42 protein-coding genes and 2 riboswitches (2 of these 44 running past the window's edge) are annotated in these 57671 nt (G+C 67.8%); of the genes, 19 read left to right on the forward strand and 23 right to left on the reverse strand.

All coding sequences use genetic code 11. The annotated features are described in order from the left end of the window. The 3 genes in view from IM660_RS01355 to IM660_RS01365 are tightly spaced (each overlapping or abutting the next) and all read right to left on the reverse strand, a layout consistent with a single transcriptional unit that may run on beyond the window. Window positions 1-60, reverse strand: partial view of an ABC transporter substrate-binding protein gene (locus IM660_RS01355; protein WP_193497663.1) — the start only. It extends 1242 nt beyond the left edge of the window; only the first 60 of its 1302 coding nucleotides appear in the window; it begins with the start codon at window positions 58-60; the stop codon falls past the left edge of the window. Continuing rightward, window positions 57-2057 carry a DUF2264 domain-containing protein gene (locus tag IM660_RS01360; RefSeq protein ID WP_193497664.1) on the reverse strand — a complete coding sequence of 667 codons (2001 nt, stop codon included), beginning with the start codon at window positions 2055-2057 and terminating at the stop codon, window positions 57-59. Before IM660_RS01360 ends, IM660_RS01355 begins: the two co-directional genes overlap by 4 nt. Further along, on the reverse strand, window positions 2057-3070 hold the full coding sequence (locus IM660_RS01365; RefSeq protein ID WP_246465080.1) for a hydroxyacid dehydrogenase: 1014 nt from the start codon (window positions 3068-3070) through the stop codon (window positions 2057-2059). The genes IM660_RS01360 and IM660_RS01365 overlap by 1 nt, the downstream gene beginning before the upstream one ends. A 187-nt stretch (window positions 3071-3257) precedes the next feature. On the opposite strand from IM660_RS01365, the gene IM660_RS01370 reads away from it, so the two are divergent. Next, window positions 3258-4367, forward strand: coding sequence for a LacI family DNA-binding transcriptional regulator (locus tag IM660_RS01370; protein WP_246465081.1), 1110 nt, complete (start codon window positions 3258-3260; stop codon window positions 4365-4367). 231 nt (window positions 4368-4598) lie between these two features. On the opposite strand, the gene IM660_RS01375 is transcribed toward IM660_RS01370, so the two are convergent. Both IM660_RS01375 and IM660_RS01380 read right to left on the reverse strand, forming a co-directional pair. Next, complete coding sequence (locus IM660_RS01375) at window positions 4599-5315, reverse strand: AMIN-like domain-containing (lipo)protein (protein WP_193497665.1); 717 nt, start codon at window positions 5313-5315, stop codon at window positions 4599-4601. A 76-nt stretch (window positions 5316-5391) separates the two neighbouring features. After that, window positions 5392-6414 (reverse strand): virulence RhuM family protein, encoded by a 1023-nt coding sequence (locus IM660_RS01380; protein WP_193497666.1) that lies wholly within the window; start codon window positions 6412-6414, stop codon window positions 5392-5394. A gap of 96 nt (window positions 6415-6510) precedes the next feature. Between IM660_RS01380 and IM660_RS01385 the strand changes: the two genes are divergently transcribed. Continuing rightward, entirely contained in the window at window positions 6511-6780 is a 270-nt protein-coding gene (locus tag IM660_RS01385) for an antitoxin (protein ID WP_193497667.1), read from the forward strand. Window positions 6781-6892: 112 nt separating this feature from the next. Here the strand turns inward: IM660_RS01385 and IM660_RS01390 are convergent, their stop codons facing one another. Together IM660_RS01390 and IM660_RS01395 are read right to left on the reverse strand one after the other, a co-directional pair. Continuing rightward, complete coding sequence (locus IM660_RS01390) at window positions 6893-7660, reverse strand: AMIN-like domain-containing (lipo)protein (protein ID WP_193497668.1); 768 nt, start codon at window positions 7658-7660, stop codon at window positions 6893-6895. A gap of 354 nt (window positions 7661-8014) precedes the next feature. Continuing rightward, a complete protein-coding gene (locus IM660_RS01395; protein WP_193497669.1) occupies window positions 8015-9301 on the reverse strand; it encodes an alpha-L-fucosidase in 1287 nt (428 codons plus the stop codon). A 23-nt stretch (window positions 9302-9324) separates the two neighbouring features. Here IM660_RS01395 and IM660_RS01400 point away from each other — a divergent pair, with 23 nt between their 5' ends. Further along, window positions 9325-10476 (forward strand): serine hydrolase domain-containing protein, encoded by a 1152-nt coding sequence (locus IM660_RS01400; protein ID WP_193497670.1) that lies wholly within the window; start codon window positions 9325-9327, stop codon window positions 10474-10476. On the opposite strand, the gene IM660_RS01405 is transcribed toward IM660_RS01400, so the two are convergent. Next, entirely contained in the window at window positions 10473-11108 is a 636-nt protein-coding gene (locus tag IM660_RS01405) for a maleylpyruvate isomerase family mycothiol-dependent enzyme (RefSeq protein WP_193497671.1), read from the reverse strand. The genes IM660_RS01400 and IM660_RS01405 overlap by 4 nt on opposite strands. Before the next feature lie 112 nt (window positions 11109-11220). Next, complete coding sequence (locus IM660_RS01410; RefSeq protein ID WP_193497672.1) at window positions 11221-12186, reverse strand: helix-turn-helix transcriptional regulator; 966 nt, start codon at window positions 12184-12186, stop codon at window positions 11221-11223. A gap of 110 nt (window positions 12187-12296) precedes the next feature. On the opposite strand from IM660_RS01410, the gene IM660_RS01415 reads away from it, so the two are divergent. Next, window positions 12297-12848 carry a DinB family protein gene (locus IM660_RS01415; protein WP_193497673.1) on the forward strand — a complete coding sequence of 184 codons (552 nt, stop codon included), beginning with the start codon at window positions 12297-12299 and terminating at the stop codon, window positions 12846-12848. Window positions 12849-12854: 6 nt separating this feature from the next. On the opposite strand, the gene IM660_RS01420 is transcribed toward IM660_RS01415, so the two are convergent. The 5 genes from IM660_RS01420 to IM660_RS01440 form a co-directional block, all read right to left on the reverse strand. Further along, window positions 12855-13730, reverse strand: coding sequence for a carbohydrate ABC transporter permease (locus IM660_RS01420; protein WP_246465082.1), 876 nt, complete (start codon window positions 13728-13730; stop codon window positions 12855-12857). A gap of 11 nt (window positions 13731-13741) precedes the next feature. Further along, on the reverse strand, window positions 13742-14614 hold the full coding sequence (locus IM660_RS01425) for a carbohydrate ABC transporter permease (RefSeq protein ID WP_246465083.1): 873 nt from the start codon (window positions 14612-14614) through the stop codon (window positions 13742-13744). Between the two features lie 98 nt (window positions 14615-14712). Next, entirely contained in the window at window positions 14713-15627 is a 915-nt protein-coding gene (locus IM660_RS01430; protein ID WP_193497675.1) for a glycoside hydrolase family 16 protein, read from the reverse strand. A 180-nt stretch (window positions 15628-15807) separates the two neighbouring features. Next, the gene (locus IM660_RS01435) at window positions 15808-16029 is read right to left on the reverse strand and encodes a hypothetical protein (RefSeq protein ID WP_193497676.1); all 222 of its coding nucleotides are present in this window, start codon (window positions 16027-16029) and stop codon (window positions 15808-15810) included. 85 nt (window positions 16030-16114) lie between these two features. Continuing rightward, window positions 16115-17263 (reverse strand): glycosyltransferase family 2 protein, encoded by a 1149-nt coding sequence (locus IM660_RS01440; RefSeq protein ID WP_193497677.1) that lies wholly within the window; start codon window positions 17261-17263, stop codon window positions 16115-16117. A gap of 334 nt (window positions 17264-17597) precedes the next feature. Between IM660_RS01440 and IM660_RS01445 the strand changes: the two genes are divergently transcribed. The 8 genes from IM660_RS01445 to IM660_RS01480 all read left to right on the forward strand — a co-directional run bounded on the left by IM660_RS01445 (window position 17598) and on the right by IM660_RS01480 (window position 32426). Beyond that, window positions 17598-19547, forward strand: a complete 1950-nt coding sequence (locus tag IM660_RS01445) for a sigma-70 family RNA polymerase sigma factor (protein WP_193497678.1) — start codon at window positions 17598-17600, stop codon at window positions 19545-19547. 149 nt (window positions 19548-19696) lie between these two features. Continuing rightward, window positions 19697-20785 (forward strand): hypothetical protein, encoded by a 1089-nt coding sequence (locus IM660_RS01450; RefSeq protein WP_193497679.1) that lies wholly within the window; start codon window positions 19697-19699, stop codon window positions 20783-20785. Between the two features lie 56 nt (window positions 20786-20841). Continuing rightward, window positions 20842-21741: a PIG-L deacetylase family protein gene (locus tag IM660_RS01455; RefSeq protein ID WP_193497680.1), complete on the forward strand. Its 900-nt coding sequence runs from the start codon at window positions 20842-20844 to the stop codon at window positions 21739-21741. Then, complete coding sequence (locus IM660_RS01460; RefSeq protein ID WP_246465084.1) at window positions 21741-22622, forward strand: ATP-grasp domain-containing protein; 882 nt, start codon at window positions 21741-21743, stop codon at window positions 22620-22622. Before IM660_RS01455 ends, IM660_RS01460 begins: the two co-directional genes overlap by 1 nt. Further along, a complete protein-coding gene (locus tag IM660_RS01465) occupies window positions 22610-24010 on the forward strand; it encodes a glycosyltransferase family 2 protein (RefSeq protein WP_246465085.1) in 1401 nt (466 codons plus the stop codon). Before IM660_RS01460 ends, IM660_RS01465 begins: the two co-directional genes overlap by 13 nt. A gap of 72 nt (window positions 24011-24082) precedes the next feature. Beyond that, the gene (locus IM660_RS01470) at window positions 24083-26521 is read left to right on the forward strand and encodes a LuxR C-terminal-related transcriptional regulator (RefSeq protein ID WP_193497682.1); all 2439 of its coding nucleotides are present in this window, start codon (window positions 24083-24085) and stop codon (window positions 26519-26521) included. A 59-nt stretch (window positions 26522-26580) separates the two neighbouring features. Then, window positions 26581-31557 (forward strand): SdrD B-like domain-containing protein, encoded by a 4977-nt coding sequence (locus tag IM660_RS01475; RefSeq protein ID WP_193497683.1) that lies wholly within the window; start codon window positions 26581-26583, stop codon window positions 31555-31557. Window positions 31558-31721: 164 nt separating this feature from the next. After that, on the forward strand, window positions 31722-32426 hold the full coding sequence (locus tag IM660_RS01480) for a hypothetical protein (RefSeq protein ID WP_193497684.1): 705 nt from the start codon (window positions 31722-31724) through the stop codon (window positions 32424-32426). A 6-nt stretch (window positions 32427-32432) separates the two neighbouring features. Here the strand turns inward: IM660_RS01480 and gcvP are convergent, their stop codons facing one another. The 5 genes from gcvP to IM660_RS01505 all read right to left on the reverse strand — a co-directional run bounded on the left by gcvP (window position 32433) and on the right by IM660_RS01505 (window position 39351). Next, the gene (gene gcvP, locus IM660_RS01485; protein ID WP_246465362.1) at window positions 32433-35294 is read right to left on the reverse strand and encodes an aminomethyl-transferring glycine dehydrogenase; all 2862 of its coding nucleotides are present in this window, start codon (window positions 35292-35294) and stop codon (window positions 32433-32435) included. Window positions 35295-35362: 68 nt separating this feature from the next. Beyond that, entirely contained in the window at window positions 35363-35746 is a 384-nt protein-coding gene (gene gcvH / locus IM660_RS01490; protein WP_193497686.1) for a glycine cleavage system protein GcvH, read from the reverse strand. Next, a complete protein-coding gene (locus tag IM660_RS01495) occupies window positions 35743-37083 on the reverse strand; it encodes a glycine cleavage system aminomethyltransferase GcvT (RefSeq protein ID WP_425503852.1) in 1341 nt (446 codons plus the stop codon). Before IM660_RS01495 ends, gcvH begins: the two co-directional genes overlap by 4 nt. A gap of 14 nt (window positions 37084-37097) precedes the next feature. Continuing rightward, entirely contained in the window at window positions 37098-38531 is a 1434-nt protein-coding gene (locus IM660_RS01500; RefSeq protein ID WP_193497687.1) for an L-serine ammonia-lyase, read from the reverse strand. 41 nt (window positions 38532-38572) lie between these two features. Continuing rightward, a riboswitch (glycine riboswitch) is annotated at window positions 38573-38676 on the reverse strand. Next, window positions 38677-38767, reverse strand: a riboswitch (glycine riboswitch). Between the two features lie 149 nt (window positions 38768-38916). Continuing rightward, the gene (locus tag IM660_RS01505) at window positions 38917-39351 is read right to left on the reverse strand and encodes a hypothetical protein (protein ID WP_193497688.1); all 435 of its coding nucleotides are present in this window, start codon (window positions 39349-39351) and stop codon (window positions 38917-38919) included. A 299-nt stretch (window positions 39352-39650) separates the two neighbouring features. Here IM660_RS01505 and IM660_RS01510 point away from each other — a divergent pair, with 299 nt between their 5' ends. Then, the gene (locus tag IM660_RS01510) at window positions 39651-43118 is read left to right on the forward strand and encodes a hypothetical protein (RefSeq protein WP_193497689.1); all 3468 of its coding nucleotides are present in this window, start codon (window positions 39651-39653) and stop codon (window positions 43116-43118) included. 282 nt (window positions 43119-43400) lie between these two features. After that, window positions 43401-46484 (forward strand): hypothetical protein, encoded by a 3084-nt coding sequence (locus tag IM660_RS01515; RefSeq protein WP_193497690.1) that lies wholly within the window; start codon window positions 43401-43403, stop codon window positions 46482-46484. Between the two features lie 78 nt (window positions 46485-46562). Here the strand turns inward: IM660_RS01515 and IM660_RS01520 are convergent, their stop codons facing one another. From IM660_RS01520 to IM660_RS01535, 4 genes are read right to left on the reverse strand one after another with little or no spacing between them, the layout of a single operon-like run. Beyond that, window positions 46563-47534 (reverse strand): acetylxylan esterase, encoded by a 972-nt coding sequence (locus IM660_RS01520; RefSeq protein WP_193497691.1) that lies wholly within the window; start codon window positions 47532-47534, stop codon window positions 46563-46565. Between the two features lie 12 nt (window positions 47535-47546). Continuing rightward, window positions 47547-49916 carry a glycoside hydrolase family 38 N-terminal domain-containing protein gene (locus IM660_RS01525; RefSeq protein ID WP_193497692.1) on the reverse strand — a complete coding sequence of 790 codons (2370 nt, stop codon included), beginning with the start codon at window positions 49914-49916 and terminating at the stop codon, window positions 47547-47549. A gap of 20 nt (window positions 49917-49936) precedes the next feature. Beyond that, window positions 49937-51106: a Gfo/Idh/MocA family protein gene (locus IM660_RS01530; protein ID WP_193497693.1), complete on the reverse strand. Its 1170-nt coding sequence runs from the start codon at window positions 51104-51106 to the stop codon at window positions 49937-49939. Continuing rightward, window positions 51103-51945, reverse strand: a complete 843-nt coding sequence (locus tag IM660_RS01535; protein ID WP_193497694.1) for a class I fructose-bisphosphate aldolase — start codon at window positions 51943-51945, stop codon at window positions 51103-51105. The genes IM660_RS01530 and IM660_RS01535 overlap by 4 nt, the downstream gene beginning before the upstream one ends. Before the next feature lie 129 nt (window positions 51946-52074). Here IM660_RS01535 and IM660_RS01540 point away from each other — a divergent pair, with 129 nt between their 5' ends. The 5 genes from IM660_RS01540 to IM660_RS01560 form a co-directional block, all read left to right on the forward strand. Further along, window positions 52075-54066 carry a PfkB family carbohydrate kinase gene (locus tag IM660_RS01540; RefSeq protein WP_193497695.1) on the forward strand — a complete coding sequence of 664 codons (1992 nt, stop codon included), beginning with the start codon at window positions 52075-52077 and terminating at the stop codon, window positions 54064-54066. Window positions 54067-54150: 84 nt separating this feature from the next. Then, window positions 54151-55149, forward strand: a complete 999-nt coding sequence (locus tag IM660_RS01545; RefSeq protein ID WP_193497696.1) for a LacI family DNA-binding transcriptional regulator — start codon at window positions 54151-54153, stop codon at window positions 55147-55149. Window positions 55150-55350: 201 nt separating this feature from the next. Next, complete coding sequence (locus IM660_RS01550) at window positions 55351-56220, forward strand: ABC transporter permease (protein WP_210769053.1); 870 nt, start codon at window positions 55351-55353, stop codon at window positions 56218-56220. A gap of 115 nt (window positions 56221-56335) precedes the next feature. Further along, complete coding sequence (locus IM660_RS01555; protein WP_193497697.1) at window positions 56336-57175, forward strand: carbohydrate ABC transporter permease; 840 nt, start codon at window positions 56336-56338, stop codon at window positions 57173-57175. Between the two features lie 68 nt (window positions 57176-57243). Further along, a protein-coding gene (locus tag IM660_RS01560) for an ABC transporter substrate-binding protein (protein WP_193497698.1) crosses the window boundary here: on the forward strand, window positions 57244-57671 show its 5' end (the start). Its footprint extends 1072 nt past the window's final position; only the first 428 of its 1500 coding nucleotides appear in the window; its start codon is at window positions 57244-57246; its stop codon lies beyond the right edge, outside the window.

Genomic DNA, 57671 nt, shown 5'->3' on the forward strand with positions numbered 1-57671 from the left:
GGTCAGGGTCAGTGCTGCGGCAGCCAGGGCGGCTGCGCCGGTCAGCATGGTGCGCTTCATTGCGTGATCCTCTCCTTGAGGTCTCGTGCCCGGATGGGCGTGGGTGTGTCCTTCGTGGTGTCCGTGGGCACCTCGCCGATGTCGACGGCGGTACCGGAGCCGTCCGCCCACTCGATCCAGGCGGTGCCGGCGTCGAGGTGGACGAAGGGGGGCGGCGGTAGCAGCTCGCTACCGGCCAGACCGAGCGCGAGGGCGTACCAACCCGGCGCCGGTGCAGTACTGAGGATCCCGACGCAGGTGTGCGCGCCGAGGGGAGTGGCGTCGTCGTGGTGCTCGGTGCGCGCCGCCGTCCACCCGTGCAGGCCGAGCAGGGCGGCCTCGTGAGTCTGGCTGCGCAGCAGATTCCCGACGGCGGAGCCCGGCTGGGCCTGCCCGCTCGCCTTCGCCTCAGCCGCGGTATCGATCACGACGCCGGAATCGTCGGAGAGTGCCCAGCCGCCTGCTTCGAGCGCTACCGCCTCGGAGGAGGGGGAGGCAAGGTGGACCAGACGCACCTCCCAGGCCCCGTGCAGGACGGAGATGGTGGTGAGGGTGCCGGCATCGATGGCCTCCCCCTGGGCGCCGGATCCGTGCAGCTGCTGCTGTTCGGCGGGACGCAGCCAGTGCGCGCGAGCACGAGAGGCGGCAAGGGTGGTCGCGGTGGCGGCGTTCTCCACAGGGAGGGTGGTCATCCCGCTGCGGTGGCTGCGACGGCCGGAGCCGTCGGTGAGCACCACGGACTGGTCGGCCGGGTTCTGCCAGGCATCGGTGTGCAGCAGCGGGAAGGTGGCCGTGGAGTAGGCCAGGCGCGCGTAGAGGGGAGAGTCTCCCCCGGCGGATCCGGTGAGGGCATGGTCGGTGCCGTGGTTGGCCAGCCGCACGACGCCGTCGGCGGTGGTGCCACTGACCACCCACGCGGGTGCGGCGATCGTGCGAACCGTGTCCTCCTGCTCGTGCGGGAGGAGGTGCTCCGGGGCGGTCCACACCGGGTGCCCGGCCGGGAGGGCGAGCCCGAGCAGGCCCTTGCTCGCCCAGTACGGGGAGCCGGTGCCCGAGTAGGACTGCGCTAGCGAGCGCCATGGGCGGTGCCAGCCCAGGTCCAGCAGCCCGCGCTCGTTCGGCACGTGCTGGGCGAAGTGATCCACCACGCCGAGTGCGGCCCGCCGCAGCGTTCCGAGCGGAACCGAGGGCACATCGGCGATCGCGCCCGCCCAGAACGGGCCAGCGGCGGCGAAGCGGTAGATGAGGCTACGGCCCTGGATGAGGGGTGAGCCGTCGGCGCCGATCAGGTGCACGGCGTCGGTGAGGAAGCGGTCCAGGCGCTCGCGGTCACGCTCGGCCCGCGGTGCGGCGATATCCTCGGCGCCGGCCATGCGTCCCCACAACGTGGGGTACAGGTGCATCGCCCAGCCGATGTAGTGGTCATAGGAGCGCTCGTCGCCGTCGCGGTACCAGCCCTCGCGCTCGTAGAACTCCTCGTGCAGGGCAAGATCGGCGTGGATGTCCTCGAGGCGGTGTGGTCCGCCGACCGATCGCAGGAACGTCTCCACGGTGATGCGGAACCACAGCCAGTTGCAGCGCGGGTAGGTCTCGTCGCCGACGACCTCGGCGAGGTAGTCCACCACCTGCTCCTGCACGCGAGGGCCGAGGGTGTCCCACAGCCACGGCCGGGTCATGTCCAGGATGAGCGCGAGCGAGGCAGCCTCGACCTTGGCCTGCGGGTGCTCGGTGGGGCGGACCCAGCGCTCGGGGTGGCCGGGGTCGGTCCCGGCGGCCAGGCCGCGGGCGTACGGCTCGAGGCGGGCGCCGTCGTCGTGGCCATCGCCTGCGGCCCGGAAACCGGCGGCGAGGAACGTACGGGCGAAACCCTCGAGGCCGTCCACGGCTGTGCCGTATCCGCCTGGCGATCCCGGGAGCGTGATGAGGGAGCCGGCGGGAGAGCGATAGGGCTCGACGGCGGCCAGCAGCTGGTCGGCGAAGGCCACCAGCTCCTCGCGGGTGCGGACGCGGGTGCCCATCAGGCGCTCACCGCCGCGGTCTCGTCGGTGACTGCACCGGGCAGCGGCCGGCCGGCGATCAGTGCCTCGAGGCCGTCGAGTGCGAACTGCGCCAGGCGCCGGGTCTCGGTGCCCAGCGAGCCGGCCAGGTGCGGGGTGACGGTGACGTTCGGCAGGTCGAGCAGCGGGTGCTGCGCGGGGAGCGGTTCGGGGTCGGTGACGTCGAGGATCGCGTCGAGCCGGCCGGCGGAGCATTCGGCGAGCAGTGCGTCGTGGTCCATCAGGGCGCCCCGGGCGGTGTTGATGATCGTGGCGCCGTCGGGGAGCAGGGCCAGCTCAGCGGCGCCGATCATGTTCCGGGTGGCCGGCAGCAGCGGGGCGTGCAGCGAGAGGATCTCCGCGCGGGCCAGGACCTCGGGTAGGGGGAGCAACTCACCGCCGAGCCGGCGGACCTCGGCCGGGTCGGCGAACGGGTCGGCCACGAGAATCGGGCCGTGGTCGAGGATGCGCAGCAGGTCGAGAACGCGGCGGCCGATCTTCGACAGGCCCACGATCCCGATCGTGCGGCCGTAGTTGGAGAGGGCGTCGTCGTCGAAGGAGGTCTCCCACGTGCCTGGTGCCAGGCGCCCGTGCGCCGCGAGCGGGAGGGCGCGCTTGCCGGCAAGGATGATCGCCGCGAGCGTGTACTCGGCCACGGGCACGGCGTTCATCTCCGCTGCCGATGCCACGGCGATGCCCCGGGTGTGCACGCTCGCGGGCACGAGTCCGCGGACGCTGCCGGCCGCGTGGATGATCGAGCGGAGCCGGGGGGCGGCGTCCAGCTGGGAGTCGGTGATCGGCGGGCAGCCCCAGGAGGTGAGGAGCACCTCGGTCTCGGCCAGTTGGGTAGCGGACATGGCGGCGATACTGTCCGTGCAGATCGGATCGCTGAGAATGGCGAGGTCAGTGAGGCGCTGGAGTTCGGCGGGCCCGAACTGTCGCCGGAACGTCGCCGGGGCCATCACCGCAGCGGTGAGGGGGCGGATGGTCGCCACGGCAACTCCCTTGGGTCCTGTGCGAGTAAGGTGTCGTACCGATCGAAAAACGATCAAAACAACCTAGTACGATCGGATACAGTAAGTTCGATCAATGCGGGTGTCAACCGACGTCGGTGGCGGCTGCCAACCAGCCGGGCTCTGCTGACCGGGGCTCTAGGCTGACCAACCAGGACGGTGAGTGATCGTGGCGAGGGATGTGATGGCGCAGACGTCGATCGAAGGACGGCGACCGCCGGTGGGGTCGCGTCAGGCGGAGGTGCTGGCCGCTGTCTCCGACCGGGGCACCGTGCGGGTGACTGAGCTGGCAGCCGAGCTCGGGGTCACCCCGGTGACCGTGCGGCGCGCCGTCTCCGAGCTGGCCGACGCGGGATTGGTGCGTCGCGTGCACGGGGGAGCGACCGCCGTCGGGCCCCGCCTCTCCGGACGGACCTCCGGGCCGGCCGGAGCCACGGTCGGGATGCTCGTCCCCTCGCTCGACTACTACTGGCCCGACGTCGCGCGCGGAGCCGAGGAGGAGGCCAAGCGCCTCGGACTGCGGGTGACGCTGCGCGGCTCGGTCTACCAGGCACCGGACGAGCGCGTCGATCTGCAACGGCTCATCGATGCCGGGGCAGACGGGCTGCTCATCGCGCCGACACTCGACGGCGCCGGTGGTGACCTGATGCGAGAGTGGCTCGCCGACGCCCCGGTGCCGGTCGTGCTCATGGAGCGCACCGCGTCGGTGGGGTCGGTGCAGCGCACCGTCGAGTCGGTCATCACCGATCACGGCGACGGGACCGCTATGGCCGTGCACCATCTTGTGGGGCTCGGGCACCGGCTGGTCGGTGTGGCACTGAGCAAGGACTCCCCGCACGCGCCGCGACTGCACACCGACTGGCTCGCCGCCTGTGCTGAACATGGGCTCGACCCGGCGTCGGTGGTGGACTGGCGCATCCCGGATCGGCGCGAGCCCGGCTTCGATCCGGCGATCGATGCGATCATCGACGATGTGGTGGCGACCGGCACGACGGCCTTGCTCGTGCACTCCGACCCGGAGGCGATCCGGCTGATCCAGCGTGCGGAGGAACGCGGACTCAGTGTGCCCGGTGACCTCTCGGTTGTCTCCTATGACGATCAGGTGGCCGCGATGTCGGCTCCCGCGCTGACCGCGGTGCGCCCGCCGCGTCGCACGATCGGGCGCACGGCCGTGGGACTGCTCGCGGCGCGGATGGCCGACGCCGGCCGGCCCGTGCACCGGGTCATGGTGAGCCCGACGCTGATGGTGCGGGATTCGAGCGGGCCGCCGCGGGTCTAGGGCGGGCGTGGGCCGGTCGGGCTGCATCTGTGGTGTGGCGCCGCTGGTCTTCAGGGTGGCCTGGGTGTCGCGGCAGGGCTGAGATTCGACATCCAGGCCACCCGCGTCAGCTCCGAGCCCTCTCTAGGCAGGCTCCCCGGACATAGCTTCCGGTGCGGATTCACTTTCGATGCGCGGACATAGGCCGGAACCTGGGTCGGTGCCTGGAAGTTCGGTCGGCGCCGGCGGAGATCAGTCCGGGTGGGCGATGTCGACGACCACGCGGTAGGGGTCGGTCAGGGAGAACACGCGGAAGTCGGCGCGTTCGTGGCCGACGCCGATGAAGAGGGATGCCGAGCCGCCCGGCGCGCCCACATACTCCACGTCTGTGATGGTGGTTCCCGGAAGTTCGGCGTCTGGAGGCGGGACGAACCCGTTGTCGTTGATGCGCCTGGCGGCTCCGTTGATGCCGACACCGAGAATATCTCGTCCCTCGATGGGGATATCGATGAACGCTTCGGAAGGGCTCGCGCACGTAATGTAGGCAGCGTTGAGTCCCGGTTGTGTCGGTTCCGGGTCGGGATTGCGCTGCTGGGCCGTGGTGAACTCGGCGACGAGTCGCTCGTATCCGTTGTGCACACCGACGCGCAAGTCGCTGAGTACGAGGTAGCGCCCGCTCTGTTCCTGGATCGCTGCGCGGGAGTCATAGGGCAGGAAGTCCTCGGCGGACGTGGGGTGTGTGAGTTCGTCCTCGTCGGCGTAGGTGAGTTCGCTCCGGCACTCCGGGAGTTCCTCATCATCGTGGGGATGGGGAGTTTGTGGCGCAGTCTCCGTGCCGTCGTCTGCCGGCGTGGAACTCGGCGCCGAGGTCGATGACGCGGTGGGCCGTGCCGAGTCGTCGGATTCGGTGCATCCAGCGGCCACGAAGGCGAGGCCGAGCGCCATCACGAGGTGCCGTGTGCGTCGCATGCTCCTCCATCTGCCGCGGCGATGAGACCCTCCCACGCTACGACGCCCGCTGGCCGGTGTCAGCCGGGAAGGGTCGCTAGTCCGGCTCGTGTTTCCGTCGTGCGAGGTGATGCTCGGCGGCGATGAGGCGTTCGAGGTCCCGCTGCTCCTCGGCGTCGGCGTGTTCCCTCTCATGCGAACGCCTGATCTCGTCGAAGTCACGGTAGCGATCAGCCGTGATCGACTCAGCGGATCGCGCCGAAACGGCCCCGGCACCACTGAGAACCGGGCGCTCGTCGAAATCGAGGAACCGGTCGGTCTGCCGCACCCATTCGGCCATCGTGATCTGTTGACGCCGCCGCGCGCGGTCCTCGGCGAAGTCCAGGAACCGGGTGGTGAGCAGGTTGAGCATGCTCAATTCATCGTCCCTCAGGTAGTTCTTCGCCACCGCAACATCGCGCTTACGTACGCGATCTCCTTGCCAGTTCGTGAGCCCCATGTTCGCTGCATCGGCATCGGCCCGTTGCGCCACCAACTCAGCGGCGGTGTGCCCCGTGACGGCGTAGAGCAGCTTGTTCTGGATGGTTGCGAAGAACTCCTGCGCCAGAGGATTGTCGGATCGGTAGTCCACGCTGGTAGCGGCGAAGATGTCTCGGGCCTTCTGGTAGAAGCGCTTCTCGGACGCCCGGATGTCTCGGATGCGTTCGAGCAGCTCGTCGAAGTAGTCGACGGCGGCCGGATCCTTCAGGCGTTCGTCCTGGAGTGCGAAGCCTTTCACGAGATACTCGCGAAGGACGGTCGTTGCCCACTGCCGGAACTGCACCGCCCGATCGGTCGTGACGCGATAGCCCACCGCAAGCACCATGTCGAGGTTGTAGACCTGCACCTGACGGCGCACCTGCCGCGATCCCTCGGATCGAACTATCAACTCTGAGTTGATAGTTGCCTCGCTCAGTTCGCCGTCATCGAGCACGCGGGCGATGGTCTGCTGGACGTTCTGCCTTGACGTGCCGTACAGATCGGCCAGTTCCTGTTGAGTGAGCCAGACTGTGCCGTCGACGGCTCGCAGTTGCACCTGCGAGCCGTCTCCTGAGGTGTAGAGAATGATCTCGCCCGTCATAGGCGCCACCCTACGGACCGGGGCCGACATGCTGCCGATTCATCCACAGGGAAGCAGTTCCAGGGGGCATCGACATACACATGCGAAAGTAGGCGCATGTCGGTCATGGAACGTCGTCTGCAGTTGCTGCTCGATCGCGCGCGCTACGAGCGTGTGGCAGCCGAAGCGGCACGTTCTCATCGCAGTGTCGCGGCCGTCATTCGCGAAGCCATCGACCTGCAGTTCCCCGACGACCGTGCTGATGTTCGCGCCCGGGCAGCGCAGTCCTTCCTTGCGTTGCAGCCCGACGGCGTCCCCGGCGAGTGCGCAGCGGACCTTAAGCGGCAGTACGCGGAGGAGTCGGCCGTGAGGATCGACTCTCTGTGACCCCGCTCTTCCTCGGACCTGCGGTCCTGCTGCTCGCCATCGGCGGCCAGCACCCGGCGGATCTCGCTCTCGACTGACGTCCAGCGTACGGCGCTTGTGCTCAGGCAGCCGTTCAGTCCGGGTGGGCGATGTCGACCACCACGCGGTAGGGGTCGGTCAGTGAGAACACGCGGAAGTCGGCGCGTTCGTGGCCGACGCCGAGGTAGAGCCCGTGAGCGCCTCCGGTCTGTTCCTGGTAGTCGATGTCGGTGATGGCGACTCCGGAAGGGTCAACCTCGGGTGTTTCGGCATCGTCGGAGAATCGCGGGGTGCCGCCGATGATGGAGACCGCGAGGATGTCTTCGCCGGTGATGGGGATCTCCTCGCCGCTACCCTCCGCGCCCGCGCACTCGACATAGGCCGCATAGAGTCCCGGCTCGTCGGTGTAGCCATGGGGGTTGGTGTACTCGGCGACGAACCGGTCGAACCCGTCGTGCTCCGCGGTCCGGACCACCGTGAGCTCGTAGGCGCTTTCGCTGTGCTCCTGAATCTGACTGGCATAGTCGTAGGGCACGAAATCGCCCGGCTCGGGCCTCGGGAGCGACCAGTCCCAGTCGTCGGCATAGGTGAGTTCGCCGCTGCACCCGGAGTTCGAGTCGTCGGGAGTCGGACTTGGTGTGCGCGGGTCAGCGGACTCCGGCTCCGCTGGTTCGGAGGATTCGCCCGGTGCGCCCGACGCGTCCGGCTCACTCGCAGTCGTCGGTGCTGCACTCGATGTGCCGGTGCCTGCCGAGGGTGAGGAGTCATCCGATCCCGTGCAGCCGGCAACCAGTGCTGCGGCGGCGGCAGAGGCGACGAGCCCCACTCCGCGCGTGCCAATCCCCTTCGGCCGACCCCACATGGTCCCCAACGCTAGGCCGCTACGTCTGACCTGTCGACCGCTGCGCCGATCTTGCCTAACCGGCTCCAGGCATGGACCGACACGGAGCGCAACCTTGGGCCGCGAGCGATCACCGCTTCGTGTTCGCCCGTTCCCCGGGCCCGGATGCCTCGGTCCCCACGTACCAGGGCCGGGCGTGAGGGTGGCCTCAGTGTCGCGGCAGGGCTGAGATTCGACATCCAGGCCACCCTCGTCGGGGTCCCTGGACACAGGTTCCCTGCTGCCGACCGACCTTCCGGGCGCGGACAGAGGCGGCCCCCTGGTCGGTGCCTGGAAGGTGTGTCGGTGAGGCGACGTGGACTGGAGCTGCCCGCTCTACTCCGGCTCGTCCGTCGGCGCCAGGTACTCGATCTGCGGCACCTCGTGCGTACCGGCGTGATGCACCGAGACCCCCGCCAACCGTGCACCCTCGCCGATGCAGGTCACCCGTAGGCGCTGCGCGGTCACCGGCGGGTGAGCGTGCAGGCGCCGGTGACCGATGGTGCCGCCGTCGGCCAGCAGCACGTCACCGTCGAGGTCGTCGCTCTCCACACTCACCCGGAACGCGGTGACGCGCTGCCCGTCGCCCAGCTCCTCCGCCAGGTCGAGGTGATCGAAGGTCTCGGGGGCGTCGAAGTGGACCTGCCAGACGCCGTCGGCAATCTGCTCGATCTCCCCGCGCACGGGTGAGCCGAAACGGCGATCCAGCTCGGCGCGGAGCTCCCGCAGGCGCGCCACATCGGCGTCGTCGATCAGGCCGCGCGTATCCGGCGGCACGTTCAGCAGCAGGTTCGCCCCCAACCCCACCGACCGGTAGTAGATGGCGAGCAGATGCTCCACACTCTTCGGTGCGTCATCCGCCGCCCAGAACCAGCCGCGCCGGATCGAGACATCCGCCTCCGGCGGCACGTACCGGGCGCGGTCCAGGTGGATAACGGTGTCCGTGTAGTTGTCCAGACTGGCGCTGTCGACGGCGTACCGCACCGGGTCGGCAGCGAGCCCGTCCTCGTTGCCGATCCACCGGATCGTCGGGGTGCCCATGTTGAAGACCATCGCGCCGGGCTGCAGTTCGGCCACGAGCGCCATGATCGCGTCCCAGTCGTAGCTGCGGCCTGCGGACCCGGCGCCGTCGAACCACAGCTCCACAAGTTCGCCGTAGTTCGTGCACAACTCGCGCAGCTGGGCCAGGTAGAGGGCGTCGTAGGCCTCGGGGTCCGGGTACTCCGGTGCGTGCCGGTCCCACGGGGAGAGGTACAGGCCGAGACCGATCCCCTCGGCTCGGCACGCCTGCGCCACCTCCGCGACCAGATCGCCCTGGCCGCCACGCCACGGTGAGGACGCCACCGAGTAGTCGGTGGTGGTCGTGGGCCACAGACAGAACCCGTCGTGGTGCTTGGCGGTGAGCACCACGTACCGGGCGCCGACCTCGACGGCGGTGCGCACCCACTGCCGGGCGTCGAGGTGGGTGGGGGCGAACGAGGAGGCGGGCAGCGTGCCGTCGCTCCACTCCTTGCCGGCGAAGGTGTTGACGCCCACATGGAAGAAGACGCCGAACTCGAGACGCTGCCACGCGAGCTGTGCGGCTGACGGCCGCGGAACGGGGGAGGGATGGTGGTCTGTCACCGGTGTAGTCCAGCATGGCCGGTATGGATCGCGCACATCTGGAACAGCAGCTCACGACCCACATCGGCCCTGACGCCATCCCGGGGCTGACCTGGTACGTCCGCGACGGAGACCAGGTTCTGACCGGAGCGCTCGGTCACCGTGACCTCGAAGCCACCGCACCGATCGATACCGATGAGGTGTTCCGGATCGCTTCGATGACCAAACCGGTGACGGCGGCCCTCGCCCTGATGCTGGTGGCCGACGGTGCCGTCGGGCTCACCGACCCTGTGGACGCCCACCTCCCGGAGCTCGCCGACCGGCGGGTACTGCGCCACCCCCACGCCGACATCGACGATACCGTGCCCGCCGATCGGCCGATCACGCTCGCCGACCTGCTCACCAACACCAGCGGCTGGGGGATGGACTTCAGCGACTTCAGCCCCACCCCGCTCGATGCCGCGTGGGCAGCGCGGGGGATTGTGGCCGGGCCGCCGGCACCGGCCGGGGTGCTCTCGACGGAAGCCTGGCTCACCGCCGCGGCCGACCTGCCGCTTCGGCATCAGCCGGGGGAGCGCTGGCTGTACAACACGCCCTCCCTCGTCACGGGCCTCTTCATCGAGCGCGCCACCGGCTCCAGATTGGGTGAGGTGATGGCCGAACGGGTCTTCGACCCGCTCGGGATGACTGACACCGGCTTCTGGGTACCACCCCAGAACCGGCGGCGGTTCGGAGCCTGCTTCGGTGCGGGCACCGACGTCTACGATCCCGCCGACGGTCAGTGGGCCGCGATCCCACCGCGCGAGGGTGGCGACGCCGGACTGGTTTCCACCGTGAGCGACTACGGGCGGTTCGCCGATCTGGTCCGCGCCGGGGGCGCCGTCGGGGATCGCCAGGTGATCCCGCGGGAACTGGTGCGGGCGATGACCACGAATCAGCTACCCGACCACGTCCTCGCCCGCGGGGGACCGGACCCGGACGGAACGGGCTGGGGGTACGGCTGCGAGGTGCGCACCACACGGGCGCCGAGCGGCCTGGCAGCGGGAGCCTACGGCTGGAACGGCGGGCTGGGATCGCGGTGGTTCACCGACCCGGCCAGTGATCGCACGGGGATTCTGCTGACGAACCGGATGTGGAGCTCGCCCCAGATCCCACCGGTGTTCAGCGAGTTCGAGCCGCTGGTGGCGGCGGGCTAGCGTCCGGCCACCAGGTGCGGCGCACCCGGCCCCGTCAGTACCCCGCCCTCGACCGGGCGACCCGAGACAGCCATCAGGAGGTCGACCGCCCGGCCTGTGACCTCCGGGCCGGTACCCCAGGTCTGGTCGGTCGCGGCGTCGACGAGGCGCACGCCCTGGGCGCGCTCGCGGCCGCCGCCGAAGGAGACCGTGGTGCGGAGCTGGTAGTTCAGGGCTTCGTGGATCGCGGCACTGGGGTAGGTTGCCTCGATTCCCAGCGGACGGCGGATGTCCTCGCCGTGCACGATCGCCTCGACTAGCCGGGTGGCTCGGTGTGCGGGCGGAGTCCGCTGCAGGTGGCCGGCCTCGCGGAACGCGGCCAGTGTCTGGCTGGGGTCGGTATGCCGGTAGCGCCGGACCCCGTTCTCATTGGCCCGGTCGAAGTCACCCTTCGCGCGCACCATCGACCAGGCGAAGGCGAGGCGTCCAGCGAGCGCCGTGTCGAGCAGGTGGGCCAGCACATCGTGCACGCTCCAGCCCTCGCACAGGGACGGTGTCTCCCATCGGGGAGTTGGCAGTGCGGAGAGGTCGTCCGCGAGCTGCGCCCGCTCCTCGTGCACCAGTTGCCAGATCTCGCTCGTGCTCAGTCTCATCAAGTCCACCTCGACTACCCGTCCGTTGTTACTACGGTAACAGTAGCGCATGCTACGAATAAAGTAGTTCTGTCGTGCGAAGGATGGTGAGCGAGGTGCATCTCTGCGCGGATTACGACGGCGTCCCCAGAGCGCGCGTGAACCGGCTCGCCCAGGCGCGCATCACCTCACGCACCTGGGCGGGCTCCACCGAGAGGATCTCCCCACCGGTGTGGGCCAGGGCGAAGGCCATCCACTCCGGGTTGATTCCCTCCGCATGCACCCGGCACCGGCCCGGCCCGGACTCGGTGACGTCGAACCAGCGCCCGATCCGCTCGCGCACCTGATCGGCGTCCGCAGCAATCTCGGCGCTCACCTCGGGGCCGCGACTTCCGCGGCGCAGCCCGGCACGGACATAGGCTGCGGCGTCGCCCCCGGGAACCTCGCGCGGGCGGAAGCGGACGCCCGTCGGTGACGGTTCGCGCACCCGGTCCAGCCGGAAGCTGCGCCAGTCGGCTCGGTCGAGGTCGTAGCCGAGAAGGTAGTAGCGCCGGCCCACCGTGACCAGGCGTACGGGTTCTACGTGGCGTTCCGTGGCCTCGCCGGAAGCGCTGGAATAGCCGAAACGTACCCGTTCGGCATCCCGGCACGCCTGGGCGAGAGCTACGAGTGTGCCGGGGTCGGTCGCCTCACTCGCAGGAGCCTCCGGGCGCAGGGAGTCAGTGGTCGCCCCGATCGCCTCCACCTGACGTCGAAGCCGTTGCGGTAGCACCGGCACCACGGTGGCCAGCGCTCGCACCGACGCCTCCGCCACGTTCGCCAGCCCCGAGTGCGCCGCGGACTGCAAACCCACCACGAGTGCGACGGCCTCGTCGTCGTCGAGTACCAGCGGCGGCATCGCCGCGCCGGGGGCCAGCTGGTAGCCGCCACCCACGCCACGGTCGGCCTGTACCGGATAGCCGAGATCGCGGAGCCGGTCGATATCGCGCCGCAGAGTGCGAATCGATACCTCCAGCCGGTCGGCGAGGTCGTCCCCGGACCAGTACCGATGGGTCTGCAGCAGCGACAGCAGGCGGAGTGTGCGCGAGCTTGTGCTCATGAATTGCACCCTTCCTCCGATAGCGGTCAAAAATTGACACTAATGCCTCCTAGTGTGGAGATACCAGCCACGAGAGGCGGCCTGCGGCCGCCGGAAGAAGGGAATACGTCATGACCGAGTCGACCATGGCCACCGTCACCACCGAACTGACCGGCGAGCGCGGCGATCTGCTGCACTCGCTGACCAACGCCAGGCACTTCCTGCGCTTCACTGCTCGCGACCTCACCGACGAGCAGGCTCGCACTCGCACCACGGTGAGCGAGTTGACGATCGGCGGGTTGATCAAGCACGTGTGTGCCATGGAGGCGCAGTGGGCGGACTTCACGGTCAACGGCAAGGCGAACATGGAATGGGAGGGAACGGACTTCTCGAACATTCCCCCGGAGGTGCTGGCGCAGTTCGCGCAGGGGTTTCAGATGCTCCCCGAGGAGACGCTCGCCGGCGTGCTGGATCGTTACGCCGAGATCGCCGCACGCACCGACGAGGTGCTCGCCGGGACCGACCTCGATCTGGTTCAGGAGCTTCCGCAGGCACCCTGGTTCACCGACACCGCGTGGTCGAACCGGCGCGTGTTCCTGCACATCATCGCCGAGACCGCGCAGCACGCCGGCCACGCGGACATCATCCGGGAGTCCCTGGACGGGGCGAAGAGCATGGGGTGAGTTGGCTCACCGCACCCCGGTCACGCCCAGCGAGGATGTGATCTGCTTCTGGAAGATCACGAACAACGTCACCAGCGGTGCGATCGCGATCGTGGTGGCCGCCATCACCAGCGTCCAGTTCCCGGCGTACTGCGTCTGCAGCGCCGCGGTGGCCACGGTGATCACATTCCACTCCTGCGCCGGGGCGATGATCAGCGGCCAGAGGAAGTTGTTCCACTGGGTGACCACGGTGATGAGCAGCAGCGTGGCCAGGATCGGCTTGTTCATCGGCACCATGATCTGCCAGAGGCGCCGCCACACGCCGGCACCGTCGATGGTGGCCGCGTCCAGCACATCCGCGGGGGTAGAGCGGAAGTTCTCCCGGAGCAGGAAGATCGCATACGGGGAGCCGAACAGGAACGGCAGCACCAGGCCGAGGAAGGTGTTCTTCAGGCCCAGCGAGGTCATCATCGAATACAGCGGGATGATCGTCACCACCGCCGGGATCATCAGTGTGGCCACGTACACCCAGAACAGGGTGTCCCGGCCGGGGAAGTCGAGCTGGGCGAAGGCATAGGCGGCCAGGATCGAGCACAGCATCTGCCCGGCCACCAGTACCAGCACCACCTGCGCGGTCACCGCGATCGGCACCACGAAGTTGTACTGCTCGGAGAACAGGCTGGTGAAGTTCTCCGTCGTCACCGGATCCGGCAGGCTCACCGGCCACGTGGTGTTGAACTGCCGCGGGGTCTTGAGTGAGGTGAGCAGCGAGAACAGGAACGGCCCGAGCATCAGGGCAGCACCTGCGAGGAGGAACGCGTACGTCAACGCATTCGCGAGCAGGCGAGAAGCCCGGGCCGACGGCGTCCGGCGGGCTGGGGCAGGTGAGGTGACAGTGGCCATGGGCTGCTCCGTCATGACATGTCGTAGGTGATCCGGCGCCGGAAGTAGCGCTGCTGGATGAGGGTGATCGCGACGAGCACCAAGAACAGGACGACCGCCATCGCAGCTGCGCGGCCCAGGCGGAGGTTGACGAACGCCTCGTCATAGATCCGGCTGGCGATCACATCGGTGCGGAAGGCCGGGCCTCCCCGGGTCATCGCGTAGATGGAGTCGAACACCTGGAACGAGGCGATCACGGAGGTGACCGTCACGAAGAACATCGTCGGTCGCAACAACGGCAGCGTGATCGAGCGCAGGATGCGCGCGGCAGCGGCACCGTCCAGCTTGGCCGCCTCGTACACCGCCACCGGGATCTGCTGCAGCCCGGCCAGGAAGAACAGCGAGATGTAGCCCACCGTCGTCCACACCTGCACGAACACCACGGCCGGGAGCGCGAGCTGCGGGTCGGTGAGCCACTCGACCCGCCGCCCGATCAGGGCGTTCAGCACCCCGTAGGAGGGGTCGAGGATCCATTTCCACACCACACCCAGAGCCAAGGGTGCGCTCACCCACGGCAAGACGTACAGCACGCGCAACCAGCTCGTGCCTGGCAGGCCACGGTTGATGGCGATCGCCAGCAGCAGACCCAGCGCGATCGCCGTCGGGATGGACAGCAGTGTGAACACTGCCGTGACCCACAGCGAGTTGGCGAAGCGCTCGGAAGTGAGCAGGTACGCGTAGTTCTCCAGGCCCACCCACTCCGGAGCGGAGATCAGATCCCACTCCATGAAGGACATTCCCAGCACCACCAGCACCGGCAGCAGCAGGAAGCCGCCGACTCCGACGAAGCTGGGCAGCAGCATTGCATACGCTGCTCGTGCCTCGTGCCGCCGTCGTGCGTTCACCCGCGCTCCGTTCCATGACCTCTGCGGGTGACCTTAGCCGGGGATGGCCCGTTCGGACGGCAACACGTCCGCTCACGGTGGATCGGAAGACCAGAACCTCACAGCGGCGTGATGCGCGTCCAGTCGATGTGAGCGGCGATATCGCGCACGCGCGGACGCTCCACAGCGTCCGGGTTGCCCTCGGGCCACCAGCCGTCGGTGTGCCAGACGTTGTGAAGAAGGTAGGCGGGCACGTGCGGGATTCGGTCGCTGGGTCCCTGGTAGTCCCAGAGGGTGATCGTCTGGCCGTCGACGACGATCCAGAAGAGCACCCGGTCAGGCTCCCAGGTGAAGCCGTACTCGTAGTACTCGGCCGAGGAGTCGAATCCGGGCACTGCCGGGATACTCGCCGGCTGCGCCTGCGCTCCGGAGATCGGGTCGCAGTAGTGCCCGCCGAAGCCTTCGTAGTGGCAGGTCGAGAGGATTTGCCCGGTGGCGAGATTGACGGCACGCATCACCCGGCTCTGGGCGCCGTCGGAGGGCCGGTAGTCGGTCCACACGGTCATGTAGAGGACCTCGGGCTGCGCGCAGAGGGTCTCGAAGTCGATCTCGCTGTTGTCGGGAAGGCCGTCGCCGTCGGAGTCGGAGCCGTCGTGGAAGTAGGTGAACATCTGGCCGGTGACCACGCCGGCGTTGGGTTGAGCCGAGCAGTCCGCCGTTCGTAGGCGTGACTCGAAGGTGCCGTAGAGGAACCGGTCGTAGGACTCGCCGTAGGCGCCTCCGCCTGGTCCGGCGGTCGCGTTCTTCGGTAGCTCCAGCCGCAGGGCCAGGTTGTCCTCGGCCGAGGGGTCCCACGTGCCGGGATCGGAGGAGCTGCGCGCTAGGTCATAGGTGATGAAGTGCTCGGGTGCGGCGTCCCAGTCCTCCATCAGTACCGAGGCAGTGCCCGCCTGCGCGGGTGCAGCCCCGATCGCGGCGGCGGGAAGGACGAGAGCGGTCGCGACCACGGCGACCAGGCGAGCTCGGCGGGTCATGACGGGTCGACTCCTCAGCGGATCGTTGGTGACGGTCCGCTCAGTGTGTCGGTCAGGCACCCTCCCCGCACCTGGTCGTCCGTATAACGGTCAGTGGATGCCTGATGCTCGTCCAGGAGGGTTCGGTGGTCGTGGCCGTGGCAGCAACGAGAGCTCGCGGTCACGACCACCGGAGGAGATCTATCGATGCCCGATCGGGCGTCCATTCCTGGTGACGTGCCACCGGTGCTGCCCGTCGGCGCCTTGCACCGGCTCGATGGCTACCCGGGTGGTGAGTTTGCCGGCCACGGCCAGTGCGCCGCCGATGGCGACGAGGGCGAGGAACCAGTAGAGACCGGTCGCGGCGGTGAGTCCGAATCCGGTTGCGGCAAGAGTTGCTGAGTTGGCAGGGCCGCTGTACATGAAGAGACGTCGCTCCTTCGTTCGTGATGCTGGTGGTTTGTCGCTGTTCTGTTGTTCTGCAGTGGACTTCTTGTGCGTCAGGTGCTCACGTGTGGACCCACTCTCCTTTCCTGCCCGAGAGGAAGCTGAGTGCTGCGGCGCAGAAGATCAGCAGGAGGAAGACGTTGTAGAACGGCTCCACGGTGAGTGTGAGAATCCGGGCGCGCCGGCCCATGCGCCAGACCATCGCCATGTTCGCCAGCAGGATGCACGCGGCCAGGCCCGTCCACCACGGCGAGAGTGAGAGTGTCCCCAGTCCCAGCAGGATCGCCACGAGCAGCACGTGCGCAGCGACCGCCAGCACGGACAGTGCCAGGCCCGCCTGCTGGCGCCAGTACACCCAGCGCATGTGCCAAGGCATGCGGGAGCCGTAGGCCTGAAGGTTCCGCAGTGCGCCGAGGTACCAGCGGTGGCGCTGCTGCCACAACATGGAGGGTGTGTCCATCACATCGGTGGTCGTTGTCATCTCCACCGGAGACAAGCACTGGTAGCCGCACGCCAGCATCGCGAAGGTGAGCTCGTTGTCCTCGGTGAGGCTGAAGGTGTCGTAGAACGAGGCTCCGGACGGAAGGGTCTCACCGTCGCGGGCGGACTTGACGGCGTTCAGTGCCTGCACGCTGATCAGCGCCCCGGTACCGCTCAGTACGAAGGCCCGTTCACCGCGCTGCACGATCTCGCGCCGGTACCGGTAGTACTCCATGCGTTGCAGGTACCCGATGGTGGAGCGGCACTCGCGGCCGATGAATGCACCGCCGACCCCGCCGACCTTTCCTGTCAGCCGTTCGGAGGCTATCTCGATGAACGTCTCAGAGAGGGTGGTATCGGCATCCATCGCCAGCACCGCGTCGGAGTCCTCCAGCAGTGGCACCACGAACTCGAGTGCCATGTTCAACGCACCGGCCTTCTTGTCCTTGTTCGGTTCGGCGAGGAACACCAGGGCGCCGTGTTCGCGCGCGACGTCCTCGGTCCCGTCGGTGCAGTTGTTGGCGACCACCACGGTCACCGTTGGCTGCACGGATTGCTGCGCGATGCTGTCGATCGTCGCCGCGATCGACCCGGCCTCGTTGTAGGCGGGGATGAGAACGACGATCCGGCGCGCCTCGGAAGAAGCGGCGAGCCGTGCGGCGATCTGCGACCTGTCGTCGATCGTGTCGCCGCGGAGTGTCGTGGTGGGCGATGGGGCAAGCGTGGTCACGGGGTCCTTTTCGTCAGGTCTGGGCGTGTGTTCAGTCGCTGCCTGTGAGAGGAGCTATCGGCCGCCGCGATGACGCGCCCCTGGTATGACCTCCGTCACGCGCCTGGATCAGTTCCGACTCCGGGTTCCCGCCCGTTCGGTGGCTCCTCCGGACGGTGTTCAGTTGCAGGTGCGCTGGCTAGGCTGAGAACCGCGGCAGGGGGGCGCCTGTGATGTGGAGCACACTCGCGTCACGATTCGATGCGTCGTGCGTGACATGGGCGGCAGGTCCCGGTGCCCCGAGGCTCCGCAGCTCAGCGCGCGCGAGCGCGCTCACAAGTCAGATTCGGATCTCATGAACAACCCACAGCAAAGGCAGAGCGGGCCGTTCGCCGAGCGCTCAGACGACGAGCTGCTGGCGATGGTTCGGGCGGGCGACACCGCGGCCTACTCAGCGCTCTATCGTCGGCACCGGCACGGTGCGGTGCGGTTCGCGCAGCGTTTCGGCGACTCGCACGAGGCGCAGGACGTCGTTCAGGAAGCGTTCCTGAAGGTCCTCAAGATCATCGACTCCGGTGGAGGTCCGCGGGAGGGATTTGTGGGTTACCTCATGCGTGCTGTCCGGAACGAGTTCACTGACCGATCCCGTCGAGTACGGGAGGTGCCGGTCGACGATGTCGAGGCGTCGGCGGCTGCCGGTGAGCAGGTCGTGCCCGACGGCGTCGACCAGATGCTTGAGCGTGGCCTGGTCACCCGAGCTTTCGGCTCGTTGCCGAAGAACTGGCAGGAGGTGCTGTGGCTGACCGAGGTCGAGGGGCGGACTCCGCGTGCACTGGCCACCCAGATGCAGCAGAGCCCGAACGCCGTGGCCCAGCTCTCCCGTCGAGCTCGTGAGGGATTCCGGACGGCGTGGCTTCAGGCGCACGTGAGCGTCGCCTCCGCAGATGCCGAGTGCCGTCGCAGTGCCGGCATGCTCGGGGAGTACGAGCGAGGTCAGCTGAGCCCAATCCGCGTGTCGCGCGTCGAGGCGCATCTCGAGGGCTGTGCGAGCTGTGCTCAGGCGCTGGCCGAACTTCGTGACGTGTCGACCCGGATGCGCGGTGTGCTGGCCCCGGTCGTGCTTGCCTCACCTGCGTTGCTGACAGACCTGGCGAGCACGATCTGTGCTCCGGATGCCCCCAAGGCAGCACAGAACAGTGGCTCGACGGCCGGCGCGGAGACGGTGCTGAGCTCAGCGACCACCTCAGGTGCGGCAGCGGCCAGCTCGGGACCCGGCGCAGCTGCTGGAGCCGGAGCGGCCTCGGCCACGCGCATGGTGCTTCCTTCGTGGCTACGCAATCCGGGTCGGGCGCGTCGTTGGGTGACCGTCGTCACCGGAGCCGTCGTCGCTGTGGCTGCGGCCATTGTCGTGGTGACGGATGCCCCGTCCGCGGACGAGCCGGCTGCCGCCCATGGGCCTCGGACGCTGGCACCGATGCCGGGCGGTTCTGGCGGGCCGGACCCAGCCGACGCCGACGAGACTCCACCCGCAGACGCTGCCACGGACCGCGCACCGGGAGATGACACCGAGAGCGAGGTCGCCGAGGCCGACGCAGCATCAGCGTCGCAGCCGGCGCCTCCGCTGACGGCAAGACGTGCACCGCCGGAGCCCGTGCCGGCCGCCGAACCAGGTGGAGTTGCCGAGCCTGAACCAGAACCGGAACCCGAACGGGAGCCGGAACCCGAGCCTGAACCAGAGCCGGAACCGGAACCTGCGCCGGATGCGCCGACAACGACCTTTCCGGCAGCGGGGAGCTATTCCTACCCGATCGAACTCTCGGGCACGGCCGAGCCGGGCGCGTTGGTTCGGATCCTCGATGGCGCCGGCGCCGAGGTCGCCACCACCACGGCCGGCACGGACGGAGCCTGGAGCGTCACCCCTGCCCCCGGGGCACCCGACGTCGCCATCAGCTACCAGGCACTGCAGGAGGTTGACGGCGTGCCCTCCGCGCCCAGCGAGGCCACCGCGGAGTACACCTATGCGGCGCCTCAGATCCTCCAGCCAGGTGATGGAGCCACCGTCGAGCGGGTCGAAGCAGGGGGCGGCACCCTGACCGTCTGGGCGCGAGTGGCCGTCCCTGCCAATCACGGATACCAGGTTCTGGTCGACGGCGAAGCCACCTACTTCCCGCCTGCGGAGAACGACCGCGAGATCGACCATTTCATCCCCATGGATCCCGGGGAACACACCCTCGCTGTCCGGTTCAACGATGCGGCGACCGGTGAGCTGGGGGCTGTGCGGGAGTCGACGTTCACGGTGGTCTGAGCCCCGGACAAACCGCGCCATCCCACTGGTCTGTGATGCACACCACAAGGCTGTTGCGTCATTGTCACGCTTGTTCTGCGTGAAGGGGGGCAGAGCGGCGTTACCGCGACAGGTGGCGCTGCGACCCCTTCATCGAACGGAGCATCGTCATGCCCAGAAACCGGGCTCTCGTGGCCGCTGGTCTCGCTCTCCTCGTGCTGCTGCTCGCCGTTCCGGCCGTCGCACCTCAGGCCCTGACGGCGTGGGCGCGACCTGGCACCACGAACGACAGTCACGCAGAGCCCGTCACGTGGTCGGTCACCGTGGACGAAGCGGCGACCAGTCGCTGGGGCACCTTCGACGTGGCCCTCACGTGGACGGACCCGGCCGCGAGCACCCGCGACGGATTCGTCCTGGACCTTCCTGCAGAACTGGTCCCTCTGACGGACACCTTCGACGTGCGTGCGGCCACCGGACAGGTCGTGGCGAGGGCCGCCGTCGACGATGGGGCGCTCACGCTCACCTACACCGATCATGCCCTCGGAACTCTCACCGGCACAGCCACTTTCGTCGCCGGATGGGACGACGGCCCCAGCCCGGGTGAGGACATCACTCTCACGTTCTCGGCCGTGGGTACCACGGTCGACGTGGCGATCAGCCTTGATGCGGAGGATGAGGACTCACCCGGCCCGCGCCTGTATGGCTACTGGCGCGACCGCGCCATCGAGGACACCGCATCACCAGAGGCAGCATTGCAGTGGCGGGTAGTCACCGGACGTGGCCCGGTGCGCGACACGGTCATCGATACCGAGCTCGGTGACGGCCATCGACTCGATTGCACCGGCATCACTGGCCGCCTGCAGACCGCGTTCGAGGCGAACGGGGATGCGTCCGCAGCCCATGACCTGCCGGCGGGTGCCCTCGACGTCGTCTCCTGCGATGGGTCCGGCTTCACGGTCGATCTACCCGAGGTCGAGCCCGGCACGGCCCTGATGGTCCTGTTCTCCAGCACAGTCACCGACCCAGCGAGAACGGACTACTCCACCTCCGCTGGCTTCGCCCCCGGCTCTCGCGACCTGAACAGCACGATCGAACGCGCTACGAGCATCGGCACCGGGAGTGTCGCCGTGAGCGAGCCCACCGCCGGTGCGAGCCAGCCGCGCGCCTTCCTCCAGTCGCCTGGCTGGCTCTGGCTGCCGCTGGCCCTGCTGGCTCTCGGCGGCTCGACCCTGCTGTACCGGCTCGCGCGCCGCCGCTGACCGCAGTCCGGCCCCGTTCCCGCTCAGCACATCTCCAGAAGGAAGCAGTCGACGTCATGCACCATGCCCTCACCCTGGTCCTGTCCATCCTCGTCCTTGCCGCCGTGCTCACTCAGGGCGAGTGGATCTCGCGGCACGTGCGTTACGCCCCGGCGGTGCGTGCTGCCGCTGTCACCATCGTCGCGCTCCTCATCCCGGCCAACGCCCAGGCGCTCTGGGTCGCCCCCGGATCTCCGTTCGCGGTGGTCGTGGCAGTCGCCTCGGTGGCGCTCCTGATCGGTTATGCCGGGGCGATCGTGCTACTCCGCTTCGCCGCCCCTCCGGTGGCGGCGCCACGTCGCATCCTCGCCATCGGGGCCCATCCGGACGATCTCGAGCTTGCCTGTGGAGGTGCGCTGGCCAAGTTCGTCGATGCCGGCCATGACGTGCACGTGCTGGTGATGAGCCGCGGCTCCGTCGGCGGCGACCAGGGCGAGCGCATTGTCGAAGCCCGCCGTGGTGCCAGCTTCCTCGGAGCCCAGAGCGTGGTCGTGCACGACTTCCCGGACACGATGCTGCAGGAGGTTGGTCAGGGGCTCGTCGCTGCCATCGAGGCGGCCATCACACAGGTCTGCCCAGATGTGATCCTCACCCATTCGGCGCACGACCAGCACCAGGATCACGCGGCCGTACACGCTGCGACGCTGCGCGCGGCTCGTACCCAGTCCACGATCTTGTGCTACGAATCCCCGTCGGTCACTCGCGACTTCAACCCGAGTGTGTTCATCGATATCGCCGACTATCTCGACATCAAGGTGCAGGCGGTCCGGATGCACCGGGACCAGTCCGGCAAGCCGTACATGAGCGCCCAGCGGCTGCGCGGGGTGGCGACGTTCCGCGGTGCGCAGGCGAAGCGGCAGTTCGCCGAGGCCTACGAACCGGTCCGGCTGCTCGGATCCGCGGTGGGAGACCTGTGATGCGCGTTCTGGTCACCGGTTCCGGCGGGCCGGCGGGCCGCGCCCTCATCGCGATGCTGGCCGAGCGGGGCCTCGACGTGCTGGGCGCCGACATGGCTCCGGTCATGGGGCTGCCGGTACCGACAAGGCGTCTCCCGGCTGCCGCGGACCCGCTGTTCCTGACCGAGCTGGGCGCGCTGGTTGAGTCGGAGTCGATCGACCTGCTCGTCCCGACAGTCAGCGAAGAGCTGCCGGTCCTCGCCTCGGCGGTCGCGCGTGAACTCTGGCCCCATGCGTGCGGCGTGGTCATCGGGGAGGCCGATGCGGTTCGTGCTGCCGATGACAAGCTCGTCACCGCGCAGCGTCTACGCGCAGCGGATGTGAGCGTGCCGCGGTTCGCGCGGCCCAGCCAGCTCTCGTCCGTGGTTGAGGCGACGTCCTGGTGGGGTGCACCGATCGTCCTGAAGCCGCGGGTTTCCCGTGGCGGGAGGGGCGTGCACCTCCTCAGCTCCGACCGGGATCTCGACTGGCGGATGATCGGCGACGATCAGATCGTGCAGGAGTTCGCTCCAGGGATCGAGTATGCACCGGTGGTCTACCGACCTCGTGCTGGGGCGTCCGGTGATGTGACCGTCGTCCTGGAGAAGAGTGCGGCCGGTGACCGGATCCGCCGCGTGGAGGCGCCGGACGTCGCTGCGCTCGCACTCCGGGCGGCCGGGGCGCTCGGCTTGACGGGGCCGGTCGACGTCGACGTCCGTCGCGACCCGGCGGGACGGCCCGTCGTGCTCGAGGTCAACGCCCGCGTGGGTGCGAACGTCGGGCTCGCTCCGGAGCTCGTGGACGCCATGCTGGCCGACCATGCGCGACTCGCGCAGGAGACCGGGCCGGCGTGGGTGACGTGATCGACGTGGCCGGGGCGGGCGCCTCGGCGGTCCTCCTGTGGGGTGGGCTCGCACTGATGGTCTTCGGCATCGCCAAGCTCGTGATGGTGCCGCTCGCGGTGGCTTTCGAGTGGCGGGAGCATCGGCGCTCACGCCGCGGTCACCACACCCTCCTCAACGAGAAGCCATGGGTCTCGGTGATCGTCCCCGCGTACAACGAAGGGCCGGTACTCAACGGCTGTGTGCGTTCCCTGATCACTAACGGGTACGAGCGCCTGGAGGTGGTGATCGTCGACGACGGATCCACCGACGACACCCCCGCGGTGGCCGCTGAGCTGGCCGCGCGCTACCCGCAGGTGCGCCTGGTGCGGCAGGAGAACGCCGGCAAGGGGGCAGCGCTGAACCGGGGCATTGCCGTTGCGGGCGGGGAGGTCCTGCTGTTCGTCGACTCCGATGGGATCTTCGCTCCCGGCGCGGTGGCGGAGATGCTCCGCGGATTCGATCGCCCGGACGTCGGTGCCGTGTGCGGGGACGACCGGCCGGTGAATCTGAACCGGATCCAGACCCGCCTGCTGGCGATCCTCTCCCACGCCGGCACCGGCATGGTCCGGCGCGCCCTGACGATGATCGGATGTCTGCCCATCGTCTCAGGCAATGTCGGCGCCTTTCCCCGTGAGGTGATCTCCGAGATCGGCGGCTTCGACGAGACCACCGTGGGTGAGGACCTGGAACTGACGTGGCGGGTGCATCGCGCCGGATATCGCGTGGTGTTTCGTCCGCGCGCCCTGGTCTACGCCGAGTCACCATCGACGATCCGTACGCTCTGGCGTCAGCGGGTCCGGTGGGCGCGGGGCCTGCTCCAGACGATGCGCATCCATCGATCGATGATCGGGAACCCGCGCTACGGCGCATTCGGAATCTACCTCGTTGTCAACACCCTGACCATGATCGTGATGCCGCTGCTGCAGCTGCTGGTGCTGACGTCGCTGCCGGTGGTGAGCGCCGTCGGTACCGTCCCTGTTCAAGGTTCCACCGTGGCGGTCCTCGGGTGGCTCGGAATCGCCGTCTCGCTCGTGGTGGTCGGCTTCGCCACGCTGCTCAACCGGGCCGCACGGGATCTGCGCCACCTGTGGACCGTGCCGCTGTGGCCGGTCTACGCGACAGCCCTCGCAGCAGTGATGGCGTGCGCTCTGTGGAAGGAAGCGCGCGGCGGACCTGCGTCATGGAACAAGATGACCCGGACCGGCGTCGTGAGCGTGCAGGACCTGCGCGAGCGACCCGCGCGCGAGCCGGTGAGTGTGCGGGCGTCACCGCCGGTACTGGTGCGCCGTGCTCCCCGCCACCGCCTGGCAGTCGACGCTTTTGGTGAACCTGGACGCACGTATAGGATGCGCGGGCGGGCGGCGTAGCGCCCGGCGCCGAGCCGGCGCGGTGGCTGGCAGGCATGTGCATGTCGGCCACGGCAGGTGAGGAGACGTTGAGTGACGGAGGCCGGCCACGGCGCACTCAGGCGCTCGTCCCTCGTGTCGACGTTCGAGCAGCTGGGGCCCGGGTCGGTGGTCATGATCAGCGGACCATACGGCAGCGGGCGAGGCACGCTGGTCCGGCAGTGGCTGGCTGAGCAGGGGCTGGACTCGGTCTGGTGGAACACCGCGCGTACCCTCCCTCGTATCACCGAGGAAGAGAAGGAGACTTCCGCGGATGTCGTGGTCGTGCGACTGCACGACGGCGGCACGCACGATGTGGAGTCGATCCTTGCCTGCCGCGCGAGGTGGCCGGAGGCGATCCTCGCTGTCATCAGTCCCTATGGGTGGCCCGACGGGTTGCGTTCGGGACCCCTTCGACCCGAAGTGGTCGTCTCGGCGCACGACCTGGCCTTCTCGGCTGACGAGGTCGCCTCGTGGGCATCCGATCTCGGCGTCACGGTCTCCGCGACGCAGACTGCCTCGATCATCGACGCGACCGGTGGGTATGCCGTGGTGGTGGACGCCGTCGTGCGCCGTGCCGCCGTCGAGGGAGGGTACTCTCCGGATACTCTCGCCCGTGGTTGTGACGAGGCGGTATCTGACCTCTCTGCCGCCGCTTCTGGCGGTGTGGTGCCCTGGGATCTGTGGGAGGTGTCGCTGCTCACTGCATTCGGCGGCTCTCTCGCGCCAGTGGTCATCGAGACGCTGTGGGCCCGGGCGCGGCAGGGGCCTGCCGCGCTACGCGTGATGCGGGACAGTGGCGTGATCGCCGATGTGGCCGACGGCAGACTCGGCCTGGCCCCCGGAATCCGGGCAGCGTGCCGGCGCCGGTTCGGCACCGACCTCCCGCACGACCGGCACTGGCAGATCCTTCACCCGCTACTCGACCGGTGGGCGGCTGCTGGTCACCTGGACGATGCCACGACCCTGATGGGAACCACAGATCTGGACGGTGCCCGTACTCAGCTCATGGCCCGGCACTGGACCCGTCTCGCCGAACTTCCCGCGCCCGCCGTGCGGGAGCGGCTCGCGAATATCGGGCCCCATTCCGACCCACATCTGCTCGTGGCGTTGAGCCGCGCGATGATTGATGTCTCCCACCCAGGCCATCCAGGGGAGATCTCCGTGCGCGACAGGGAGCGCGCCGGTGCGCTGCTCGCGGAGGCGACGGCCACCGGAGGGCTCGACGTGCCAGCCGTTGCCATGGCCACGGCACTCCACGCTGTTGTCCTTCGTGCACGCGGGCGCCATGACGACGCCTATGCCCTGCATGAGCACACCGTGGACGATCCCGGGCATGTCGCGTCGGCGCAGGCTGGCGTCACACTCCAGGCGGGTTTGAGTGCGATGTCAGTCGGTGCGTTGCCACGAGCGGGCGAGCACTTCGGTGCCGCGGCTCAGCATGCCAACGAGGCGGGGCAGCCGCCTGTGGCCGCCATGGCCACCGAACTCGAGGAACTCGTGTACATCCTCGGGGCAGACCCGGCGCAGTGGTGGCGGCGCACGAGACTCCAGACCGCGACATCGTCAGGCTGGCACAAGGTCACCCGCCTCGTCCGCCTCGTCCGTGCTGTCCGTACCGTCGACGTGGCAGCGATGCTCGAGGCGCGTGCGGATGACACCGAAGCCGCGACCGTGGACGACCCAGTGGTGATCGACCTGTTCGCCTGGTGCTTCCAGGCGATGGCCCTGACCCTCCTGGACCGCCCGCACGTAGCGCTGACCCACACCCAGGTCCTGCAGACGGCGCTCGCCGATGGTGAACTCTCCGCTTTCGAGCAGCGCATGCTGGTCGTCGCACGGGCCGAGGCTCTCTCAGCGAGCGGCGATCCGGCCGCGGCGCTGGAGTTGCTGGCAGAGCACTATGGCGAACCAGACCATCGCTACGACGTCGAGCTGCTGCGTGCCCGCGCAGAGATCGACAGCGGTGAGTACGCCGCAGCGCTCACCCGGATCGAGCGGACTATCGCCGGGCACGACGGACACCTCGGCAGGCATACGGCCTGGGGACACGTGTTGCTGGCGATCGCCCACCGCGGGGTGGGTTCGGCGCGTGAGTCGGACCGTGTGCTGGAATCGGCGCTCGCGGCCGCGGCCCGCAACGGTCAGCGGCAGCCGTTCGCACGACAGGGCCTGGATGAGTTCGGGCGGCTGATCGCACAGGGACAGCGGCTGGCGCTGGATCCAGTGACGCATCAGTTCCTGACCGAACTGATGTCCACGCGTGACATGCTGCGCGCGGTCACGGCGCCCGTCACGCTGACCACGCGCGAGCGGCTCCTGCTCGAACGGCTCGTCCGGACTGAAGGGGTACGGCGTCTCGCGGGGGAGCTGCACGTCTCGCCGAACACTGTGAAGTCTCAGTTGAGGACGCTCTACCGCAAGTTGGACGTGTCCTCCCGGGCGGAGGCGATCCGGGTGGCGCAGGCGATGAGGCTCGTCCCGCTGACCTGACCCGTCTCAGTCCGCGACCATCAGCGTCTCACCCTCGCTTCACCCTCGTTTCACCCCAGGTGACTCTGGCCCTGCGTCAGGGTGCGGAGTTGGATGGGCTGCGGGTGGCTGTTGTGTGCCACCCGTCGAGAGCACCGCCGGGTGCGGGGGAGGACAAGTTCGTGCACATGGAACGACGGATCGGCCGGCAGGCGGCCGCAGTGGCGGCGACGACGGCCCTGGTCGGTTCGATGATGGTCGCCGTAGCCGGAGCTGCAACAGCGACCACGGGCGACGAGATCACCGGCTCTGTCTGGCAGGACTACGACGCCAACGGGACCTTCGACTCCTACGAGGACGGTCTCGCAGGAATCGAGGTGGTCGCCTATGACGCCGACGGGAACGTGGCCGGGCCGGTCACCACCGCCCAGGACGGGACCTACGCACTCGCGGTGACTTCGGACGCTCCCGGATGGCGAGTGGAGGCGAACCTCCCGGATGGCCCGCAGTGGGACCAGTGGCGACCCGCCGCGGTCGGTCGCGCGGGAGACCCGTCCAACGGGACCACGGTGCAGTTCGTGACGGTGACCGATGGCGCAGGCGTCGATGGGGTGGACTTCTCATTCCACGTGCCGACGGCCTATGTGGAGAACGACCCGCTCGTCTACATCCCGGTGCTGCAGGCTGGGGTTTCCGACGGCGCCTCCGCCGATCTGCCCGGCTCCGCCGTCATCAACTGGACGGCGGAGAACGGTGGCTCACCGGTACCGCAGAGCGGCGTGGTGCCGTTCAGTGAGATCGGGGCCACCAACGGTTCGGCGATGGTGCGCGCAGAGTCCTCCGATGACATTCCCACGGCCTTCGCGGCCGCCTACCTGCGGCGCCACGTGGGCTTCGGTCCTGGCGGCATCGGCGCCATCTACCGCGTGAGCCCGGACGGCGCGGACTGGACGGCACCGACGGCGTCCGCTGAGCTGTATGTGGACGTGACCGACTACGGCATCGATCTCGGCGGACCGGACCCACTCGCCGACCCCACCGATCCCGACGGGCTCCGCCCAGATGTCACGGCAATGAACCCCGGATACGACTGGGCGCGTGATGCCCAGGCATGGAACAACGTCGGACGTGCCGGCCTCGGTCTGATGGCCATGAGCCCGGATGAGCGCTACCTGTTCGTGGTCAATCTGCACAACCGCTCCATCATCCGCATCGATACCGGAGGGGATCCCTCAGCGGCACCGGTCGCGGTTGAGGAGTTCGAGCTGGACGGGACCTTCCCGGACTCCTCCGACGTGCGCCCCTACGGCGTCACGGTGGATCCGCTCACCGGGACCATGTACCTGACGGCGACGGATACGGCCGAGTCCACGCAGGACTACACGGACCTGCATGGCTACGTCTATTCCTTCGGCGCCGAGGCGCCTGGATCCCTGACGCCGGTGCTGGACTTCCCGCTCGACTTCGACCGGGATGACTTCACCGATCACTTTTTCCCGTGGGCCACCGAGCTCAGTGACTACACCTCGACCGACAGTCGCCAGGGCGGGACGGCGCCGGCGGTCCAGGACCATGGCAACGGAACGGTCTCGGTCTTCATGCCGCAGCCGATCGTGGCATCCGCCCAGGTGCTGCACGGTGACCTCGTGCTCGGGGTCCGCGACCTGGCCGGCGACATCTTCGCCATCCAGACGAACCTCTCCGGTGACCCCGCAGACCCGGACGCGAGACTGCTCGCTCACGAGCGGTCGGAGGGCGATGTCTTCATCGCCGCCCCGAACGGAGATGGCACGTTCGCGCTGGAGAACGACGGCGTCCACGCCGGCGTCGTCGGGAACGGGGCGCTCCAAGGAGACCTGGGCCCGGGCGGGCTCCGGTACTTTGACACCGGCTACACCCCGTTCAACCAGGACAACGAGTCCACCGGATCGATCGTGGTGATGCCGAGCCGCCCGGACGGGATCATGACGACCGGCATTCACGTGGCCAACGGCGGTCTGCAGGAAGGTACTCGTCGTCTGTTCCAGGACTCCGGTGCCGCCTACGACCCGGCAGGAGCGCTGATCCGGAGCACCAGTGGAACCATGGTGACGTCCAAGGGCAACGGCCTCGGAAATGCCACCGTGCTCGCGTCGGCCGCCCCGATCGAGATCGGCAACTACGTCTGGTACGACGTCGACAACGACGGTGTGCAGGATCCGGACGAGACACCGGTCGAGGGCGCGACGGTGAACCTGTACGAGGTCGCCGGGGACGGCACCCGGACCCTCGTCAACAGCACGACGACAAACGCGCAGGGTGAGTACTACTTCTCCTCCTTCGACGAGGCGTACCAGCTGGCGACCAACACCGACTACGTCGTGGGGGTGGACAACCCGGACGATTACGCGGCTGGTGGTCCGCTGGAGAACTGGTACCCGACGGTGCCGGACACCGGTGACGACGCCTCGGTGGACGCTGATCGCAACGACTCCGATGGTCTGGTCGAGGAGACCGCTGACGGGTGGTTCCCGTTCGCCGCGATCACCACCGGTGGTCCCGGGGAGAACGACCACACCATCGACTTCGGCTATTCGAACATCGACTACGAGTTCGACAAGCGGACGGTCTCCGGGCCGACGCAGTCTCCCGAGGATGACGGCACCTGGGTACTCGAGTATGAGCTGATCGCCGAGAACACCGGTGCGATCGACGGTGCGTATGGCCTCACCGATGACCTCACCGGTTATGGCGACGGCATCATCGTCACCGACACTGAGGTGGTCTCGGGTCCGGACGGTGCGGCGTTGAACCCGGACTGGGACGGCGTCGATGACATGCGCGTGATCACCGAGGGCATGCCGATCACGGCTGGCTCCACGGTGGAGAACGAGAGCGAGCACGTCTACCTGCTCCGCGTGACGGTCGCGCTCGAGGCTGATGCCGACACGAACGAAGCCCTTGTGGAGGCCGAGCAGCTCGCCTGCCGGGAGGGCCAGACCTCGGGCGACGAGGTGCCTACGACCGGCTTGTTCAACGAGGCCACCATGGAACCGGACAATCACAGCGCGTTCGTCGACGACGAGTGCGGTGAGTTGCCGAAGGTCGTCGTCGACAAGAGCGTGACAAGCGAACCGGCCGTCGTCGACCCAGAGACCAATCCGGGTGAGTACACCATCACCTACGGGCTGACCGTCACCAACGAGACCGACGTGGCCACCACCTATGACCTGACCGATTCGCTCCGGTTCGGTGAAGGTATCGAGATCGTGGAGGGGTCGATCACGACCCGAGCGCTGGACCCGGCCGACACGGTCCTCAACGCCGCCTATGACGGTGTGATCGACGACCTGATCGTCGGCGATGTGCCGATCGAAGGCGGTGCCGTGCACACCTACGAGGTCTCCGTCCACTACACCGTCGACCTACCCGAGCGCGCCGAGGGCGATGTGGCGCCGGATCCGTCGGCCTGCCGGGACGAGGCCACGCTCGACACTGATGAGGTCACGGGTCTGTACAACCAAGCATCCACCTCATTCAATGGGTATCGCGACTACGACGATGAGTGCCGTGAGGTGGGTGAGGTCACCCACGACAAGGAGCTCCTCTCAGCGGATCCGGTGGGTGAGGGCCAGTGGGAGATCCTCTACCAGATCGAGGTGAGCAACGAGGGTGTCGAGCCCGTGGGCTACGACCTGGATGACGAGTTGCACTTCGGCGAGGGCATCGAGGTGGTGAGTTCCGCCGTCACCGGGACCCCGGACGGGGTGACCCTGGCGGACCCGGCGTGGAACGGGCAGGAGAACACCCGGATCGTCTCCGAGGTCTCGATGCCGGGCACTGACGATGAGGGATATACCCCGCACGTGTACGAACTGACCGTGCTGGCGGACGTGCCGCTGAACTTCGCCGATGCGGTCGACGGCGTTGACCCAGCGACGTGTGGCGAGGGTGTGGTCGACCATGCCGACCCACAGGCACGCGCGTTCCTCAATGTCTCGCACCTGAGGGACGAGGCGGGTGCGACCGAGGACGACGACGCGTGCGCAGCGCCGCCGGAGCTGGTGATCGACAAGACTGTAGACGCCGGATCTCCGGTGCCGCAGGGCGATGGCACCTGGTTGGTGACGTACGGCCTTGAGGTGTCCAACACCGGCGGCATGGCCGGGGAGTATGACCTGGTCGATGTGCTGCTGTTCGGTGATGACGTCGAGGTGCTCAGCGCCGGGGTGACGACCGCTCCTGAGGGCGTGGATGTCAACGATTCCTGGACTGGAAGCGAGGCGGAGCTGGGTGGTTCGCTCATCGCCGCCGATGTACCGCTCGATGCCGGTGCCGTGCACTCCTACGAGGTACAGGTGGCCGTCACCGTCGCTGACCCGTCCGATCCTGAGTCGGTGAGTGCGGCGTTCACGTGCCCCGAGCCAGGGTCACGGGAGAGCGCCGGACTGAACAACCAGGCGGTGATCGGGCACAACGATCTGAGTGCTGACGATGTGGTCTGCCCCGAGCCGGCCGTGATCGTGATGGACAAGACCATCTCGTACGGGCCGGATCTGGACGCCAACGGCCACTACACGATCACCTACCAGATCGAGGTCACCAATCCGGGGGAGAACGAGACCCTCTACGATCTGGCCGACGAGCTCCACTACGGCGACGGGATCGAGGTCACCGATGCAGACGTCACCTCAGCTCCCGACGGCGTCCAGGTGAACCCTGCATGGACGGGAACGGGTAACGATCTGGTCATCGCTACGTCAGTTCCTCTCCCAGGCGGAGCAACACATGTCTACACTGTCATCGTGACCGGAATGATCGCCGAGTCTGCGCTGAGCGTAGCCACGATGGCTTGCCCACCCGCCGAGAGCGCGGGAGAGAGCGGGGGCTTCTTGAATGTTGCCACCGTCACCGGGGCGGGCATCGTGTTGCAGGACGATGCCTGTGCCAGCCCGCCCGACGAGCTCCCTACCACCGGAGCCGACGGTATGGGCGCCCTCGCGGCACTCGCCGCCCTGACCGCGATCACCGGTGCGGTGCTGGTGGCACTCCGATTCCGGAAGGGACGGATCGACTGACTGCACCGCCCATGATCGGCGGAAACCGCACCTGCCCCCTAGCGGTGACCGTCGCCCGGATCCGGTTCCAGACCAGCTCCCCTGCATGGTCTGGGACCGGATCCACCTCACACCCATCCGTCGGCCGAACCCGTGCCGGCCGGTGGCTTCGGGCGGTGGCCGGCATGCTCCTGCTGGTGCTTGCCCTGACGGCCTGTGCTGGTGAGACGACGCGCCCGTTGACCACGGCGGAGTCTGAGCTGCTGGCCCTGACGCGGTTCCGCAATTTCGACGCCGGCGTGCGCAGCGTCTCCTTCGCGGTCACCGATGCTGGGACGCGCTACGAGATCGACGCCTGGGTCGATTTCCAGGCCGGAGCAGGGTATGGGACGGTTCAGCTGCCGGACGCCGAGGAGTCAGCACTCCTCGCGTGGACCAGTCAGGGCGTCGCCACTGCGGCAACCGCTCCGACCGGTCCGGCGCCGCTGCCTCCCCCCACTCAGGGCTGGACATCGTCGGAGCTGCTGCCCGGGCAGTCTCGATTGCACGCTGTGCTGGCTGTGCTCCTCAGCCTCGGTAGCGATCGGCCCGACAACCCGGTGCTGCTCGCCCAGACCGACGCTCGGTGGCTGCGGGAAGACTCCGTCGCGGGCACTGCGGTGACAGTCTTTCGAGGGCCGTCGTCAGATGCCCCGGCCGGGGCCGGCAGCACCACCGGCACCCCCGCCCCGTCCGGGCCGGATGAGAGCGGGGCAGCCGAGGTGCGCTACTGGGTGGCCGACGACGGCGTCCTGCACCGGCTCGAGGTCAGCCTCGGGGGTGATCAGGACGCGGTGGTCATCGACCTCGACGATGCCGATGTGACCTTCGACCTCTCCCAGCTGCAGTGACAGTCCTCAGGAACTGAACGCCTCCACCGGTGGGCACGAGCACACGAGATTGCGATCCCCGTGCGCCTGGTCGATCCGGCGCACCGGCGGCCAGTACTTCGCTGCGCCCACCCCGGAAGGGAACACCGCCTCCTCCCGGGAGTACGGATGCGTCCACTCCGCCGCGATCGAGGCTGCCGTGTGCGGTGCGTTCACCAGCGGGTTGTCCTCGGCCGGCCACACGCCCGCCGCCACCTGCTCGGCCTCGGCCTTGATGGAGGCCATCGCCGCCACGAACCGGTCCAGCTCGGCGAGATCCTCGGACTCGGTCGGCTCCACCATGAAGGTTCCCGCCACCGGGAAACTCATCGTGGGAGCGTGGAAGCCGAAATCGATCAGCCGCTTGGCCACGTCGTCCACCGTGATTCCGGTGGCTTCCTTCAACGGCCGCAGGTCCACGATGCACTCGTGCGCCACCCGGCCATGGTCCCCGGTGTAGAGGATCGGGAAGTACTCGCCGAGCCGCGCCGCCAGGTAGTTGGCACCCAGCACGGCAGCGTCGGTGGCCTCGGTCAGCCCCTCCAGACCCAGCATCCGGATGTAGGCCCACGAGATCGGCAGGATGCCTGCAGAGCCGTAGGGCGCCGCGGAGACGGGACCAGCACCTCGCGATCCGCCTGCGGTGCCCTCCTCGCCCTGGGCATACTCGTGCGAGGGAAGGAACGGTGCGAGGTGCGCCTTCGCGGCCACCGGCCCGACGCCGGGTCCCCCACCTCCGTGCGGGATCGCGAACGTCTTGTGCAGGTTCAGGTGCGAGACGTCCCCGCCGAGATCCCCGAATCGTGCGTGCCCGAGCAGCGCATTGAGGTTCGCGCCGTCGATGTAGACCTGCCCGCCCGCCTCGTGCACGGCCGCGGTGATGTCCAGCACGTCGTGCTCATACACCCCGTGGGTGGAAGGGTAGGTGATCATGAGCGCCGACAGGCTCTCCCGGTGCTCGGACACCTTGTTCCGCAGGTCCGTCAGGTCCACGTTGCCCATCTCGTCGCACGCCACGACCACCACCCGCATCCCCGCGAGCACCGCCGAGGCGGCATTCGTACCGTGGGCGGAGCTCGGGATGAGACAGACGTCCCGGGCCGCATCCCCGCGGGACCGGTGGTAGCCCCGGATGGCGAGCAGACCGGCCAGCTCTCCCTGTGAGCCCGCATTGGGCTGCAGGGACACGGCGTCGTACCCGGTCAGGTCCGCCAGCCAGTCGGCCAACTGGTCGATCAGTTCCAGGTACCCACCAACGTCCTCAGCCGGTGCGAACGGGTGGATGCGGGAGAACTCCGGCCAGCTGATGGCCGCCATGGCAGCGGCGGCGTTGAGCTTCATCGTGCATGAGCCGAGCGGGATCATCCCCCGGTCCAGGGCGTAGTCGGAGTCGGCGAGGCGCTTCAGGTAGCGCATCATCGCCGTCTCGGAGTGATGGGTGGAGAACACCGGGTGGTCGAGGTAGTCCACCTCCCGGCGTAGTGGCGCCGGAACGGGCCACCCTTGATCGCCGGCCGGGAACGAGCCGAACGTCGCGAAGGCACGCTCGCCCGGCCCGCCGAACGCTGCGGCCACCCGGTGCAGATCGGTGTGGGTGGTCGCCTCACCCACCGAGATCCCGACGGTGTCGGCATCCACCGGCAACAGCTGCACACCCAGGTCGTGGGCGGCGGCGATCACCTCGCCTGCCCGGCCCGGTACGTGCACACGCAGGGTGTCGAAGTATGGAGCGTCCACCACCGCGTCGTCGCTGCCGGCAAGAGCCTCCACCAGCCATGACCGCAGCAGTGCCGTCTTGCCCATGACGTCCTCGGCGATCGCCCGCAGCCCGTGCGGCCCGTGATAGACCGCGTACATCCCGGCCATCACAGCCAGCAGCACCTGGGCGGTGCAGATGTTGGACGTGGCCTTCTCGCGTCGGATGTGCTGCTCGCGGGTCTGCAGCGCCAGCCGGTAGGCGAGGTGACCGTCCGCGTCCTTGGACACACCCACGAGCCGCCCCGGCAGCTGCCGTTCCAGCCCCTGCCGCACCACCATGTACCCGGCGTGCGGGCCACCGAAGCCGAGGGGAACCCCGAACCGCTGCGTCGACCCGACCACCACATCGGCGCCCATCGCCCCCGGGGAGGTGAGCACGGTGAGCGCCAGCGGATCCGCCGCCACCACGGCCTGGCCACCGGCGGCATGCAGCGCATCGATCGCCCCGGACGGATCCCACACCCGCCCGGACGCACCCGGGTACTGGATCAGCCCACCGAAGACCTGATCCGGCAGCGCTTCGCCGCCCGCCAGATCCACGTCCACCAGCTCGATACCCAGCGCTTCGGCACGGACGGCGAGCACCGCCCTCGTCTGCGGCAGCACGTCGGCATCCACCACGAAAGTCGCAGGAGCCTTGCGCACCGCACGGCGGGCCACCAGCATCGCCTCGGCCGCTGCGGTCGCTTCGTCCAGGAGGGAGGCGTTGGCGGTCGGCAATCCGGCGAGATCGGCCACCATCGTCTGGAAGTTCAGCAGCGCTTCCAGCCGGCCCTGGGAGATCTCGGGCTGGTAGGGGGTGTACGCGGTGTACCAGGAGGGGTTCTCCAGCACGTTGCGCTGAATGACCGGCGGGGTGATCGTGTCGGAGTAGCCTAGGCCGATCATCGGTGTGAGCACCCGGTTCCGGGAGGCGAGGCCGCGCAGCTCGGCGAGTGCCTCGGCCTCGCTCGCCCCCAACTCGGGGACGTGCGCACCGGCGGCACCCAGCCCGCGGATTGCCGCGGGCAACGCGGAGTCCACGACGGCGTCCGCTGCCTCCCGGGGCGCCTCGCCTGCGCGGTGCTCACCCAGGCCGATCGCTGCCCCCATCGCTTCCTGATCGGCTGAGGAGGTGCCGATGTGGCGCTCGGCGTACTGGCCGTGGAGGACTGTGTCGCTCAAGAACCGCTCCCCGTCATCGCGAGGTAGGCGTCGCGGTCCAGCAGTCCGGCGGCGACGTCGGTCACCCGCACCTTGATCAGCCACCCGTCCTCGAACGGGGAGGAGTTGACCAGGTCAGGGTTGGCGTCGACCTCCTCGTTGACCTCGATCACCTCCCCAGCCACGGGCGCGTACAGGTCGGAGACGGACTTGGTGGACTCGATCTCTCCGATGGCCTCGCCGATCGTGAGCATGCTGCCGACGTCGGGCAGGTCCACGTAGACGACGTCCCCAAGCTGCTCGGCGGCGTAGTCGGTGATGCCGATCGTGGCGATGTCGTCGGTGATCTCCAGCCACTCGTGCTGGGCGGTGTACTGCAAGGTGGTCAGGTGGTCGGTCATGATGTTCTCCGGTAGAAGGGCGGGGTGGTCAGCCTCGCGCGGATGGGTGTCCCGCGCACGTCGATGATCAGGTCGGCTTCGGGGTCCTCGGCAACAGCGCAGTCCACGTAGGCCAGCGCAATCGGGTGCCCGAGAGTGGGGCTCAGCGCACCGCTGGTGATCTCGCCGACCACCCGGTCGCCCTGGCGCACGGCGTAGCCGGCACGCCCTGCCCGGCGCCCCTCGGCGACCAATCCCACCAGGACTCGCGCCTGCGGGCGCGGCTCCAGGGCCGGTTCGCCGATGAAGCCTCGCTTGTCGGCGGGGATGACTCGGCCCAGGCCGGCCTGTGCCGGGACGATGTCGCGGGAGAGCTCGTGGCCGTACAGCGGCATCCCGGCCTCCAGTCGCAGCGTGTCCCGTGCGGCCAGCCCGGCCGGGACCAGGCCGTGAGACTCACCTGCTGCCAGCAGTGCGCGCCACAGTGACGCCGCGTGCTCGGCGGCGACGTAGAGCTCGAACCCGTCCTCACCGGTGTACCCGGTGCGCGCCAGCAGCAGCGGCGTCGTCCCGGATGTGCTGCCGCGGTGCCCGCCGCCGGCGCTGCCGTCACCACCGACGCCACGGTCACCGGGGGTGAAGTTGTGGTCGGTTTTCGCTCGATTATCGACGCCCGGCTCACCGGGGGTGAGGTTGGCGTCGGTGTTCGTCCGATTATCGACGCCCGGCTCACCGGGGGTGAGGTTGGCGTCGGTCCAGGCATAGTTCTTCACCTCGGCCAAGGGCATACCCAGTCCGGAGATCGTTCCGTCTGCCACGACCTCGTCGAGGATGGTCACGGCGCGCGGGCCCTGCAGCGCGAGCAGCGCGTAGTCGTCCGAGCCGTCGGTCACCGTGACGTCGAAACCGTCGGCCCGTGTGGTCAGCTCAGCCGCCACCACCTCCCGATTCGCGGCGTTGGCGATCACCAGGAACTCCTGCTCCTCGAGCCGGTACACCACCAGGTCGTCCAGGATCCCGCCGTCGGGGGCGAGCAGCATCGTGTACTTCGCGCGCCCGACCTTCACCGCCGAGAGCCGCCCGGCGAGCGCGAAGTCGAGGTACTCCCCGGCCTGCGATCCGCGCACGAAGATCTCGCCCATGTGGGAGATGTCGAACAGCCCGGCCGCCTCCCGCACAGCGGTGTGCTCGGCGCGGTCGGAGGTGTAGCGCACCGGCATCCACCACCCGCCGAAGTCCGTGAAAGCAGCACCGAGTGCCTCGTGCTCGGCCCGCAGCGGCGTCTCCCGTGGCGCGCCCCCGTCCGCCTCGGCTCCAGCGTCAGCCCCATCCATGGAATCGCTCGTCGAATTGGTCACGCCATCCTCCTCGATCAGCACTCGACCACGTTCACGGCGAGCCCGCCAGTGGCAGTTTCCTTGTACTTGTCACTCATGTCCTTGCCCGTCTGCCGCATGGTCTCGATCACCTGGTCCAGTGACACCCGGTGCGTACCGTCTCCCCACATGGCCATCTTGGCGGCATTGACCGCCTTACCGGCGGCGATTGCGTTGCGTTCGATACACGGAATCTGCACCAGACCGCCCACCGGGTCACACGTCAGCCCGAGATTGTGCTCCATCGCGATCTCGGCGGCGTTCTCCACCTGTTCCGGCGTCCCGCCAAGCACAGCCGCCAGGCCACCGGCAGCCATCGAGGACGCCGATCCCACCTCGCCCTGGCAGCCCACCTCGGCGCCGGAGATCGACGCGCGCGCCTTGTACAAGGACCCGATCGCAGCCGCCGTGAGCAGGAAGGTGACGGCGATGTCGTCCCGGGCTGCGCCGTCGGCGCATACGGCGGGGGAGTAGTACGTGGCGTACTCCAGCACCGCCGGGATCACCCCGGCCGCGCCATTCGTCGGTGCTGTGACCACCCGCCCACCGGCCGCGTTCTCCTCGTTCACCGCCAGGGCCACCAGATTCACCCACTCCTGTGCGAAGCCCGGGTCACGGTCTGGATCCTCCGCCTGCAGCCGCGCGGCCCAGGCAGGCGCCCGACGGCGCACCTTCAGCCCGCCCGGGAGCTCCCCTGAGGCGGCCGTCCCGCTCGCGACGCACTCGGTCATCGCGTCGCGGATGTGCAGCACCCCCGCCCGCACCGCGGCCTCGGCCCGGTCAGGCGCCTCGCCGCGCAGGGCGATCTCGTTGCGCAGGGCGATCTCGGCGATACTCAGGCGCTCGCGGGTACACAGCGCCAGCAGCTCCGCGGCCGTTCCGAACGGGAGCGGCACCTCGCCGGCCATCTCGGGATGGTGACCGGTGCGCACAGGCTGAGGGTCGCCGTCGGGAGTCTCCCGCACCACGAAACCTCCGCCCACGGAGTAGTAAGTCTCCTCGGCCACCTGGTGGCCAGCGGCATCGCGTGCGCACAGGCGCAGGGCGTTGGTGTGATGGGCGAGCACGGTGAGCGGACGCATGACGATCTGGTCGGGGCCGAAGGGCAGCGAGATCGTGCCGCCCAGGAGCACGGTGCGCTCGCGGGCGATCCGGTCCGAGCGCTCGATGACCTCACGGGTGCTGACCTGATCGGGGGCGCACCCCTCGAGGCCGAGCAGCACCGCCGTCGGGGTGCCGTGCCCGTGCCCGGTGGCGGCGAGGGAGCCGAACAGTTCCACCTCAAGGCTCGCCACATCGGTAGGGTCGGCGATCCGGGTGGTGAAGTCGCGGGCGGCGCGCATCGGACCGACAGTGTGCGAACTGGACGGGCCGATCCCGACCGTGAACAGGTCGAAGACGCCCACGTAGGCGGGGGGCGGTGACGTCATCGAGGAACTCCTGGGTCGGGTGCGCAGGGTGCGGCCTGAGTTCCTCCCGCTCTGTCTTGTGCCTGAGAGATTGTGCAGATCGTGCTGTCTGCTTGCCCCGTCGGCGGGTGCCCTGGTCGCAGCCAGTCACCACTCTCCAGAGTGACCTACCGCCACGGTGCGTGGGCCTGAGAGTTTCCCGGGAGGATTTGCTCCTACGGCAGCCGCGGGATGCGGCGTTCTCCCATGGCGGGTAGACGGTCGATGATGTTGTGTCGGTCAGTGTAGCGGGGGTGGGGGCGCTCCAGCAGGTCGGGCGCGATGGCGTGCGAACACAACTGACGGCCCACAGCGACTCCGTGCCACATCTGGCACGGAGGCCCCGAGGACCGTCGGTTCCGTCCGGCTACTCTCCGTCGAACCACGACCGGTGCTGCCACAGCAGAGCGCTGCCCACCCCGATCCACAGCACCGGCACGATGACCTGCGGGCCAAGGACCTGGTAGACCAGCGCGAGCACGCACCCGAAGGTCGTCACCGCGCCGAGCAGCAACAGGCCGTACATCGCGGGCTTCCGGCGCCTGAGGACCCCGACGGCGCAGGTGATCGACAGACCGGCCGCGATCAGGAGAGTGCCGCCGAGCAGCGGGACAACGGTGGTGCTGTGTGCGCCCAGGGGTCCCAGCTGTTCCGGTGCCACACTGCCGAGCGCCAGCAGGCCGCCGCCTAGCAGGGTGAGGACGAAGGTGCCCAGGAGTGTCATGACTGCGACAGCGGTGATGCCACCGGGCCGAGCGGGTTGGTCGCGACGAGCCGGCGTGGTGGGTCGGTGTGCGCTCATCGGGCCCTCCGCTCGTGCGTGGCGCAGATTCTAGCGACTCCGCGCAGTCGACCGTCGAGCCGGTGGACCTGACGGATCATGTGCTCAAAGCCGACAGCGTTGTTTGGCGCTGAGCCCGTCGATCTGCGCGTCGTTCCCTCGGCAATGGAGGCCGTCATAGCTCCTGGACTCTCTCATGGAGATTGCCATCGCCGGGCGCATCTCCTTGTCCTGGGGTCGAGCCCGTACTATGGTGGAGCCAGACAACGTTGTCCCAGCGTTGCGCAACGTCACGAAGAAGTGGCAGAGAGGAGAGTCCCATGCGGAGGTTTTCCGCGGTCTTTTTACCCAGCGCGCTTGTGCTGGGCGTGCTTGGCCCGGTTTCAGGTGCTGCGGCCGAGTCTGTGGTTGATCCGTTGGATCTGGGGTTGAGTGGTCCGGATCAGCAGCGGTCGATGAGTTTGCCGGAGTCTCGGTTGGTGTTGAATCCGCAGAACTTCTATTTGCCGGAGTCGGAGGTTGAGCAGAACACGGGGCCGTCGATGCCGTTGGGTGCGGGGTATTACGCCCATGATGAGGCGGTCACGATGCCTGACTTCTTCGAGTTGTTCGAGGGGGCTGCTGGGGATCCGCCGGTGTTGGCTGATGATCCGAGTGGGATCGAGGTCGGGTTTGCTGATGAGTTTGATGAGTTTTCGGATGAGTGGGTGCCCGAACCCGGTCTGGACGTGAGCATCGTTGATGGTGTGGCGCACCTGTCGGTGTTGCCTGATTCGCCGGTTCCGTGGCCTGCGATGGCTCGTGAGGTGACGGTGGACATGGATGTGACGCCGGTGCTGCGGGTGGCGTTGCCGTCGGTGAGTGGGCAGTGGGCGTTGAAGCTCAATGATGGTGCTGATGTGGATATCGAGGTTCAGCCGGGTTCTTCTGCTGGGGGTGTGCACAGTTTCGACCTGAGCTCGATCACGGGGTGGGGTGGTGAGCAGACGTTCACGATCAAGTTCTTCGCGGTCGGTGGTGATGCGCAGATCCAGATGGACAGTCTGCGGTTGCAGGGCCAGCAGGCTGGTTTCGTCGACAACTTCACTTCCGAGACGTTGGAGTGGGATGTTGGCGCGGGTATGGGCGCTGAGGTTGCTGATGGTGCGTTGACGTTGTCGGTGTTGCCGGAGAACCAGTACGGCTATGGCGCGATTCAGCGCGGGGTCGATGTGGATCTGGATGAGTTCCCGGTGTTGCGGCTGGCGTTGCCGAGCACGTCCGGGGACTGGGCGTTGAAGGTGAGCGCTGGTGGTGGTGCGGATATCGATCTGGAGGCGGGTTCGAACGAGTCCGGTGTGCATAGCTTTGATGTTGTTGCCGCGACCGGCTGGTCGGGCTCGACATCGTTCACGATCAAGTTGTTCGCTGTTGGTGGTGGCGCGCAGATCGTGGTGGACAGTGTGCGCTTGGTGAGTGCGGCGCAGGGTCAGCAGTGGGTCCACGGTGCTGATGAGTACGAGAACTTCTGGTCCCCGGCCTCGCTGGACTTCTCCGCGACCTACCCCGGCGGAACTGTCGTCCAGGGCGCAGACACCATGGTCGGTCACGATGGCATCGTGCGTGAGCTGGAGATTGACGAATCGGCCGGTGATGGCCAGGTGCTCCGCGTGGGTGGATCCTTCGTCGGGTCGGTGAGCGTTGACGCACAGGCGGGCGTGCTCACCGTGGTCGGCGACCACATGCGGTATGCGATCGCGATGCCGGGTCTGGATGAGGTGTTCTTCTTCGAGTCTCGTGACGAGATGCTCGCCGGGGGTCCCGCATCGAGTGAACCCACGTCCCGGATGGGCGTCTGGGTGGCTGCTGTTGATCCGGGCGCTTCGTCGGTGCGGATCGGCGCTGGGTTCTCCGTCGACGATATGGCGGAGGCAGTGACTCGTGCGCAGGAGGCGGCGAGTACGCCGGTGGCTGACGCTCGTCAAGAACTCGTTGACTTCTGGGCCGAGGCGTTGGCTGGGGTGCCGCACCCGGATGACTTCGACCTGCGCGCGTTGCCCGAGGACGGGGGCGTGAGCGCACAGGAGGTGCGCAGTGCGTATTACCGGGCGTTCGTGGCGTTGTATTCCAACGTGTTGCCGCCTCAGCCCGAGACTGGGTTCGCCTATCGCACGGTGGCGACCGGTAAGCCCTCGATGTGGAATCACGGGGCGGACGGGGCGCGATCGGCGGCGGCGTGGGAGAGCTTCATCGGCGTCCAGTTCCTGGCCTATATCGACCCGGAAGCGGCGTGGGACTCCTACAACGGCTTGATGTCCTTGGTCGATGCTGAGGGAACGTTGGGTGGGGAGAGTTTGCCCAGCCGCAAGGCTCAGGCCGCGTGGGTGCTGTATGCGATGACCGGGGACGAGAACGAGTTGGCGACCAGCTACGACTCGCTGATCCGGTTGCTGCAGTGGCAGGCCGAGAACCCCCGCTGGGTCTACGGCGCCTACGACCACCCCGGCGAGCGGGATGCTGAGTTCGTCACCTCGCTGATCGTGGACGTCGACTTCGGTATCCAGATCGCTGAGGTCCTGGGCCACACCGAGGACATCACCATGCTGGCGGACCTGCGCGCGGAGCTCCTCACCGGATACGAAGACCACTACTGGGACACGCCGACTCAGAGCCCACCGCGGCAGTACTACTTCCCCGGTGACCCGAGCTGCGGTCCTCGCGGCGGGTGTTACGGCAACCTCTTCCAGACCGCTATGGCACTGCATGTGGACGGTTTGGACGACGAGCGAATCGGCGCACTGAAGGCGTTCGTGGACGCGTCCTACGATCCGGACGAGCAGTTCGCCGGCTTCGCCGACGTGAAGTACACCAACATGTCGTACACGCTGTATGGGCTGCTGGAGAACGGTGAGGCCGGGCAGGCGGAGACCTTGGTCAATGCTGTACTGCGAGAGATCATCAGCAGCGGGTCCTTCGCGGAGGCCTACAACCCGTCGCCGGAGGGCGCGATCCCGGTGGGGGTGCGGCCGTCGATCTTCGGCCTGGCAGCGGTGATCGACTCGGTCTGGATCAACAATGGATACCGGATGGATCTGGGTACACCGCATGCGGTCGTGACTCCTGAGGTCGACGGTGCCGTGCAGGGCATTGCCTATCGAGGTCAGGAGCTGAACGTAGCTGCGGATGCTGCTGCTCAGGAAGTGGTCTTCTCCGGTAGCGCTGTCGCGTCGACCGAGGGATGCAACACCATCACCGGAGTCGCAATCGGCTCCACCGTCCCCCTTCCCACCGAATGCGAGGGTGGTACCGATCCGGACCCGACCGACCCGACGGACCCGGATCCGTCCGATCCTGGAACCGGGCCCGAGCCCGCTTCGGAGGAAGACTTGACCGACGACACTCGCGGCGAGGTGAACGTGCCCGCCACGGCTCATCGGGGCGAGACGATCGAGGTCGGTGTCCCGAGCGCGGCCGGCGAGCGCGTCCATGTCTGGCTGCAGTCGGACCCGACGCTGCTGGTCTCGGGAACGGTGTCTGCCGGCGGGACGATCAGCGTCACCATCGCGGCCGATGCCAGCCTCGGCGACCACAAGGTCGTCGTTCAGGCCAACGATGGGTCACTGATCGGCTGGGCACCGCTGGAGATCGTCGAGGTGCCGACCACTGGCGGGGACGGCACCAGCGATCACGACGGGCTGGCCGACACCGGAGCCGGTGGTGTGCACCTTGCCCTGGTGGCACTGAGCGCGCTGCTGCTCGGTGGCCTGGTGCTGGTCGTCCGGCACCGAACGGTCATCGCTCGCAACTGAGCAGTTCCGGCGTCGATCCGACCCTCCTGGCCGGATCGACGCCGGAGCACGTGCTGCTCACGGGCTTGCCCTGCGGGCAAGCCCGCTGTCGTTCCCATCGTTGGTCGAGCCACGCTGTTGTGGCAGGAGGGAGAGTTCCTGATGCGGAGACTCTCTGCAGTGTTGATGCCTGGGGTGCTTGTGGTGGGGGTGGTGGTTGCGGGGCCGGTTTCAGGTGCTGCGGCCGAGTCTGTGGTTGATCCGTTGGATCTGGGGTTGAGTGGTCCGGATCAGCAGCGGTCGATGAGTTTGCCGGAGTCTCGGTTGGTGTTGAATCCGCAGAACTTCTATTTGCCGGAGTCGGAGGTTGAGCAGAACACGGGGCCGTCGATGCCGTTGGGTGCGGGGTATTACGCCCATGATGAGGCGGTCACGATGCCTGACTTCTTCGAGTTGTTCGAGGGGGCTGCTGGGGATCCGCCGGTGTTGGCTGATGATCCGAGTGGGATCGAGGTCGGGTTTGCTGATGAGTTTGATGAGTTTTCGGATGAGTGGGTGCCCGAACCCGGTCTGGACGTGAGCATCGTTGATGGTGTGGCGCACCTGTCGGTGTTGCCTGATTCGCCGGTTCCGTGGCCTGCGATGGCTCGTGAGGTGACGGTGGACATGGATGTGACGCCGGTGCTGCGGGTGGCGTTGCCGTCGGTGAGTGGGCAGTGGGCGTTGAAGCTCAATGATGGTGCTGATGTGGATATCGAGGTTCAGCCGGGTTCTTCTGCTGGGGGTGTGCACAGTTTCGACCTGAGCTCGATCACGTGGTGGGGTGGTGAGCAGACGTTCACGATCAAGTTCTTCGCGGTCGGTGGTGATGCGCAGATCCAGATGGACAGTCTGCGGTTGCAGGGCCAGCAGGCTGGTTTCGTCGACAACTTCACTTCCGAGACGTTGGAGTGGGATGTTGGCGCGGGTATGGGCGCTGAGGTTGCTGATGGTGCGTTGACGTTGTCGGTGTTGCCGGAGAACCAGTACGGCTATGGCGCGATTCAGCGCGGGGTCGATGTGGATCTGGATGAGTTCCCGGTGTTGCGGCTGGCGTTGCCGAGCACGTCCGGGGACTGGGCGTTGAAGGTGAGCGCTGGTGGTGGTGCGGATATCGATCTGGAGGCGGGTTCGAACGAGTCCGGTGTGCATAGCTTCGATGTTGTTGCCGCGACCGGCTGGTCGGGCTCGACATCGTTCACGATCAAGTTGTTCGCTGTTGGTGGTGGCGCGCAGATCGTGGTGGACAGTGTGCGCTTGGTGAGTGCGGCGCAGGGTCAGCAGTGGGTCCACGGTGCTGATGAGTACGAGAACTTCTGGTCCCCGGCCTCGCTGGACTTCTCCGCGACCTACCCCGGCGGAACTGTCGTCCAGGGCGCAGACACCATGGTCGGCTTGGACTCGATGGTGCGTGAGATCACGATCGAACAGGCTTCTGCTGAGGGAGACGTGCTGCGGGTAGCCGGTAGCTTCGTCGGGGCTGTCGACGTCGATACGGGTGCCGGTGTGATCACTGTCGAGGACGAGAACGTCAGCTATGCGGTCGCGCTTCCTGGACTCGGGGACGTGTCCTTCTTCGAATCGCTCGAAGAGTTCGAGGTCGGTGGGCCTGCGTCGACTGAGCCGACGTCCCGGATGGGTGTCTGGGCGGCATCGGTGCCGGCATCGGCCGCGCAGGTGCGCATCGGTGCGGGCTTCTCCGTCGATGACACCGAGGAGGCGGTGGCACGCGCGGTGGAGGCCGCCGGGACTTCTGCGGCGGATGCTCGCGCGGACCTGGTCGAGTTCTGGGCCGAGGCGTTGGCTGGGGTGCCGCACCCGGATGACTTCTCCCTACTGGGAGTGTCTGACGATCGCGGACTCACCGATGAGCAGGTCCGCAGTGCGTACTACCGGGCGTTCGTGGCGTTGTATTCCAACGTGTTGCCGCCTCAGCCCGAGACTGGGTTCGCCTATCGCACGGTGGCGACCGGTAAGCCCTCGATGTGGAACCACGGGGCCGACGGGGCACGATCGGCGGCGGCGTGGGAGAGCTTCATCGGCGTCCAGTTCCTGGCCTATATCGACCCGGAAGCGGCGTGGGACTCCTACAACGGCTTGATGTCCTTGGTCGATGCTGAGGGAACGTTGGGTGGGGAGAGTTTGCCCAGCCGCAAGGCTCAGGCCGCGTGGGTGCTGTATGCGATGACCGGGGACGAGAACGAGTTGGCGACCAGCTACGACTCGCTGATCCGGTTGCTGCAGTGGCAGGCCGAGAACCCCCGCTGGATTTACGGCGCCTACGACCACCCCGGCGAGCGAGACTCCGAGTTCGTCACCTCGTTGATCGTGGATGTCGATTACGGCATCCAGATCGCCGAGGTCCTGGGCCACACCGAGGACATCACCATGCTGGCGGACCTGCGCGCGGAGCTCCTCACCGGATACCAGGAGGATTTCTGGGAGTCCCCTGATGAGCTCCCGGCGCGGTGGTACATCCCGGGCGACCCCGAGTGCGACGTCCTCGGAGCATGCTTTGGCGACGAGTTGCACGATCTCCAGACGCTGAGTTCGATGCACCTGGAGGGACTCGACGACGAACGACACGCGACCCTCGAGTCGTTCTTCGACTCGGTCTACCGGCCGGACGAGCAGCTCGCCGGCTTCGCCGGCGTGAAGTACACGAGCCTGTCATTCACCGCGTACGCGCTGTTCGATCACGGTCGGGCGCAGGCGGCGCAGACGCTCACCAGCACCCTGCTGCGCGACATCGTCGCCAGCGGGTCCTTCGCAGAGGCCTACAACCCGTCCGAATCCGGCCCCGTCCCGATGGGCGTGCGCCCCTCGATCTTCGGCCTGGCTTCCGTCATCGACGCCGTCTGGCTCAACAACGGGTACCGGATGGACCTGGGAGAGCCCCACGCCTTGCTAGCTCCAGGAGTCGAGGGTGGCCTGACCGGCATTGCCTATCGTGGCCTGGAGCTGAATGTGGCTGCTGATGCCGCGGCTCAGGAAGTGGTCTTCTCCGATAGCGCTGTTGCGTCGACCGAGGGATGCAACACCATCACCGGAGTCGCGATCGGCTCCACCATCGCCCTTCCCGCCGAGTGTGAGGGTGGCACCGATCCCGACCCGACGGATCCAACCGACCCGACGGACCCGGGCACGACAGATCCCGGTGCTGGGCCTGACTCGGAGGAAAGCGTGTCCGAGACGCCCACCCTCGGTGGGGACAGCACCGGCGGCCGCGACGGACTGGCCGACACTGGAGCCGGGGTGCTGCCGCTTGCGCTGGCGGCGCTGTGCGCCCTGCTTCTCGGCGGGCTGGTCCTGCTTGCTCGTCACCAAGTGGTGACCGCTCGCAGCTGAGCACGTTCCGGCGTCGATCCGGCCCCACCGCGGGACCGTCGCCGGAACTGTGTCTGCACGCCCCTCAGGCGGTGGTTATCACAGGCGGCTGCGCAACCACTTCACCTGGCGTACCCAATGGGTGGTGCCGCCGCCTTCGTGGCCGTTGTATGGGTAGACCGCCATCTCCTTGTCCGCGCTCTCCAGCTGGTGGTAGGCGGCAAAGACGGTCGACGGCATCGAGATGTCATCCATCAAGGCGACCGACATCAGGACCGGAGCCCGCACCGAGGAGGCGAAGGAGACGCCGTCGAGATAGGACAGCGTGCGCAGCACCTGGGGGGTGGAGTCGCGGTGAACGGACAGATACTGACGGAGTTCGCCGGCAGCGTCGGCTGAGGCCAGTTGCAGGTAGCGCTCGAGATGGCACAGGAAGGGCACATCGGGCAACGCGGCGCGGACCAGTGTGGACAACCCGGCCGCTGCGAGCGCGACCCCACCGCCTTGGCTCGTGCCGGTGACGGCGATCCGCGCGGGGTTGACGACGTCCAGTTGCGCAGCCGCCTCGACGAGCAGGACGGCGTCGGTGTAGAGCCGCCGGTAGTAGCTCGTTGTCGGATCGTCGATCCCGCGGGAGAGGAAGCCACCCGCTGCCGGGCGGCTGCCATGGGGATCGGGTGTGGCGCCGGGGCCGCCGTTCGGCCACGCGCTGCCCTGTCCTCGCGTGTCCATGACCAGATGGGCAAAGCCGCTGGCGGCCCAGCCCAGCCGGTCGCCGGCCCATCCGCGCCCGCCCCCGTAGCCGATGAACTCGACCACTGTGGGGAATGGGCCCGGCCCGCTCGGGTGCAGCAGCCATGCCTTGATCGGGTCGCCGCCGAAACCCGAGAACGTCACGTCCCATGCCGCCAGCTCGGTGAGAGGAGTCTCAGCCCGGGACACCACGGTCTGCCGCGCCAGTGCTCGCGACTCCTGCAGCGTCGAGGACCAGAACTGGTCGAAGTCGGCGGGCCGGGAAACCTGGGGACGGTAGGACCAGAGCTCATCCAGCGTCAGATCGGTCTGGGGCATGGTGAGCGGTTCCTAACTGTTCACACGGAAGGTCTCCGGGCCCGCCCCGAGGGCGCAGGCACGCTCCAGCGCGTCGGTGGCACCCATCTCGCCCCAGGCAACATGAAACCGGAACTCGTGGAAGCCGCTGACGTCGGCCCGGAAGTTCGTCTCCCACGTCGTGTTCAGGGCCCATGCGGCAACCTCGCGCTGATTCGCCTGCTGGTCCGGGCCGTCGTTCAATCGGATCGCTCGGTGGTCGATACCACCGAGAGAGATTAACGGTGTGTCCGGAGTGGCGACGGCGACCGCGTAACCGCCGGCCTCCTGCACGAAACCTCGCTGGAGGAGCAGGTAGTCCTGCAACGTGCCGTGGATCTGATCGATCGCCGGGCGTAGCAGCGCGCCGGTCTTCTCGACCCACAGCGTCCCGGCGCCGTCCGGCCCGAACGGCAGGGGGAGGAGGAGGTTCTCGGCCTCCCAGCTGCCCGCGGCGCGACATCTGACCGAGACGTTCAGCAGCGGTTCGATCATCGAGCACTCGAGCTCGACCCGGACGTGCTCGAAGCCGGGCAGGCTCAGCTGTAGCTCGGCTCTGGTGGCAATCGGACCGCGGGAGGTCACCCTAGCGGCGGTGACCTTGGCACTGGTGACCGCCGCCTGGGCAGGAGTCCTGTTCCTCCCGGACGCCATCCGGGGGCCGACGGGGTCGGAGCCGCTCTGCCATCGCGAGTGCACAGCGGCGAACGGCGCCTGGCCCGTGCCCCGCAGAATGCTGCGACCGGTGGCGAGGTCGACCACCTCGGCGATCCCACGATGCGGGTCGAGCACGATGCGGGTTCGCGCTCCCTCCAGGACGTGCTCGTCAGTGTCCTCAGCGCCATTCGTGCTGACGTCGGCGACACGGTCCACCCCGGCGATCTGGCCGCTGTGTGCCGGCTCTTCACGCACCTCCACGACCGTGTCGTAGCCCGGGGGCATCTCGAGCTCGACGAGCAACTCGACCCCTCGCGGCACCGGGCGGCTCTGACAACGCAGGGCTCTGCCCTCGTGGTAGGCGACCGGCTCCGTGCCCAGGCGCGTGAAGAGCCAGTCATCGATGTGCAGGCGTAGCACTGACAGTGTCGATGCCGATGTGTTGACCGCTCGGTAGCGCAACGGCTCGTTCTTCGAGGGCAGGAACGTCTCCCCACCAGCAGCGCGCGCCCGGGTCAGCGCAGCAGTCGCAGCCGCATGGGCCTGTGCCGCTACCGAGGTCTTCGCGACGTCCTGTGCGACGACGTCGGTCAGCCAGGGCATCAGCACCGAGTGGGAGTGACCCCACGTGTGCTCGGCGTAGATCGCGAGCTGTTGTTGCGCATCGTCGACGTCGGCGAAGATGTCCGCGCCGGTGATGGCGGCCAGGGCCTGGGATCGTTCGAGGCGGCGCTGGGCGTCGCGAGCGACCCGGAGCTCGCGAGGCGTCGAGGCGACGCCGTCCGCCCACCAGTCCGTCCAGTCGCCGCGCTCGGTGGGGATGTCGCCAAACGCCGGCTCGTCCCGGAGTGCGTCGAAGAATTCATCGGCGGTGGACAGGCGAACCTGTACGCCGTCCGGATGCCGTTCGTTCCAGTCTCGGACGGCGTCGACGAGTGCAACATCGGGGGGAGCGTTGTCGGAGGCGGCACCCGAGATCAACGCCGGAACTACGGAATACGGGTAGTCGCGTTCGGCGAGTCCGTCGAGGTAGTCCGCCATGCGATCCCGGCGCATCTGCGCCGACGCGGATGCGCCGTGTCCGTCGTAGGCGTCTCTGATCGTGTAGCTCATCGCCCCGCGGGGGCAGAACCCGAGATCGTTGCCGAGTTGGTAGTGCGGTGCGACCCAGGCGAGCACCCGGCCACCCGTCGGTCCCTCCCACCAGAATGCGCGCTGGTCACGGCCGCCCGGCGCGAGTCCGTGGTGAGCGTGAATGCTCGAGAACAGGTGCTGCACGCCGTGCCGGGCCAGGATGTCGGCATATCCCCAGGAGTAGCCGTTGATGTCGGCCGTCAGCGCGGTACGCAGCGGTTGAGCGTGAGCGGCGAACCAGTCGGTGGCGCGGGCCGTGACCGAGTCCAGCGTGACGGCGTCGATCACCTCCGTCAGGTTGAGGTAGCTGGCCGACCCGCCGACCTGACCCGACCGGAGCAGTGCGGCTAGCTCGTCGACCTGCTCGCTGCCGGCAGTCGCGAGAAACTGCTCCAACTGCCAGAAGTTCTCCATCTGCCAGCGATAAGTCGGCGTCGACCGGCACGCCCGGACCACCTCGCGCAGAAAGTCCGCGTGAGCACGAGCCACCTCGGCACGAGGGGAGGTGTAGCCCAGGTCAGTGTGCGAGTGCGGGATCAGGTGGACCGTGAGTGGGCGCGCGGTCGAACGCATCATCGAGAGCCTTTCGAACGTCAGGCGAGGGCCGGCTCCGCCGCGAGTGAGACGGCCCGGCCCCCTTCATGTGACGCCAGGGCAGCGACTGCCAGCCGGTGCGTGGCTGCCGCTTCCCTGGGGTGCGCGGTCGCGAACCGGGGCCCGAGTTCGCCGGTACGTTCGGCCAGGAAGCAGGCCCACATCTGCAGGATCGCATCGGAGAAACCGAACTCGAAGATCCCGCCCGTGACGGTCGGCCAGGCCGACTGGCTGCCGGCGTCGATCTGCTGCCAGGCCTGCTCGCTGCCACCACCGGAGAGCGGGATCTTTGCGAAGATCTCCACCCGCTTGGGGTTCTTGGTGCTGAAACGTACGCCACCTTCCATGCCGACCACCTCGAGGAGCCAGGTGTTCTTCTCGCCCGGATCGATCCGCTTGGTCTCCACAGTCATCGGGAAGGAGTACTCGCCGGAGTCGACACGGCAGTGCAACACCGCGTTGTCCCACGTGTCGCAGGGAACGGGAACGCCATCCGGCCCGGGTCGTTCGGTGACGATGTTCTCGAGATCGGCGTAGACCGTACGCGGAGCCCACCCGAGCCGCAGTGGCACGTGCCAGGCGTGCAGACCGAGGTCGTTCATGACCCCCGCCGCACCGCACGTGGCGACTTGGCGCTTCCAGTTGATGGCCTTGGTCACGTCCAGGTCGCTGGAGTGCAGAAAGGCGCTACGAGCCGAGACGATCCGGCCGAGCTCCCCCGAGGCGATCATCCGATAGGCGAGCTGGGCACCGGGGAAGTAGGGCATCTCGCTGGAGCAGCGCACGAAGACGCCGGGGTGCTCGGCGCAGGCGCGCAGGATGCTCTCGGCTGCCGGGGCGTCGATCCCGAACGGCTTCTCGGCCAGAAGGTCCTTCCCGGCAGCGATGACGTCCGTGTATATGGCTTCGTGCAGGTCGTGCCGGACGGCCACGTAGACGACGTCGATCTCGTCCGAGGCGAGCATCTCGTGATAGTCGGTGGTGAGTTGAGTGACCGTGTCGATCTGCCGGAACCACTCCAGGGCCTCGGGCCGGATGTCGCAGACCGCGGTCAGGCGCGGTCGCACTGGGTGGTCGATCAACGCCGGCCATCGCCCGAGAGCGGCGGCGAGCTCGCGCCCCATCAATCCGCCTCCGATGATCCCGATCCGCACATCGACACCGCTCATCGGGCGTGCTCCTCGATGATCGCCAGCGCCTCGTCGACACTGGCATCGGAGTGCACCGTAGCCATCAGTGCCGCCGTGATCCCCGCGGGAGTCCGGTGCTGAATGATGTTGCGCCCGTAGACGATGCCTCGCGCGCCGGCTCGCAGCACGGCATGGGTGCGCTCCAGCAGTGTCCGGTCATCCACGCGACCGCCGCCGCGCACGAGCACAGGAACCTCACCGGCCACCTCGATCACCCGCTCGTACTCGGTGATGTCCTCGGACGGGTCGGCCTTGATCAGGTCGGCACCGAGCTCGACCGCCTGCCGAACGAGTGTGGTAATCCGGTCGATATCGCCGTCCACCATGTAGCCTCCGGCGGTCGCGTTGTCCTGCATGACCAGTGGTTCGATCATCAGCGGCATACCGAACCGAGTGGCTTCCTCTCGCAGCGCCATGATCGACCGGATGTTGGCCTCACGGATCTCCGGGCGGCCGGGCAGCTGCATCAGGTTGACGCACACCGCCACGGCGTCAAGGCGGACCGCGACCTCGATCGCGTTCGGGACGTGATGGCTGAACAGGTGCTCGTCCAGCGGGTTGCCGTACACGTTCGCGACATCGGTGCGCATCACCAGCGCCGGTTTGTCCCGTTTCGGGATGCGCTGCAGCAGTGGGGCCTGCCCCATGGTCAGCTGAACGGCGTCGGGAGCCGCGTCCACCAGAGTTTCCACGGTTGCTGGCATGTCGGTGATTCCGGCCAGGAATGAGGGTTCACCGAAGAAGCCGTGGTCTACGGCCACGTCGAGCGCGCGGCCGGAAGTCGGATGAAACAGCCGGTTGAGGCGATAGGCAGTCACGTGCGGTCCTTGTCCGTCGTCGGGGGATCGCGGCTGAACGCCACGATGTCGATAGGTGCGATATGGCCAGCCGTGTGCCAGAGTAGTGCTGCGAAACAACGTTGTCTACCTGAACAAAGGAACCGCAGCATGCGCAGAGTTGCCGTCGCTGGGCACGTGTGCCTCGACCTTGTCCCCCGGCAGTTACCGCATGGCGGGCTGGCGCCAGGATCGCTCGTCGAGGTCGGACCGATCGAGGTCTCACTCGGAGGAAGCGTCGCCAATGCTGCCCGAACGTTGCAGCATCTCGGGCACCCGGTGCGCGCATGTGCCGTCGTCGGAGATGACGACCTCGCCGATGTGCTGCGCAGGCGGATGGTCGGTCCGCTGCTGCAGGCTGATCTCGTTCAGGTGCCGTCGACGACCTCGTACAGTCTTGTGCTCGAGCCTGGCGGGCAGGACCGGGCGTTCTGGCACCACGTGGGCGCCAACGCCGCGTTCGGCGCAGGTGCACTGGACCTCTCTGGCATCGATCTGCTGCACCTCGGCTACCCGTCATTACTGCCCGGGCTGGTCGTCGACGATGGTGAGCCGCTGCTTGCGCTGCTGCGCGACGCCCGGCAGCAGGGCGTGACGACCTCGGTCGACTTCGCCGTTGTGAGTCCGGCGGATCGCGCGAGCGGGCCCGACTGGGAGCGCCTGCTCCCGGCCCTGGCGGCCGAGTGTGATGTGCTCTCCCCCAGTTTGGCCGACTTGCGGTCGATCCTGCCCGACGGCGAACAACTGGCATCGTCCTTTGCGAAGCGGTTGGTGGAGTGGGGGGCGGGTGTGGTCGCCGTCTCCGACGGCGAGAACGGCCTGACGCTACGGGCCGGCGATCGTGCGCGCCTGCGCGCAGGTGGCGCCGCCCTTGCGCCGCTGGCCGATGCCTGGGCTAGCACATCGCTGCACCAGCGGGCCGTGCCCGTTGATCGAGTGGTGACCACGAATGGTGCCGGTGATGCTGTGAGTGCTGCGCTGCTCTACGCACTCTCCGTCGAACTGGACCCCTCCAGGGCAGCGGCGCTGATGGCCGCCGTTGCGGCGGCGGTCGTCTCCGGCCAGGATCCGGGAGCGGATGCCATCGCTCAGCTGTGCCCGGAGCTGGCGGCGCTGGGCGCGATCGAGATCACGGCCAACCAACCGCCGGCCCGGTTCTATCGCGGGGGTGCACAGATTGCAGGCTTCCGCGGCCAGGCGCACGCGGACGACTACACCCCGGAGGACTGGGTGGCCTCGACCGTGGAGGTCCGTGGCGACGAGCCGACCGGTCTCACTCGCCTTCCGGACGGGACGATCCTGCGCGAGGCCATCGCGGCGCAACCGGAACACTGGCTGGGTGCGGAGCACGTGGCCCGCTTCGGTGAGGACACGAAGCTGCTGGTGAAGCTTCTCGACGCCGGGCAGCGCCTGCCGGTCCATGCCCATCCCGACGGCGCGTTCGCCCGACGGGAGGTCGGCACTGCTCACGGCAAGGCGGAGGCCTGGTACATCCTGACCCCCGGCACCGTGCATCTCGGCCTGCGTGAGCCGGTCCGCCAGGAGGAGATGGCTGACCTCGTCGCGCGCCAGGACGCCGAGACCATGCTCGGCCTCCTGCACGAGATTGCGGTGCAGCCGGGCGACTGCGTCTACGTTCCTCCCGGCGTGCTGCACGCGATCGGGGAGGGGATCCTTCTGGTGGAGGTGCAGGAGCCAGAAGATCTGTCCATCTTGCTGGAATGGCGGGACTTCGATCTGGACGGTGCCGCACACGGCCACCTGGGTCTAGGTTTCGATCGCGCCCTGGAAGCGGTCGACCTGACGGCAATGACGACCGACCGCCTCGGCGAACTCGTCATGGCCCCAGCCGGAGGTGCGTGCCTGCCCGAGGAAGCCGAGCACTACTTCCGGCTCGAGGTGATCTCGGTCGCCGGGGTGACGGACTTGCCCACCGGGTACTGCATCGTCGTGGGTCTGGAGGGGGACGTACAGATCGGCGGAACCGGTGGGACGCCCACGTCGGTGGCCGGTGGAAGGTCGGCATTGGTGCCGGCCTACGTTGCAGCGCCCTGGCTGGCCGGCACCGGTCGCGTGGTCGTGCTGCGTCCACCGCCGCCGTGAGGGGCGCGGACCCGCAACGGAACCGGCGGGTATGAAGCAGCGCTGATTGTAGGGTGTTGCCGACCTGCACCGAGGAGGCGCCCCATGGATCGTGGCCCCACGATGATCGACGTGGCCGAAGCGGCGTCTGTGTCTTTGAAGACCGTCTCGCGGTACGTCAACGGCGCCACGAACATCAATCCGGAATTGGCCGAGCGCATCCGCGAGGCGGTCCAAACGCTCGGTTACCGGCGCAATCTTGCAGCTGCCAGCATCCGCCCGGGGTGGACCAGCAGGATGCTCGGGCTGATCATCGGTGACCTGGGAAACCCGTACTACTCCACACTGGCGAGAGGAGTCGAGCGGGAGGTGCACGCACGTGGGTACATCCTGACAACGGCCAGCTCGGATGAAGACGCCACGCGTAACGATGAGCTCGTCGACCGCATGCTCGAGCAGCGGGTGGACGGGTTGATCATCGTGCCTCCGTACACCGGCGGGCGTTCCTGGGCCGACTTGCCACCCCCGCTGCCGCCACGGGTGCTCGTGGACCGGCCGGCTCCCGAGGGCGGCGGATACACCGTGCTCGCGGATAACGCCGCAGGTGCGGCGCGCGCGGTCGAGCTGCTCGTGCAGGAGGGTGCCACGCGCATCGCCTTCGTCGGCGACTCCGAACTCATCTCGACCATGGCCGAACGGCGCCAAGGCTATGAGTCGGCGCTCCAGGCTGCCGGTATCGCTGCTGACCCCGCACTGGTCGACCACGGTGTGCACACCGACGAGCAAGCGGAACAGGCCGTGGAGCGACTGCTGGCCGACCAAGGTGCCGACGCCGTGTTCGCTGCCAACAACCGCGCGTCGATCGGTGCGCTGCGCGCGTTCCGCGCTCGTGGCGAGCGCGTGCCGCTCATCGGATTCGACGACTTCGAATCGGCTGAGCTGACGTCGCCGGCCACGACTGTCGTCAGCCATGACATCGCGCGGATGGGTGCGATTGCGGCACAGACCTTGCTCACCCTGATCGACGGGGATGAACCCGCCGCACTCACGACCGTGCTGCCCGTCGCCCTGCGTCGGCGAGGTTCGGAGCGGGCGGCCAGGTAGCTCTGGCGATAGCTCTCGGGTTGACATGGTTGTCAAGATGTCGAGAACCGGGTACCGTTCTACGAAACAACGTTGTTTCGAGAGAGATGGGCGGTAGGTCTCACCGTGTTGATCGAAGCCTCTGCGCGGAAGCCGCGACGGACCAGGAGTCGCCCCCGGTCACGGGCGGTCCGCAGTGACAAGAGCATCCTGATCCTGGCCGTGCCGGCCCTCGCGTTCTTTGCCGTGTTCAGCTACGGCCCCATGGTCGGTGTGATTGTCGCGTTCAAGGATTTCAGCATCGTTGACGGGATTCTCGGCAGTCCCTGGAACGGTCTGGAGAACTTCCGCTTCTTCTTCGAATCCGGCAACGCGGCCCGAGTCGTGCGTAACACGCTGATGTTGAACGCACTCTTCATCGGCGGGACGCTCATCTCCGGCATGGCGCTGGCGATCATGATCAACGAGGTTCGGCTGCGGCTGCTCAAGCGGACTGCCCAGTCCGTGGTGTTCCTCCCGTACTTCATCTCCCCGATCGTCATCAGTGTGATGCTGCAGGCGTTCCTGTCCGGCTTCGGTGGCAGTGGCGGGATGGTCAACGGGCTCCTGGACGGCTTCGGTATCTCACCCGTCTCCTGGTACACCGAGCCCGGTGCGTGGCCGTGGATCCTGACCGTCGTCAAGATCTGGCAGATGGCGGGCTACACGTCGATCATCTATTTGGCGGCCATGACCGCGATTCCTACGGATGTCTATGAGGCGGCGGTCCTTGACGGTGCCTCTCGCTGGAAGATCGCGGTGCGCGTCACGATGCCGCTGATCCTGCCGGTGACCGTCATCCTGCTGGTCCTGCAGATCGGCCGCATCTTCATGGGTGATTTCGGCACGATCTACGCGATCATCGGCGACAACGGCACCCTCTTCGAGACCACGGACGTGATCGACACCTTCGTGTTCCGTGCGCTGCGCACCAGTGGCGACCTCGGCATGACGGCGGCCGTCGGTCTCTTCCAGTCCGTCGTGGGCTTCGTGCTCATTGCGACAACGGCGCTCATCGCACGCCGTATCAGCCGAAAGTCAGGAGGGTTGTGAGGTCATGACCGCCACTGTTACGAGGAACACTTCCACGCCCGCAGATCCCTCACCCGCGTCACCATCGTCGCGACGGGCTGGCCCCCTGCGGCGCGCCCTACGGGGAGACCCGTTCGTGGGCGTCAGCACCGTCGCCGTGACGGTGTACGCCTTGGCCTGCGTGATTCCGCTCTGGATCATCCTCGCGTCCTCCCTGACGGCGGAACGTACGTTGGTCCAAACGGGATTCAGCCTGTGGCCCTCGGACTTCTCGTTGGAGGCCTACAAGGCCCTGTTCTCCGGGAACGACACTCTCATCAACGCCTATCTCGCCACGCTGGTCATCACAGTGGTCGGTACAGCGGGCGCAGTGATCGCCACGCTCGGGATGGGATGGGTCATCTCGCGCCGGACGGCGATGGCGCGACGCTTCATGGTCGTCGTATACATCCCGATGCTCTTCAACGGCGGCCTTGTTCCGCTGTACATCCTGGTCACGCAAGTACTGCATCTGCGCAACACCTACTGGGCGGTCATCCTGCCCCTCCTCGTCTCACCGTTCCTGGTGTTCGTGGCGATGGCCTTCTTCCGGGACATCCCCGAGGCCGTGCTGGAGTCTGCGCGGATCGATGGCGCCAACGAACTTCGGGCGTTCTTCTCGATCGTGCTCCCGATTGCCACACCGATCGTGGCGGTGATCGCGCTCTTCTATGCCGTGGCCTATTGGAACGAGTGGTTCTTCCCGCTGCTGTTCATCAACGACCCAGATCTACGACCACTGCAGCTCCTGCTGCAGAACATGATCGGCAATCTCAATGCAGCACAGGCGCTGCAGCCGACCTCGGGCGTCTCCGCGCCCGTCTATCAGTTGAGGATGGCGCTGACCGTCGTGACGATCGGCCCGATCATCCTCGCCTACCCCTTCATCCAGCGCTTCTTCGTCACCGGGCTCACGCTCGGTGCGACCAAGGGCTGATGACGCTTCCCCTACAGATTGGAAGACCCGTGGTACACCCTCTCGCCTCATCCGTCAGCCGTCGCCGGATGCTCCAGGGCTCGTTCGCGCTGGGTGGCGCCGGCCTGGTCGCCGCACTTGCCGGATGCCAGTCCGGCTCCGGTGACAGCTCTTCCGGAGCCGCCACGCTGAAGTCGCTGCTACCGGGGGACGTCCCGCAGCGGTGGACCGAAGTGCTCGCCGCCGTCAACACCAAGCTCGAGGCCGATACCGGTCTGAGGTTGGACCCCGAGTTCATCTCCTGGACGAACTACTCCGAGCAGGAGATGCTGAAGTTCACCACGCAGGAGCCGTTCGACTCGGCCCTCGAGGCGACGTGGCTGAACCTGGCACAGCTCCTGTCCGACGGGGCACTCGCGGACATGACAGAGCTCTGGGAGAGCGGCCGGTTCGAGAACCTCAACGCCACGATCGATGAGCGCATGGTGGAGTACGCCAAGTACCAGGGGAGCCTCTA

It is taken from the genome of Ruania alkalisoli (assembly GCF_014960965.1).
GTDB classification, from domain to species: Bacteria; Actinomycetota; Actinomycetes; order Actinomycetales; family Beutenbergiaceae; genus Ruania; species Ruania alkalisoli.

Bases quoted from the DNA above. Each gene is read 5' to 3' on its own strand.
- IM660_RS01360 (WP_193497664.1), bottom strand. From the start codon at position 2,057: ATGGGCACCCGCGTCCGCACCCGCGAGGAGCTGGTGGCCTTCGCCGAC.
- IM660_RS01375 (WP_193497665.1), bottom strand. From the start codon at position 5,315: ATGCGACGCACACGGCACCTCGTGATGGCGCTCGGCCTCGCCTTCGTG.
- IM660_RS01380 (WP_193497666.1), bottom strand. From the start codon at position 6,414: ATGACGGGCGAGATCATTCTCTACACCTCAGGAGACGGCTCGCAGGTG.
- IM660_RS01385 (WP_193497667.1), top strand. From the start codon at position 6,511: ATGTCGGTCATGGAACGTCGTCTGCAGTTGCTGCTCGATCGCGCGCGC.
- IM660_RS01390 (WP_193497668.1), bottom strand. From the start codon at position 7,660: ATGTGGGGTCGGCCGAAGGGGATTGGCACGCGCGGAGTGGGGCTCGTC.
- IM660_RS01400 (WP_193497670.1), top strand. From the start codon at position 9,325: ATGGATCGCGCACATCTGGAACAGCAGCTCACGACCCACATCGGCCCT.
- IM660_RS01405 (WP_193497671.1), bottom strand. From the start codon at position 11,108: ATGAGACTGAGCACGAGCGAGATCTGGCAACTGGTGCACGAGGAGCGG.
- IM660_RS01410 (WP_193497672.1), bottom strand. From the start codon at position 12,186: ATGAGCACAAGCTCGCGCACACTCCGCCTGCTGTCGCTGCTGCAGACC.
- IM660_RS01415 (WP_193497673.1), top strand. From the start codon at position 12,297: ATGACCGAGTCGACCATGGCCACCGTCACCACCGAACTGACCGGCGAG.
- IM660_RS01420 (WP_246465082.1), bottom strand. From the start codon at position 13,730: ATGGCCACTGTCACCTCACCTGCCCCAGCCCGCCGGACGCCGTCGGCC.
- IM660_RS01430 (WP_193497675.1), bottom strand. From the start codon at position 15,627: ATGACCCGCCGAGCTCGCCTGGTCGCCGTGGTCGCGACCGCTCTCGTC.
- IM660_RS01435 (WP_193497676.1), bottom strand. From the start codon at position 16,029: ATGTACAGCGGCCCTGCCAACTCAGCAACTCTTGCCGCAACCGGATTC.
- IM660_RS01445 (WP_193497678.1), top strand. From the start codon at position 17,598: ATGAACAACCCACAGCAAAGGCAGAGCGGGCCGTTCGCCGAGCGCTCA.
- IM660_RS01450 (WP_193497679.1), top strand. From the start codon at position 19,697: ATGCCCAGAAACCGGGCTCTCGTGGCCGCTGGTCTCGCTCTCCTCGTG.
- IM660_RS01455 (WP_193497680.1), top strand. From the start codon at position 20,842: ATGCACCATGCCCTCACCCTGGTCCTGTCCATCCTCGTCCTTGCCGCC.
- IM660_RS01460 (WP_246465084.1), top strand. From the start codon at position 21,741: ATGCGCGTTCTGGTCACCGGTTCCGGCGGGCCGGCGGGCCGCGCCCTC.
- IM660_RS01480 (WP_193497684.1), top strand. From the start codon at position 31,722: ATGCTCCTGCTGGTGCTTGCCCTGACGGCCTGTGCTGGTGAGACGACG.
- gcvP (WP_246465362.1), bottom strand. From the start codon at position 35,294: ATGGGGGCAGCGATCGGCCTGGGTGAGCACCGCGCAGGCGAGGCGCCC.
- gcvH (WP_193497686.1), bottom strand. From the start codon at position 35,746: ATGACCGACCACCTGACCACCTTGCAGTACACCGCCCAGCACGAGTGG.
- IM660_RS01500 (WP_193497687.1), bottom strand. From the start codon at position 38,531: ATGACGTCACCGCCCCCCGCCTACGTGGGCGTCTTCGACCTGTTCACG.
- IM660_RS01505 (WP_193497688.1), bottom strand. From the start codon at position 39,351: ATGAGCGCACACCGACCCACCACGCCGGCTCGTCGCGACCAACCCGCT.
- IM660_RS01510 (WP_193497689.1), top strand. From the start codon at position 39,651: ATGCGGAGGTTTTCCGCGGTCTTTTTACCCAGCGCGCTTGTGCTGGGC.
- IM660_RS01515 (WP_193497690.1), top strand. From the start codon at position 43,401: ATGAGTTTGCCGGAGTCTCGGTTGGTGTTGAATCCGCAGAACTTCTAT.
- IM660_RS01520 (WP_193497691.1), bottom strand. From the start codon at position 47,534: ATGCCCCAGACCGATCTGACGCTGGATGAGCTCTGGTCCTACCGTCCC.
- IM660_RS01525 (WP_193497692.1), bottom strand. From the start codon at position 49,916: ATGCGTTCGACCGCGCGCCCACTCACGGTCCACCTGATCCCGCACTCG.
- IM660_RS01530 (WP_193497693.1), bottom strand. From the start codon at position 51,106: ATGAGCGGTGTCGATGTGCGGATCGGGATCATCGGAGGCGGATTGATG.
- IM660_RS01540 (WP_193497695.1), top strand. From the start codon at position 52,075: ATGCGCAGAGTTGCCGTCGCTGGGCACGTGTGCCTCGACCTTGTCCCC.
- IM660_RS01545 (WP_193497696.1), top strand. From the start codon at position 54,151: ATGGATCGTGGCCCCACGATGATCGACGTGGCCGAAGCGGCGTCTGTG.